Here is a 57,671-nt window from a genome sequence, read left to right as displayed (position 1 = left end):
GTGAGTGCGCCGATGGTGCCGTCGTCCGTCACTCCCGCGACATGCACCACGGCGGTCAACGGGTGCTCGGCTGGGATGGCATCGAGCAGGGCACCCAGTTCCGTACGGTCGGCGATGTCGCACGCCACGGTGATGGCCTCGGCTCCCAGTGCGGTGAGCTCCTCGGTGAACTCCTGGGAGCCCACAGCATCCGGGCCTCGACGGCTCGCCAGTACCAGGTGTCGCACCCCGTGTGTCGTCACCAGATGACGGGCGAGGAGGCGGCCCAACGTACCGGTCGCTCCGGTGATGAGAGTGGTGCCCTCAGCCGGGAACGTGCTGTCCGTGCCGTCGGCCTCACTATGGGGCGCCCTGGTGAGACGGGGCAGAAGGACGCGGCCGGAGCGCATGGCGATCTGCGGCTCCTCCATGGCCAGCGCCGGGTGGAGGGACGACAGATCATCGTCGTCGGTGTCCACGAGGATGAGGCGACCGGGGTTCTCCGACTGAGCCGCGCGCACCAGCCCCCAGACCGCGGCCTGGGCAGGATCGAGTATCGAGCGCTCCTCGGCGGAGACGGCGACCGCGCGACGGGTGACCAGGACGAGTCGCGCCGAGTCGAAGCGCGTGTCCGTCAACCATTCCTGGAGGAGCAGCAGGGTCCCGTGAGTGGTGGCGCGGATGGTTTGGGCAGTTGACGCCGTATCCGAGGATTCGTCGGTAGCCGTTGTGACCCTGGCGATGACGAAGTCGGTCTCCGGTACTGCGTCGACGGGGTTGAGATCGGCGAGGTCGATGAGCCGGGTGGACGCATGGGGCGTGCCCGGTTCGCCCTGGACCCAGTCCAGGCGGAACAGCGCATCCTGCTCGATTGACGTGGTGGACTTCAGTTGTTCTGCCGTCACAGGGCGTAGGACGAGACTGCCGATCGATGCGATGGGGTGTCCGGACCCGTCGGCGATCAGAACGGACACGGTGTCCGTACCCACCGGGGTGAGTTCGATCCGTACGGTGTCGGCGCCGACTGCCGACTGCCTCACTTCGCCCCAGGAGAAGGGGAGCAGGCCCTGCCCCGTTTCGGACCCGGAGAGCAGACCGAGCCATGAGGCGTGGAGGGCAGCATCCAGCAGGGCCGGATGGAGTCCGTAGGCGGGAGCTTCCGTAGCTGCGTCTTCGGGGAGGGCCGCCTCCGCGAACAGGGTGTTTCCCTGCCGCCACGCGGCTTTCAGCCCTCGGAAGACCGGGCCGTATCCGAAACCGATCGTGTCAAGTTGGTCGTAGAGGTTCTGTGTGTCGACCTCTTGGGCCCCTCGGGGTGGCCATACGGTCAAATCAGCCGCGGTGTAGTGCTGTTGGTCGAGGGCCAGGGAACCACTCGTGTGTCTGGTCCACACCGTGTTGGTGGGGTCGTCGTCAGACCGCGAGTGCAGGGTCAGAGTTCGGCGGCCGGATTCATCCGCGGCTCCCACGGCCAGACGGAGCTGGGCTCCTCCGTGTTCTGGCAGGACGAGCGGGGCTTCCAAGGTGATTTCTTCGAGCAGGTCGCAGCCGGCCTCACGGCCGGCGCGCAGGGCCAGTTCTACGAAGGCCGTGCCGGGTACGAGAATCACGCCGGCGAAGGCGTGATCGGCGAGCCAAGGGTGGGTGGCCAAGGACAGTCTGCCGGTGAGGACCATACCGCCGTCGGGGAGCATGACGGTCGCGCCCAGCATCGGATGGTCGGTGTCCGTGACGCCAATGGCCTCGGTGTCGAACTGGGGCGGCACCCGTAGCCAGTAGTGCTGGTGTTGGAAGGGGTAGGTGGGGAGGTCGACGAGTTGGGCGCTGTGGCCGGTGTAGAGAGCGGGCCAGTCGATGACAGTGCCGTGGACGTGGAGGTGGGCGAGGGCTGTGGTGAGGGAGAGGTCTTCGGCGGTGTTCGGGCGGAGGGTGGGGATGGCGGTTGCGTGGTCGAGGTTGGTTTGGGTCAACCCGGTCAGGACGCCTCCGGGGCCGACTTCGAGGAAGACATTCACCCCCTGCTCAGCGAGCGCCTGGACCGCATCCGCATAGCGGACCGGCTGGCGAATGTGCTCGACCCAATAGTTCGGGTTCGATATCTCGCCTGCGGTGATCAGGCGTCCGGTCACAGTGGAGACGATCGGCAGCTTCGGCTCATGGAAGGTGACACTCTCCGCGACCGAACGGAAGGCGTCCAGCATCGGATCCATCAACGGCGAATGGAAAGCATGGGAGACCGTCAGCGCCTTCGAACGGCGATCACCCAACTGTTCCACGACCGCGGTCACCGCATCCTCCACACCGGAGAGCACGATCGAGGTAGGGCTATTAACCGCCGCAATCCCCACCTGATCCTCCAGCCCGATGAGGAGAGGAAGGACATCGGCTTCGGAAGCTTCAACGGCGACCATCACCCCACCCGACGGAAGATCCTCCATCAACCGGCCACGAGCCGCCACCAAGCGGCACGCATCCTCCAACGACACCACCCCCGCCACATAAGCCGCAGCGAACTCACCCACCGAATGACCCGCCACCACACCCGGCACCACACCCCACGACCCCAACAACCCACACAACGCCACCTCCACCACAAACAACGCAGGCTGCGTCAACCCCGTACCAGCCAACCCCGACCCATCACCCTCAAACAACACCTCCCGCAACGAACACCCCAACAACCCATCCAACTCAACGCACACCGCATCAAACACATCCGCAAACACCGGGAACAACTCATACAACCCACGCCCCATACCCCACCACTGACTCCCCTGCCCCGAAAACACAAACGCAGGTGCAGCAGTGTCCTGAACGCTGCCGACGACGACCTGCGCCGCACCCTCCGTACGCTCATCGGCGGCCAGGGCCGCAAGTGCTCGTAGCAGGTCTTCGGGGTCGGTGCCCACGAAGGCGGCGCGGTGTTCCAGTGCGGCTCGGCCGGTTGCCAGGGACAGCCCGACATCGGCTGCTGTCGGCATCGGCTGGGCTCCGCGGTCAGTGAGGTGCGCATGGAGCCGGGCGGCTTGGGCGCGGAGCGCGGTGGTGGTCTTCCCTGAGAGCAGCCAGGGAAGGGCTGTCCGTGCCGTAGCGGTGGTCGGTGTTCCGGCCCCCGAGCCGGCAGATTCCGAGGGAGCCTCCTCGGTCGCCGGCTCGGGGGTCTGCTCGACGATGACGTGGGCATTGGTGCCGCTCACGCCGAACGACGAGATTCCGGCCCTGCGTACGCGATCGCTGTCGCCGGGCCATGCAACGGGTTCGGTGAGTAGCTTCACCGAACCCGCCGACCAGTCGACGTGCGGGGTGGGCGCGTCGACATGGAGGGTCTTGGGGAGTACGCCGTGCTGGAGGGCCAGCACCATCTTGATCACACCGGCTACGCCGGCCGCGGCCTGGGTGTGACCGATGTTCGACTTCAACGAACCCAACCACAGCGGACGGTCCGCCGGGCGATCCTGACCATAGGTCGCCAGCAACGCCTGCGCCTCGATCGGGTCACCCAACGACGTACCCGTACCGTGCGCCTCCACCACATCCACATCAGCAGAACCCAAACCGGCATTCGCCAACGCCTGCCGAATCACCCGCTGCTGCGCGGGGCCGTTCGGCGCGGTAAGACCATTCGACGCACCGTCCTGATTCACCGCCGAACCCCGCACCACGGCCAGCACTGGATGCCCGAGCCGACGAGCATCGGAAAGCCGCTCCACCAGGAGCATTCCGACGCCTTCACCCCAGCCCGTACCATCCGCAGCCGCAGAGAACGCCTTGCACCGACCATCAGCAGCCAGCCCACGCTGACGACTGAACTCGACGAAATTGCCGGGGGTCGACATCACGGTGACACCGCCGGCGAACGCCATTTCGCACTCGCCCTGTCGCAGTGCCTGTACGGCGAGGTGCAGCGCGACCAGGGAGGACGAGCAGGCGGTGTCCACCGTCAGCGAAGGGCCTTCGAGGCCGAATGTGTAGGAGATGCGGCCGGATACGACGCTGGCGGCACGACCGGTGAGGAGATACCCCTCGACGCCTTCCGGTGCGCGCCCGAGGCCCGATGCGTAGTCCTGGCCGTTGGAGCCGATGAACACCCCGGAGCGCGAGCCCTTGAGGGTGCCCGGGTCGATGCCGGCGCGTTCGAATGCTTCCCAGGCGACTTCGAGGAGCAGTCGCTGTTGCGGGTCCATGGCGAGGGCTTCACGGGGGGAGATTCCGAAGAACGCCGCGTCGAAGTCGCCGGCGTCATGGAGGAAGCCGCCTTCGCGGGCGTAGGTGGTGCCGGGGTTCTGGGGATCGGGGTGGTAGAGGGATTCAAGGTCCCAGCCGCGGTTGTCCGGGAATCCGGACAGAGCGTCGGTGCCGGCCGTGACTAGTCGCCAGAGGTCTTCGGGTCCCTTGATCGAGCCGGGGAAGCGGCAGCTCATCGCAACGATGGCGATGGGCTCGTCGTCCGTGGCACGGGGTGTGAGGGCGATGGTGGCGGGGGTGGTCTGCTCGTGACCCGAGATCTGGGTTTCGATGAGATCGGCGAGGTCGGCGGGGGTGGGATGGTCGAAGACCACTGTCGTCGACAGCCGTATGCCGGTGGCGGTGGAGAGCCGGTTGCGCAGTTCGACGGCGGTGAGGGAGTCGAAGCCTGTCTCACGGAAGGCGCGCTGGGGCTGGATGGCGTCCGCCCCGGAGTGGCCGAGAACTGCGGCGGCCTGGGCACGGACGAGTTCGAGGATCGCTCGGGAACGCTCAGGGCCGGAGAGCCCGACGAGGCGTTGGGCGAGTAACGGTCCGTTCATTGCGGCGGTGGTGGTGTCTGACGGGGTGAGGGCTTGCTGCGCTTCGGGAAGGCGACGCAGCAGCGGGTAGTCCCCGTCGACGGCGAATGCAGGGACGAAGCGTTCCCAGTCGATGTGGGCAAGCGTGAGACCGGTGTCGTTCTGTTCGATGGCGCGCCGTAGTGCAGCGATGCCGAGGTCGGCGGGCATGGGCAGGATGCCTCGGCGGATGAGGTGCTGTTCGGCGTGGTCTCCCATCATCCGGCCGCTGCCCCAGGAGCCCCAGGCGATGGCGGTGGCGGGCAGCCCTTCGGCACGGCGTTGGTGGGCTAGCGCGTCGAGGAAGGCGTTCGCTGCGGCATATCCGCCTTGGCCTCCATTGCCGATGACGCCGGCGATGGAGGAGAAGAGGACGAAGAGGTCCAGTTCGTACTCAGTTGTGAGTTCGTGCAGGTGACGGGCTGCGTCGACTTTGACCTTGAGGACGTTTTCGAGGCGTTCGGTGGTCAGAGCGTCGAGAATGCCGTCGTCGAGGACCCCCGCCGCGTGGATGATACCGGTGAGGGGCGTGTCTGCGGGCAGTGAGTCGAGCAGGCGGCGTAGGTCTTCGCGGTCGGCGACGTCACAGCTGGCGATGGTGGTGGAGGCGCCGATGGCGTTCAGTTCGGCTTGGAGTTCCGAGGCGCCGGGTGCGTCGGGGCCGCTGCGGCTGGTGAGGACGAGATGGGTTGCGCCCTGATGGGCGAGCCAGCGGGCGACATGGGCACCGAGGGTGCCGGTGCCACCGGTGATCAGGATGGTGCCGTGTGGGCGGTAGGGCGTGGGGTCTGGGGTCGGGGTGGCGCGGATGAGACGACGGCACAGGATTCCGGTGGCTCGTACTGCGATTTCGTTCTCGCGGTCGACACCTGTTTCGGCAGCTGTTTCTCCACCTGTGGAGTGTGCGCCGAGGGCCGAGCTGAGAAGGTCGGCAGTGCGTGTGTCGAGATTCTCGGGTAGGTCGATGAGACCGCCCCAGCGTTCGGGGTGTTCGGCGGCGATGACCCGACCGAGGCCCCAGAGCTGTGCCTGGAGTGGGTTGCGCAGGGGGTCGGCGGGGCCGGTCGAGACCGCTCCGCTGGTCACGCACCAGAGGGGCGCCTCGATCTCGGCGTCGCCGAGGGCTTGGACGAGGGTGAGGGTGGCGGCGAGTCCTGCCGTCACCCGGTGGTCGGCCAGGGTGTTCTCGTCGTCGGCCAGGAGGGAGAGCACCGCCGTCGGCGCTGGGGCGTCGTCGGGCCGTTCCAGGAGCCGGACCACCGCCGTACGGTCGGTGTCGGCTGTCGGGTCGAGTGTGATGCGTTGGACCTGGCCGCCTCGGGCGGTCACCGCGTCGTGGATGGCGGTGGCACGTTCGTCGTGCTGACGGCTGGCGGAGGTGACGAGCACAAAGGTGCCGTCGAGGGTGGTCGGTTCACCGCGTCGGGGTTGGGTGGCGGTGGGTGTCCAGGCGATGCGGTAGCGCCAGTCGTCGATCCGAGCGCTCTCGTTGGATTGGCGCCGCCAGTCGGCGAGGTGGGCGACCAGTTCGTCCAGGGATGCGTCGGGGTCCAGATCGAGCGAACTGGTCAGTTCGTTGACGTCAGCGTTCTCCACTGCCTGCCAGAACCTGGCCTCGGCTGCACTGTGCTGGTCGAGGACGGGACTGGCCGAGGTGGAGTGGGCGTCGAGCCAGAAGCGACGGCGCTGGAAGGGATAGGTGGGGAGTTCGACGGTGCGGGGCTGGTACGGGGAGTGCTGGTTGGAGGCTTCGTGGTGCGCGGTGAAGACCGCCGGCCAGTTCACGGCGACACCGCGCGTGTGGGCGTCCGCGAGTGAGGTGAGGAACCGTGCGGGGCCGCCTTGTCCTCGGCGCAGGGACGGAATGACGTCCGCGGCGACACCGGCCGCTTCGGCGGATTCCTGGAGGCCGATGGCGAGGACCGGGTGGGGGCTGCACTCGATGAAGACGTGGTGTCCGTCGTCGAGGAGCTTTCGGGTGGCGGGTTCGAAGCCGACCGTGGTGCGGAGGTTGGTGTACCAGTAGGTGGCGTCGAGTTCCGCGGTGGTGATGATCTCGCCGTTGGCGGTGGAGTACAGCGGGATCGTCGGAGTGAGCGGGGTGATGCCGGCGAGGGCTTCGGCGAGTTCGTTTTCGATGATCTCCACATGGGTGGAGTGGGACGCGTAGTCGACGGGGATGCGCTTGGCGCGTACGTCGGCGGCGGCGCACGCTTCGAGCAGTTCGGCGAGGGCGTCTGCGTCGCCCGATACGACGACGGAACTCGGACCGTTGACGGCTGCGATACCGATGCGTCCGTCCCAGGGTTCGAGGCGCTGGATGACGTCGGCGAGCGGCTCGGGCAGGGAGACCATCCCTCCCAGCCCGGCGAGCCTGGCCAGCAGACGGCTGCGCAGGGCGACGACCTGTGCGGCGTCATCGAGGCTCAGGGCTCCTGCGACGGCTGCGGCTGCGATCTCGCCCTGGGAGTGGCCGACGACGGCGGAGGGATGGACGCCGAGGGAGCGCCAGAGTTCGGCGAGCGAGACCATGACCGCCCACAGCACTGGCTGGATGACGTCGTCGGCACTGTCGATGGCCGGGGCACCGGGTGTACCGCGCAGCACGTCTTCCAGTGACCATTCGACGTGGGGTTGAAGGGCTTGGCCGCAGGCGTGGAGCCGGTCGCGGAAGGCCGGGTAGGCGTCGAGGAGTTCGACGGCCATGCCGACCCACTGGGAGCCTTGACCGGGGAAGACGAACGCGATGCGGCGGCCTTCGACGGCGGCTGCCTGCACGGTCTGGCGGGTGGTACCGCCGGCTGCGATGGCCTTGAGCCCGTCGATGAGTTCCGATCGGCTGGTTCCGATGGCGACGGCGCGGTGTTCGAAGGTCTGGCGAGTGGTGGCGAGTGAGTGGCCGATGTCGGCGGGGAGCAGATGGGGCTGCGCTTCGGTGTGGACCAGGAGGGCGCGGGCTTGTGCGGCGAGCGCTTCGGGGGTTCGGGCGGAAAGCAGCCACGGTACGGCCGGGGTGTCGGTGTGGTTGATGGAGGTGTGGTCGTGGTCGCTGACGTCGTCGGTGCTCGCTTCGGTGTCGGAGGTCATCACCGCGGGGCGTGTTGGTGCGGTGTCCGGTGTGGGAGCCGGCGCATCCATCTCGTCGGGGGCTTCGACCACGGCGTGGGCGTTGGTGCCGCTGATGCCGAACGAGGAGACGGCGAAGCGGCGTGGGCGGCCGGTCTGCGGCCAAGCCGTGGCGTCCGCCAGAAGGCGTACGTGCCCACCGGACCAGTCGATGCGTGGCGACGGAGTGGCGGCGTGAAGGGTCTTGGGGAGTACGCCGTGCTGGAGGGCCAGCACCATCTTGATCACACCGGCTACGCCGGCAGCGGCCTGGGTGTGACCGATGTTCGACTTCAACGAACCCAACCACAGCGGACGGTCCGCCGGGCGATCCTGACCATAGGTCGCCAGCAACGCCTGCGCCTCGATCGGATCACCCAACGACGTACCCGTACCGTGCGCCTCCACCACATCCACATCAGCAGAACCCAAACCGGCATTCGCCAACGCCTGCCGAATCACCCGCTGCTGCGCGGGGCCGCTGGGGGCGGTGAGGCCGTTGGACGCGCCGTCCTGGTTGATGGCGGTGCCACGGATGACGGCGAGCACGGGGTGCCCGTTGCGGCGTGCGTCGGAGAGCCGCTCCAGTAGGAGCATGGTGGTGCCTTCGGCGAGGCCGAATCCGTCCGCGTCGGCTGAGAACGCCTTGGATCGTCCATCAGGGGCGAGGGCGCGCTGTTTGCTGAATTCGACGAAGGAACCCATGGAGGGCAGAACGGTGACTCCGCCGGCGAGCGCCAGGGTGCATTCACCGGTGCGCAGTGATTGGGCGGCCAGATGGAGGGCGACGAGGGAGGAGGAGCAGGCGGTGTCGACGGTGACGGCCGGTCCTTCGAAGCCCAGTGTGTAGGCGAGGCGGCCGGATGCGACGCTGGCGGTGTTGCCGGTGAGGAGGTAGCCGCTGAGCTCTTCGGGTGCCTCGTGGAGCCTGGGTCCGTAGTCCTGGGTCATGGCTCCGATGAACGTACCGGTGCGGGTGCCGCGGAGCGTCTCCGGTCGGATGCGGGCACGCTCCAGGACTTCCCAGCCGGTCTCCAGGAGCAGCCGCTGTTGGGGGTCCATGGCCAGGGCTTCACGCGGGGAGATCCCGAAGAACTCGGGCTCGAAGTGGGGTGCTTCGTGGAGCAGTCCCGCTTCACGCTGGTAGTAGCGGCCGGGCCGACCCGGTTCGGGGTCGTAGAGGCCCTCGATGTCCCAGCCTCGGTCGCCGGGCAGGGGCGCTACGGCGTCGGCCCCGTCGGCGAGCAGTTGCCACAGGGCTTCGGGGGTGTGGATGCCCCCGGGGAGTCGGCAGCTCATGGCGACGATGGCGACGGGTTCGTCCCAAGCGGCGGTGGTGGTGTCGACGTCGGTGGTGCGAGCCGTGCCGAGGGCCTCGGCGATGAGTCGCTGGGCGAGGGAGTGCGGGGTGGGGTGGTCGAAGACGACGGTCTGGGGCAGTTCGAGGCCGCTGAGTTGGTTGAGACGGGTGCGCAGTTCGACGGCGGTGACGGAGTCCAGGCCCAGATCACGGAAGGTGCGGCCGGTGGGCAGGGGTACCGGTCCGGGAGCGCCGAGCAGTGCGCCGGTCGCGGCGGCGATGAGGGCGAGGACCGTGTGTTCGCGTGCGGACTCGCTGAGGGGGGCCAGTTCGTGGCGGAGCTTTGAGGTGTCGTCGACTGTTCGGGCGGCGAGGTCGGTCCGTTGGAACGGGTAGGTGGGGAGTGGCACCCGATCGGTGGGGATTCCGGGGAAGGCCGGTGACCAGTCGACGTCCACGCCCTGTACGTGTGCTTCGGCGAGCGACGTGCGGAAGCGGTGGGGGCCGCCCTGCCCTCTGCGGAGGGTGCCGATGGCGACCGCCCGGCGCCCCGCGGAGGCGGCGATCTCCTCCATCGCTGCCGTGAGCGCGGGATGGGGGTTGACCTCGATGAGGATTTCGTGGCCGTCGGCGAGCAGCGCCTGTGTTGTCTGCTCGAATCGGACCTGGTGGCGCAGGGTCTCGAACCAGAAGCGGGCGTCGAGGGTTCGGCCGTCGACGATGCCGCCGGTGGCCGACGAGTAGAAGGGGGTGTGCGTGGCGCGGGGTTCGATGGTGGCGAGTTCGCTCAGTATGCGTTCTCGAACGTCGTCGACGTGGTGGGAGTGGGCTGCGACGCCCACGGCGATGATGCGGCACCGGACGCCATCGGCTGCCAGTGAGGCATGGAGTTCCTCGACGGCGTCGCGGTCGCCTGAGACGACGACGGACTCCGGGCCGTTGCGGACGGCGAGGCCGAGTCGACCTGCCCAGGGTTGGAGGATCGAGTCCATTCGGTGTGCGGGCAGCGAGACAAGGAGCATGTCCCCACCGCGGGAGCGCAGTTCTGCCAGGCAGTGGCCCCAGGTGGTGATGAGGCGGGCGGCGTCCTTGAGGTTGAGTGCGCCGGACAGGTGGGCGGCGGCGACCTCGCCCAGGCTGTGTGCCGCGTAGGCCGCGGGGCGTACTCCGTGGGCCTGCCAGGTTTCGGCCAGGGCTACTTGGACGGCGAAGGTGGTGGGCAGGCTGACGGCGATGCTGTCGAGTCCGGGGGCCCCGTTGGTCTCCCGTAGGACGTCGGTGACGGTCCATTCGGTGTGGGGGGTGAGTGCGTCTTGGCAGCGCAGGAGGGCGGCGCGGAATGGTGGTGAGGAGTCGAGCAGTTCCACCGCCATGCCGGCCCACTGCACACCGAGGCCGGGGAAGACGAACGCGGCGGGGCGGCTGGTGGCGACGCCTTGGACGGCGTCGGAGGTGAAGCCGTCGTTCGCCACGGTGTCGAGGGCTGTGAGGAGTTGCTCGCGGGTGTCGCCGAGGACCACTGCACGGTGCCTGAACTGGTGGCGGGTGTTCGCGAGAGCGAGACCGACCGCTTCGGGAGTGAGTTCGGGGTGTGCGGTGAGGTGCTCGTGCAGTTGCCGGGCACGGGCGCGTAACGCGTCGGGGCCCGCGGCGGAGAGGGCCCAGGGCAGCGGGTGTTCGATCGCGGTGTGCACGAGTGGGGGTGTGTCGCCGTTCGATGCGGTCTGAGGCTTCGCGTCGTCGGGGATGGGGGTGTCATCCGTTGTGTCGAGCGGTGTTCGTGCTTCGACGGTGGGTACGGGTTCGATGCTGCGCTTGTCGGCGGTCTCGCCCGGCGTGATCGGGCGCTTTCGGCCCTTGCCCTTGCGCCCCTTCTTCTTCGCTGCCTCTGTGGTGTCGGCGGGGGGCTCGGCGGCGGCCTGAGCGGCGAGTGGCAGCAGTCGTCCATCGAGGGTGAGAACACCACAGATGTGGTCACCGTCGGCGAGGGCTCGGGGGTACGACTTGAGCACGGTCGCCCCGTACGCGGTGGCCCCTTCCTCCGTGGTCGTGGTCGTGGTGGGGTCGGGGAGGTGCAGTCCGGGTCCTGCGACGAGGGCCACCGTGCAGCCGTGCTCACGTAGACGGGTACGGGCAGCACTGAGGGCCTGTTCACCCGAAGGAACTCGGTGCACGGACAGCGTGTGGTGCGGGGTGGTGCGGGAACGCCCGGCGGTCGGCAGGCGCAGGATCGCGGCCACGGTCTCGGCGAGGCGGGCGTCACCGCTGAAATCCGCCTCCGGCGCGCCCGCGTTCGGCGGCACGGAGTCAGAGCCGGAGCCCACGCCTGGGTCGGAGTCAACTCCGGAGCCGGAGCTGGAGCCCACGTCTGAGCCGAAGTCAACTCCAGCACCGGAGCTCGTGCCTGAGTCGGCAGGCACGACGAGGAAGAGATCGATGCTCAGGCCCGCGGTTGCCGACGGGACGATGCCCGCGTGTTCCACCGCCTGCCACCACACCTCCGCAGCTGCGGGCCCGTACGGCAGCGCGCTCCGCCAGTCGTCCGCGGTCGCGACCTCTCCGAGCGCATCGGCGAAGAACTCCGTGTCGAACCGCGGAGGGCCGGCGGTGGCGGCCCCGGAACCGTCCGGTGTGTCGGTGGCATCGGTGGCATCGGTGGCATCGGTGGCCACGGCAGCGCGGATGAGGCTCAGCGGCCGAACCGCCGCGCCCACTACCACGATCGTGTCCTCGGCACCGTCCGAGGAACGGTCGCCCGGCAGAGAAACAGACTCAGTCATCGCATGCTCCATGGCCCCGTCGCACTACTGTCACTTGCCTGTCCAGGCGCCTTCGGGCGCGCCTGCATTCCCCGGTGGCTAGACCCGGTTCACCCTGCGGCACATTGGCGTGATTCGGCCAGCTGAACCGCATTCATCAATCGCGCTTGCATCTCTTACCGAACGGAATCCGTTGGATTCTCGCGCGCCCCTACTAGGAGGCGGCGAAGTCCTGTTGGATGACGCGTTCAATATTCCGCTCGGCGAGCGCTGTGATCGTCAGGAGCGGATTGACCCCGAGGGAACCGGGGATAAGCGCGCCGTCGGTCACATAGAGGTTGGGATATCCATGCACCCGGCCGTAATCGTCGGTCGCCTTGCCGAGCACGCAGCCGCCCAGCGGGTGGTACGTGAAATCGTCGGAGAAGTTCTTGGCCCGCGGGCCGAAGAGGTCATAGCGGTACATCGTGGCGTTGGCCCTGTTGATGCGGTCGAAGAGGGACTTCGTCGCGTTGACCGAGGGGGTGTTCTGGTCGCGTGTCCAGTTGAGCTTTGCCCGGTCGCCGGCCACGTCGTAGGTGAACCGACCGCGCTCGGGGTTCTTGGTGATGGCCAGGTAGAGGCTGACCCACGTCTCCAGCCCGGCCGGCATGGGTGCGATCTCGGCCAGGACGGGTGCAGCGGGGTTGTCCCAGTCGTCGATGGCGAGCGCGGGGATGGTCGACTGCCGGATGCCCGTGGTGTTCCAGATGTGGTTGGCACGCGCGGTCATGATGTTGCCGTTGGGACCCCATCCCTCCCCGATCTCGGCGTTGAGGTTCGGCAGGGTGCCGGTCTCCCTCGCCCTCAGCAACAGCTCGGTCGAGCCCAGACTGCCCGCCCCGAGGAAGAGGTGGCGACAGGAGATCTCCTTGGTCGCGAGGAGCACGCCGTCGGCGTTCCGCTGTTCGACGGTCAGCAGATAGGTGCCGTCCGGCCGGCGCCGGATGGTCTTGGCCTGGTGCAGGGTCTCGATGGTCACCCGGCCGGTGCCCAGCGCCGCCGCCAGATAGGTCTTGTCGAGGCTGTTCTTGCCGTGGTTGTTGCCGTAGATGACTTCTGTGTCCAGGGCTGACTTGGGTGCCTGCCCCTGGGACTCGCGCCGCATGTGGTCGAAGTCGTAGACGTTGGGGATGAGTACGGTGCCCAGTCCGGCGTTGGCCGCCTGCTCACCGGAGACCCTGGCGTACTTGTACCACTCGGTGGCGTTGAACCAGCCTTGGTCCACCTGGTTGACCCGGAGCATCGTGCCTGCTCGGGGGTAGTGGCGCGCGTACATCGCCGCGGCGTCCACGCCGGGAAGCACCTCTTCGAAGTAGGAGCGTCGGGGGGCGACCGCCATCCCCCCGTTGACGAGGGATCCCCCGCCCACTCCACGGCCGACGTACACGGACATCTGGTCGAAGTTCACCCGGTCCAGCACTCCCGCGTGGGGAGTGATGTCGCGGTTGGCGATGTCCAGCCAGAGGAAGGAACCGAGTGGAGCCTCGGTGCGGGACTTGAACCAACTGGAGCGCCGGTCGGGGTTGAGCATCCCGCAGAAGACCTTGCCGTCGGGGCCGGGCTGGTTCCACAGCTGCCCCATCTCCAGCATCAGGGTCTTCACCCCTGCTTCGGCCAGGCGCAGGGCCGAGACGGCGGCACCGTACCCGGTACCGATGACCACGGCCGGCACGAACGTGCCGCTGCTGGTGGCCCCGGAGGCCATCGCGCGGGGCGCGCCGACGGTGGTGGCGCCCGCGGCGGCAGCGGCTCCGAGGGCTGCGAGTCCGAGCATGCGACGGCGCGACAGATCGTGCTTCACGCGGTGTACCTGGCCTTCCGATGGAGGTGCGGGCCGCCGGCGGCACGGCGGCAGTTCGTGGTCAGTGGTTCTCGTGGACGGTGATCGCTGCGCAGGGGCACTGGTCGGCTGCGTCGCGTACCGATTCATGTGTGGCGGGCGGCGGGCGGCGCTCCAGGAGCAGCACGACCCCTTCGTCGCTCTGGTCGAAGACCTCGGGCGCGACGAGCGTGCACATCCCGGCTCCGCAGCAGCGCGACCGGTCGACGTCGACGTTCATCCGGGGAGCCGAGTCACCAGGTGACGGGCAGTGCGTACACCCCGTACACCTGCATGTCGTGCCGCAACCTGATCTCCTCGGGCGGACAGGCGAGGCTCAGTCCTGGGAAACGCTCCAGCAGTGCGGCGAATCCGACGCGCAGTTCGATGCGGGCGAGTTGTTGGCCGAGGCATTGGTGGATGCCGTGTCCGAAGGCGAGGTGACCGCCGGCGGGCCGGTTGAGGTCGAAGACCTCGGGGTCGGCGAACCGTGCCGGGTCCCGGTTGGCGGCTGCGAGGGACACCATGACGACCTCGCCCTTGCGGATGGTGGTGCCGTCGATCTCGACGTCTTCCAGCGCGGCGCGGGTGGGGCCGTGGTGGACGATGCTGAGATGGCGGAGCATCTCTTCGACCGCACCGTCGATCAGGGTCGGGTCGGAGCGCAGCGCGGCGAGTTGTTCGGGGTGCTGGAGGAGGGCGAAGGTTCCGAGAGCCAGTTGGTTGGCGGTGGTCTCGTGTCCGGCGACCAGCAGCAGGAAGGCGATCGAGGTGAGTTCCTCGTCGGTGAGGTCGGGGTCGACGGTGATCAGACCGCTGAGGATGTCGTCGGTGGGTTCGGCGCGCTTGAGCTGTATCAGGTGCTGGAGGTAGGTGCCCAGGGAGAGGAACGCGCGGGTCACCTCTTCGGTGGAGGTGCCGAAGCTGCTCCAGACGTGGGTGTCGTGTTGGAACGCGTCGCGGTCGGCGTAGGGGACACCGAGGAGTTCGCAGATGACGAGGGAGGGGATCGGCAGGGCGAAGTGTTCGAAGAGGTCGACCGGAGGGCCGAGCAGTTCGAGGGCGTCGAGCCGGTCGGCGACGATCGTCTCGATCCAGTCGGTCAGCAGGCGCATGCGGCGGACGGTGAACTGCCCCACCAGGAGCTTGCGGTAGCGCTGGTGTTCCGGCTGGTCGTGCTGGATGAACATGCCGGGCGGTGCCACGGGGGGCTCTTCCAAGGTGGCCGCGCGGGGCACCGGGGGGTGCTTCAGTTCACCGCGGGCACTGAATCGGGCGTCGGCGAGTACGGTCCGGGCGGCTGAGTATCCGGTGACGAGCCAGCCAAGGTGCCCGTCGGCGAATTCCATACGGGCCACCGGCTCGGTCTGGCGCAGTATCTGTGTCATCACCGGCGGGTTGAATAATCCCTCGCGGACCGTCGTGAAGTTCACGGGTGCGGCCTGGCTCATGTCCTTCCCTTTCCCGAGCGCCGTTCTGATTTGGGCAGCACTCATGGCGAAGAGCGGTCGCTGCGGATCGCTTTCGTAGGCACTGGCGGATTCATGGATCGAACGTCAGAACGAGTCGAACGTTGACCGTTACATATGACGGTATGAAGGCACCGGAATGAATGTCAACGAATTCGAGTCGTGGCGCGCTAAGCCTGTGGGAGTCGACCGAAGGTACGGTTACCCGCGGTACCGTCAACGCTTCGGTTCGGTTCGGTCGGTACGGCCACTACGGTCGAAGGGGCCGTGTGGGCGGGCGCGGACGGGGAGTCGCCTCGATCGGCAACAAGCCCGCCATGGCGATGAGTTCGGTGCGTCCGCGGATGCTCAGCTTGCGATAGGTACGGGTGAGGTGCTTCTCCACCGCGCGGGAGGTGACATCGAGCCGTTCAGCGATCTCCTTGTTCGAGGCTCCACCGGCGGCGAGCCCCGCGACATGGCGTTCGGCACGGGTGAGGCTGGCGATGGCGTCCGCTCGATGTGCCCCGGCGTCCGCGTGGAGCGCATCGTCCGCCAGACGTGCAAGCCAGGGCACCCCGCAGGCGAGGCCGTCCACCCGGGCTTGGGTGAGCCGGCGCTCGGCCTCCGCGGTCCGGCCCGCCTCCAACAGTCTCCGGCCGAGCAACAGCGACGTCCGGGCCCGTTCGAGCATGTTCACCGAACCGTCCAGGGTCTGGGCCGACTCATGGAGGAGGGCGAGTCCGTCCACCCCCTTACGGAGGGCGCCCCGCACCCGCTGGGCACGGCCGATGGCTACCGGTCCACCCCATCGGACGGCCCGCTCGTACTCCTCCTCGATGAGGTCGTGCGCACGCTCCGGACGTCCCATCCGGTAGTGGAGGCCGGCCGTCCAGGACCGCCAGGGCACCAAGGCGGGATTGCGCCAGTCGGCGCGCTCCGCAGAACGGCCCCAATCGAGGAGACATTCCAGCGCGGTGGCGAGGTCTCCGCGTTGAGCTGCGGCCGAACCGCGCAGGAGCTGCCGCAGGGCGGGGCGATGGCCGTGGTCGGCGCCATCGCGACCATCGGTCAGCAGTCGTACGGTGAGCTCCGTGTCGCGGGCCTGAGCCGCGACGAGAGCCAGGGGTGTCAGCGTCTGGAGCGTGGCCCAGGCGGTGACGCCGAGGGAGAGCGCCTCGTCGGCATGGGCCCTCGCCTGGTCGATGCGTCCATGCGCCAGGGCGAGTTGAGTGAGTTCGACGGCGATGACGGCGCGCGCCACGGAGGCGTTGTCACGGCGAGCCCGCTGGTAGGCGGATTCAAGCCAGGGGCCGATCGTGGCGAGGGAGTCCGATGCAATGAGGATGTCGGCCAGCAGGGGGAGGGCGGTGTGGATGTGGTCCGGAGTCGCCGGCTCGTGCTGGAGTACCCGTTCGGCGAGCGGCACCGCTTCCGCGGCGGTCGTGCGCTGGGTCAGGGTGGCGCCGTGCAACAGTACGGTGATCAGTTCGCGGTCGGCGGTGGTGTCCAGGTCGGGCATCGGCCCCAAGGCCCGTAGCCGGTCCGCGCATTGGAAGAGTTCGCCGGGGCCTGCCACTGATCGGTGCCGCAGCCTGGCTTCGAGGCGCAGGGCGAGCCCCCGCGCGGTGTCATCCGCTGGTGCGGGCACCCCGAGTTCACCGTGCGCGCGCACCACGGATTCAATCGCGGCGGGTGGGCAGCCATCGAGGAGGAAGGGCGGTATGCGGCCGGCAACCCGGGCACGGTCCGCGGGATCGGGCAGCAGGAGCAGTGCCTGGGCGAAGTGCCGCAGGGCGGCCTGGGGTGCGAAGGCGCACTCGATGGTGGCGAGGTCCGCGAGCAACTCACCCCGATCCGGCCCTTCGGGTGAACTTCCCAGCAGGGCGTGGCGAAGGTAGCGGGCCGCGGCGTTGGGATCGGTACGGGCCAGGGCGGTGGCGGCAGCGGTGCGCAGTACCCCGACGGCCCAGGGGGTGTGGCAGGAGGTGGCCACCAGTAGCCGGGCGGCGCTCTCCGGGGGGTGTCCGCCCTCGTGCAGCAGCAGGGCGGCGCGGACCCGGGTGTCCTCGGCGTCTGCCGGGGTCATGGCCTGTTCCACACCGTCGCGCACTGCTTGGTGGATGAAGCGCGGTACGGGATCGTTCGCGAGGAGGCCGAGTTTGCGCAGGGCGGCGATGGCCTCGGTGCGGCCGGTGTCGTCGAGGCCGGTGAGTTGACCGGTCAGCTCGTCGTCAGCGGCCTCGTCGACGACGGCGAGGACCTTCGCGATCGACCACACCGCTTCGCTCTGGTAGCGCAGTACGGCCGCGAACCTGTCGTGCAGGGTCAGCAGCCGCGTACCGTCGACTTCTTTGGCGCGCTCCGCGGTCGGTTCCTCCCTGCCGAGTGCGGCGAGGGTGGCGGTGAGCAGCAGGGGGTGCCCTCCGGTGGTCCGGTGGCAGGCGTCGGCGTAGGCAGGGTCGACGGGGCGTCCGGTGTGAGCGGCGACGAGGGCGGCGGTTCCTGCGGCGGTGAGGGAACGCAACGGCAGGATGTGGTGGGCATGGTCGGTGAGCCGGTGGAGATGGGTGTGGCTTCCGACGGACCCGTCTTCGCGTACGGCGACGACGAGTGCGACGTCCAGGCAGGGAAGGCGGCGGGTCAGCCGGTCGAGCCAGCGCAGGGAGGGGGCGTCTGCCCACTGGAGGTCGTCCACCAACAGGAGCAGGGGTCGGTGCGCACTGTGTTCGGCGATCAGGTCGAGGAGTTCGGCGTCGCGCTCGGATCCCTGTGGTGGTGGGACGCAGTCGCCGGGCAGGGCGTTGGTGTCGCCGGGGATGAGCGCGGTGAGCAGTTGGCTGACGACGCCGAAGCCGAAATCGCGCTCGTGTACGGCTCCGCTGGCCGTCAGAACTCGTACGCCGCGCTCCTCGGCCACCTTGGGCAGCGCTCTGAGCAGGGCTGTCCTCCCCATGCCGAGGCCACCGGTGACCACGGTGAGCGAGCCGGCGCCCCCGTTGCCCAGGGCGTCCAGCGCGGCGGTGATCACGACGAGTTCGGCATCGCGGTCGAGTAGGGGTCTCATGTCTTCTCCCTCGGTGTCCGCCCCAGGGCCGCGGCGAGTTGCGGGCGGCCTTGAATCCCCAACTTGCGGTAGGTCTTGGTGAGGTGGAGTTCAACAGCCCGGGTGCTGACCGACAGTTCGGCGGCGATGGCTCGGTTGCCATGCCCGTCAGCGGCGAGATGCGCCACCTTGCGCTCCGCTGCGGACAGTGCGGCGCTGCCCCCGGCGAGTGGTGCGCCCTTCGAGGGGGCGGGGCGCCTGAGGGCGGGCGTCCGTGGCGGAGCGCTCGGCAGTGCGGCCTGGTCGCTGTGCAGGAGCGAGTCAACGGTGTGGTGGCCGAATCGGGGTGCGGTGCCCAGCGCGACGAGGGCTTGACGGTACTGCCAACTGGCACGGGAGGGGGCTGCCGTCGTCGGCCCTGCGGTAGCCAGCAGGGTGGCTGCCATCGTGTCGGGGGTGCCCCAGGCGAGGGCGAGCATCCGTTCCTCGGCGCGCAGCCGTGCCGCTCTGGGATCATCAGGAGCGCAGGCCCGGGCTGCGGCCGAGCGCCACCGTAGGAGTGCGGGGTTGGCCATCTTCCGTGCCAGGAGGAGTCGGCCGCACTCCAGCAGATCGGCGAGGGCCGGTTCGCGGTGCCCGGTCTCCAACTGGACACGTCCTCTGGCGTACAACAGGAGGGCCCACGCCAGTCCGCCTTCGGCGGTGTTGGGCAGTTCGAACGTGAGTATCCGCTGAGCCGGGCCGTGTTCGCCACGGCGGAGCAAGATCAGCGTACGGAGTGCGAGCACCGCGGGGACGATCAGCGGATGCCAACAGTTGCGGGGCATCGTCTCCTCGCACCGGTCGAGCGTGCGGGACGCGAGAGTGTCCTTGCCGCGTTGGAGTTCGGCGAATGCACTGACGATCAGTGCGAGACCGATCACGGCGCGGGAGTTGCCGTGTTCTGCGCGAGCGATGACCTCGTCGAGTGCGCTGCGGGCTTCGTGTGCCCGCCCGGTGAGCAGGAGGGCGTGCGCGGCTGCCGTGCGGACCGTCAGCGGGACTTCCTCGTGGGCTGCCGGTGCGAGCGCAGCCCGGGCCAGACGTCGTGCGAGGGCCGCGTCCCGGCCGTGCAGTGCGGTGCGCCAGGCAGCGAGCCCCGCCTCGGCCGGTCGTTCGTGCCGTGGCGCCGGGTCGGATGCCAGCGGGAGGTCGACGGCAGGGGGGCCGAGGTACCGACAGATCCCTTGGAGCGCGTACAGGGCGGCGCGTTCGGGCGTGTCAGCTCGCGCGTCCAGCACGGCTCGGTGGATCAGGGGGCCTGCGGTGACGACGTCTCCCCTGGCGATGAGGAGTTCCGCAGCGCGCAGTCGCGCGGGACCGCTCTCTGCCGCGGGCACCAGCAGCGCGCGACGCAGGTGCCGACCGGCCACGTGCGGCGCATGGGGCAGTACGGCCTCGCTGAGGTCGGTGAGGAGTTGTACTCGTAGCGCGGGCGGTACGGGTTCGCCCAGTGCGCGTTCCAGTAGCCGGGCCGCTTCGACGGGACGGCCGGTGGCGCGGCAGCGCGCGGCCCTTCGGTGGAGTACGTCAACGGCCCAGGCGGCGCCGATGGTGCGGGCGCCGAGCAGCATCCGGGCGACGGCCCGGTCGGGGAAGGCGGCGCGCTGGGCCCACTCTGCGGCTCGCGCGTACAGCTCACGGCGGTGTCGGGTGGTGAGGGGTGCGAGCACCGCTTCGGCGGCGGCTTCGCTGCGAAACGCCGGCAGGGGCCCGGGGACCAGCAGGCCAGTGCCCGCCAGCAGCGCAAGTGCGCGGGCCACTCCGATGGTGCGGGTCCCGGAGAGCGCGGTGATCATGTCGGGTGTGCAGTCGGGTCCGGCGACCGCGATGACGGCGAGCACGTCGAGGAGTTCACCGGGGAGTACGGCGAGCGTGCGCGCGGTGTGGTCGCGTACGGCGTCGGCCGTCTCGTCGATCGGATCACCGCCCGGGACGAGTGCGGGTTGATCACGCAGGGCGTACCGGTTGGCGACCGCGCGCAGGAGTGCTGGGTTGCCCTCGGTACACCGTGCGACCTGGGCCGCGAAGGCTTCCGGCGTGCGCCGGTTCTTGGCGACGACCTGGGCCGCGATGTCGTCGGGGAGAGGGGTGAGGAACAGGGTGTGCTGGGCCACGGTGCGTTCGTCGGCCAGTGGGCACGGCTCGATCCGGTCGTACGGGGCACAGGGCACGGCGGTGTTGCGGGAGGTGAGCACCATCAGGGGGGCGCCCTGCAATCGTCGTGCCAGTGCTTGGAGGCCACGCAGTGAGGGTCGATCGGCCCACTGGACGTCGTCGACGACGAGCAGGAGCGGTTGGGCGCGGGCGGCGGCGAAGAGTGCGTGGGCCAGTGTCGCGGCCCGTATCGACGGGGGGTGTCCGACCGGGCGGGGCGGGGCGGCCGGGTTTCGATGGGTGGCTGCGAGAGCCGAGTGGAGTTGGGTGGCGATCCCGTGGGGCAGGTCGATCTCCTCCCGTGACGCATGGGCGGCGACGACCCGTACGCCGTAGGAGTCGGCGAGTGTGATCACATGGTCGAGCAGCGCACTGCGGCCGATGCCTGGAGGTCCGTGCACATCGACCAGGGCCGGGCGTCCGAGTTGGAGTCCGTGCAGGAGTCTTCGCAGCAGCAGGTCTTCCCGCTCTCGGCCCGGTGGGGGTTCGGGGGTGACTTGGGTGGGACGGGCGGTGCCCGAGGGCGGGCGGTGGGCCATGGCGGGCTGGTCCTGTCAGCGGTGACTGGGTGCGGGCATACCGTCGCCCTGGTGCCGGGCGGGGGTCCGGCCAGTGGTGGTGGTCAAGCCTTTGGGGAGTGCGGCCCGCCCGCGTACGCCGAGTTTTCGGTAGACGTTGGTCAGATGCATTTCGACGGTGCGCGGGGTGATGAAGAGCGTTTCAGCGATCTTCTTGTTGCTGGCGCCTCGCTGGGCCAGGGCTGCCACGCGGCGTTCGCTCTGAGTGAGGGAGTCGAGTGGGGCGGTGGCAAGTTGTGGCATGCGACCACCCGCGGTGACCAGCAGGGTGCGGGCGCGGGCGCCGAGTACGCTGCACCCACAGCGGGTGGCGAGTTCGATGGCGCGGCGCAGATGGCGGCGGGCGCCGGGGGCATCGTCGCGGCCGAGGAGTTCGCGACCGAGTCGGTACTCGGCGGCGGCGCGCTGGAGACGGGCCGGTGAGGCGTCGAGCAGGTCGAGGGCTTCGTTGAGGAGGTCGATGCGTGCGGTCCCCTCCGCCACGTTCGCGGCGGCGACCTTCGCCAGGCCCAGTGCGCGGGCGGTGCCCCAGCGTTGTGCTCGGTCGTGGGCCTGTTCGGCGATGTCCTGCGCTTCCGATCTTCGCCCGAGGCGGGCCAGGGTGGTCGTGGCCGACAGCCACCAGGTGGTCACCAGGGGGTTGGTGACGTCGATCTCGGCCAGACTCCGTCCGCAGCGCTGCCACAGTTCGAGGGCGCCTTCGGCATCGCCGAGGTCCCGAAGGACCCGGCCCTTCGCATGTAGGTAGTGCGGCCATTCCCAGACCCGCTGGTCGAGTGCGGGGACGGCGTTCGCCAATTGGTCGAGCACCTTGCCCGCCTGTCGGGTCTCGCCCTGCGAGAGCAGTACGTCGGCGAGGGCGATATGGGCGAGCGGAGGGGCGGTGGCAGTGGTCGCCAGGGCGGCCCGCGCGTCCCGGGCGGCCCCGGGCACATCGCCGATGCCGTGCAGCAGCAAGGACCGGCCGGCGAGCGCGAACAGCGAGGGCCAGGGCGTGCGATGTGGTGGGGACGGGGAGAGCACCCGGTCGAACGCCTCCAGTGCCTCGTCGATCGAGTCCGCGAGCGTCAGGACGGTGGCGGAGCAGGGCACGGTCCAGTCCGAGGAGCCTGGTTCTTCGACCCGTAAGGCGCGTCTGGCCAGTGTTGCGGCCCGGTCGGCGGGGCCCGAGTCGAGCGCCGTGAAAGCGCTCAGTACGGCCAGGAGCTGACGCTCTGCCGGGCTGTGTCCGCTCGGTGGCGTGAGTGTGGCGGCACGCTCACGGGCGGCGGGCAGGGCAGAGCGGTCGTTGACGGCAGTGATCAGCAGGGCGGATTCGACGGTGATGCGCAGTTCACGGTCGGCGGCACCCCGGGCGCCGACCATGGTGCCGGCAATGTCTGTAGTGCCGGTGGTGCCAGTGGTGCCCGTGATGTGTGCGGGGTCGGGAAGGGCGTCGAGGACCTGACCGAGGATCTGCACGGCCTCCGGGGTCCGGTTGGTCCCGAGTGCGGTCCTGCCGTACTGCACGGCGATGGAAGCCTGTTCACGCAGGTCGTCGGTGGCCGCGAGGGCTTGCCGTAAGTGCCAGAGCGCGGGTGCTGCGGCGTCCCGGGCCGTGGCGGCTGCGAGCTCGACGTGGACATCCTTGCGCTCGGTGTCCGTGAGCGGGTGGGCCTCGTCGCGCAGGACACGGCCGGTGGCACGGACGGTCGCCTGGTTCGGTTCCTCCGCAACGGCGTCCCGTAGCACCGCGAGCATCCATGGTCGATCGATGCGCTCCAACAACGCCAACTGGGCCGCCACTTCAGTGGCGGGTCGGCCCGCATCGCTGAGCACACGGGCGGCGCGTGCCCTGAGTTCCTGGAGCCCGGGCTCCGACAGCGGTGCGAGGACGGCTTCCCTCAGGCCGTTCCGCATCTCGGCAGGCGACCCTGGCAGGACGATCTCACTGCGCCGCAACACATCGAGCGCACCCTCCACCCGTCGTGAGTCCACACCGGAGAGCGCGACGAGCGGGTCGGTGGCGGCCCGGCCCACCAGCGCGAGGGCGGTGGCCACATGACGCACGGAGGGCGGCCAGACGGCGAGGAAGTCCGGTATGAGCGAGGTGAGCACGCTCTCGTGGAGCGTGCCGAGCCGGTGTGTCCCCTCCGTGTCAGGCCGCACTCCCCTCGCGTTGAGAGCGGCCAGGAGCCGGCCCAGGAGCAGCGGGTTGCCCCCGGATATCTCCACGCACTGCCGAACGAACGAGCCCTCCACTGGACCGCCGAGGAAGTGGGCGGTCATCAGAGCCGTCTCCGACTCCCCGAGAGGTCCCGGTTCGACCAGGGAGCAGCGGTCCTGCGCGAGGAGTTCGGCGAGCGGGGAGACACCTGGCCCTTCCACGTCGGTGCGCTGGGCTAGCAGGAGGAAGAAGGGAAGCCCCGCCGCTCTGCGGAGGATGAAGTCCAGGCAACGCAGCGAGGTTTCGTCGCTCCACTGGGCGTCGTCGATGACCAGCGCCAGTGGGCCTTCGGCGAGCAGTTGCAGGGCGCTGATCTGCCGTCTGCGCCAGTCGTCGTGGGTGCCCTGGTGTGCGCCCGGGGTGCGATGGGTCTCGGTCGCGGGCACGGGTGCCGGAGCAAGGAGCGCGTCCACGGCACGGGCTGCGGTCGGGGCGTCGGGTTTGGCGGCAACGGTGCGCACGGTCACGCCGGTGGATCTCAACCGCTGGCACGCGGTGGACAACAGATGGCTACGGCCGATTCCCGCGGGTCCCCGGACGAGGACTGCTCGTGCCCTGCCGGACCGGGCGGCGGCGGCGTGCCGCAGGACGGTGTCGAGTGGTGTGTTGTGGTTGCCCGATCTCCGGACAGGGTCTTCGATCGGTTGTTCGGTGCCCACCACAGTTTTCCTCTTCCGTGAAGCTCACTCCGGCTCTTGGTAGTCGCACCCAAAAGCCGCCCCCTGCAAGATCAGAATGATGACGACGGTAACATTCGCCCCCATCGGTCCCGGTCACCTTTCAGTCAGAACGCATCGGATTCACACAGAAAAAGAAGCCCTTTTGCCATGACCGGTTGGATACCTTTCGGCCTTTCTGCTTTAAAATTCAAGCCAGCAGAGGACAGGCGAGTGATGTAGCTCACTCACCGCCGAGCGGTCCAGTGCACCCGGCCCTCACCCTGATCGCACATCACCACACGAACAGCCCGCGCGACACCCGGCCAGTACATGGAGCAACCCACTGATGGGCAGGTGAGAAGCGGTTGAGGCCATAGCAGCCGAAGTTGCACGAGAGGCAGGAACCCCCGGCACCCGTACGGCGCCTTAACGCGGGCGAGAGCGAGACCCCGACCGACCACAGAGGCAAGTTCGTCCGGAGACCACACCGCCCTCTTGACCAAACCGTGACGATGCGTTATTTCGCGCCCGACCTCACCGCACACACGCCAAATCGTGTCACCTTATACAGATGGCCACGCCACTGATGTGAGCCGGTCAGACAATGGCAGGCACGGGCAAGGGTACGTCGGGAATACGCTTCCTGAATTCTCTTCTTCAGCTGGGAGGGGAAAAGAATATCTTCTGTTCCCCTGCCGTTCTCTCCTCTGGAGAAACGGGGAACGGAGGTCTGGACGAACGGGGAACAGAAGCCGAGCGCGCCAGTCGGTGTCCGCCCCTCCCCGGCCCGGAGGCTTCGAGAGGAGTGATCACCGACGCCCCGATCGCCTCACGACCGCCTCGTCATCGCCTCGCGAACCCCAGGGGGTTGGCTCCACGCCCGGGCCTCGCTCACTCGTCCCCGCGAATGGTCGCCCTACGATCGCACTCCGGGGAATTGCCGCCACCAGGAGAGGGCATCGTCGCGAATTCCCTCCCGCCCCCCCCAACGGCAGCACTTCGAACCCTCTCGGGGGGTGTGTTCGATGCCGACTCATGAAGAACGCATCAGCGGCTGAACGCAAGGCGCCAACGCGACGCATGAGAGTCGGTGGCCCCGGCGCCTTCTCCCGTCCCGTTCCCGCAAGCGGGGGTGGGACGCCAACGCTGTGTCGAGTGGGCAGCGACCGGAGGTACGGGGGCGGCTCACTGCCAACGGCGCATGCGCCGCGGAGGGTCAGAGCGCAGAACGCACAGTACCGCGGGCAGTGCCCGGAACGGGCGAAAGCAGGATCACGACTGCGGCGTCTCCCGCTGCAAGAGGGGAAGGTGCTCCTGGACGGCCTTCTTCCACTCGCCTTCCCTGGTCATCTTGTCCAGTGCCGCCTGAACGGCGGTTTTGAGATGACTCTTTTCCCGCAGACCGATTCCATACTCCTCGTTGCTCAACCGGAACCCACCGAGCCGGTACTTCCCCGGGTTCTGTGCGGCGTAACCGGCCAGGATCGCATCGTCGGTCGTGACCCCGTCCACCTCGTTGTTGATCAGTGCGGTCAGGCATCGCTCGTAGCTGTCGTTCTCGACGATCTGGACCTGGGGAGCGACCTGATTCTGCAGGTACTTCCCAGGTGTGGACCCTCGGGTCGAGCAGATCTTCTTGCCGTTCAGGGAGGTGGCGGAACTGATGGAGGTCTCGTCCACGCGCATCAGAACGTCCTGATGGCCCACGAGATAGGGGCCGACGAAATCGACCTTCTCCTCCCGCTGGTCGCCCATCACGTACATCGCCACGACGAGGTCCACTTCGCCGCTCGCCAGCAGGCTTTCGCGCTCATCGCTGCGCACCGGCTTCCATGTGATGTCCTCGGGTCGGTGACCGAGTTCACCCGCGATATAGGTCGCAACGGCCACATCGAAGCCCTTGAACTCGCCCTTCACGGTCTTGAGACCGAGGCCGGGTTGATCGGACTTGACCCCGATGGTGATCCCACCGATGCCCTTGGAGTCATTGACCGGCTCACCGCTCCCCTGGGTGGGGGCGCCGGACGAAGCGGTGGAGCCGTCCTTGGCGGTCTTGGAACCCTCTCCGCCGCCCTGTAGTTGGAGCCAGAGGAGTACGCCACCGAGGGGCACGGCGACGAGGGCCGCCGCGGCGTACGCCCGGGTGCGCCGCCGGTTCCAGGACTGCGGTCGTGTGCGTGAAGGCGCCACAGAGGGTACGGGCGGGGTGCCGGCGGACGAGGCCGCGGGAGATGCGGGCAGGGGGTCGGGCGGAGCGTCACTGGGCGGGGCCGCGGGAGGTGCGAGCGGGTACGACGTCGGAGCGCTGCCCCCCTCCGATGCCGACTCCGCTGCCTCCAGGAGTCGATCGAGCGTCTGCGCGTCCGGGCGCCCGGCCGGGTCCCGGACCAGCACGGCCATGAGCGCCTCGGTCAACGCACCGGCCCGACGTGGTGGTGGGACATCCTCGCTGAGCACCGCCGCGAGGGTGGCCAGGGTGTTGGCGCGGCGCAGTGGATGGTGCCCCTCCACGGCGACGTACAGCATCAGGGCGAGCGACCAGAGGTCGGCCGCCGGGCCGCCATCCTGCCCGCTGACCCTTTCTGGGGCCATGTAGTCAGGCGTGCCGATGAAGGAACCGGTGGCGGTGAGTGCGGTGGACCCCTGGACCGCGGCGATCCCGAAGTCGGTGAGGACGGGGCGCCCGTCCGGTCGCAGCAGGACGTTGGCGGGTTTGATGTCCCGGTGCTGGATGCCGACCGCGTGCGCGGCCCGCAGCCCGGCCAACACACCGCGTCCCACTCTCGCCGCCTCCTCGGGCGTGAGGGTGCCCCTGCGACCGAGGTGCTCCTGGAACGAACCACCGGGGACCAGTTCCATGACGAGCCATGGGTAGGTGTCCTCGCCACCGTCGACGATGTGGTAGATGGTGACCACATTGGGGTGGTCGGTGCGCGCCAGCGCCCTGGCTTCCCGCAGTACGCGGGCGCGCAGCGCCCTGGCGCCTGTGGGGTCGTGCTCGGCCAGTCCCGCGTCCGGTGGACGCACTTCCTTGAGGGCCACATCACGGTGGAGCACCAGATCGCGCGCTCGCCACACCAACCCCATGCCACCGCCGCCGAGTCGTGCCAACAACTCGAAGCGACCGTCGATCACTTGCGCCACTCAGTCCCCCTCAACACCCCGGCCCAAGGCGCCGGAAACGGCCGCCCACGAGTCCCCCGGACTCCACGGACCGATGTTCCGATGTGACTCTGCCACACCGGTGAGCGAGACCGACAGTCAGACGGTCCCGGTCGCCTCGCCGTCGGCCGACGGCGATGGACATAGCCGTCGACCGACTGTGCGGGGACGGCTTCGACGTCCGGATCACGGGGTGTGGCCGGGCCAGGGAATGTCCGTGGTGACCGCGGCGGTGTAGTCGATGCCCGGCACGGAGAATCCGTAGAGCCGTTGGACTTCGGCACCGAACCAGGCGAGGTCGGCGAGACGCGCGATGGTGTCGGTGGTGGCAGTCTCCCAGCGTTCGGCGACGGCCTTCTGGACATCGTCGGTGAGTTCCCAGGTGTCCAGACGGATCCGGTCCTCGTCGTCCAGCACGAGCGGGGCCGCACCGGTGAGCTGGTCCCAGAGGGCGGCGAGTTGGTGCACCGGCGAGACCACATCCTCGCCGAGGACGCCGCGCAGCAGGCCGGTGTACAGGGCGATGCCGGGGATCGCGGTGGAGGACTGGGTGACGGCGGCACCGTTGACGCAGGTCACGGCCCGTCCCCCCACCGTTTTCCCGAGCCGCTCGCTCAGGACACGGGCGGTGGCCTCCAGATGGGACTTGGCCACACCGATGGTGCCCTGTCGATAGATCGCCTCCGTCAGGGGCGATCCGATGTACGACAGCGCGGCGGTGGTGAAGCCCTCGGCGAGCAGGCCCCGACCGGTGAGGTGGTCGATCCAGCGTTCCCAGTCCACGCCGCCCATCACGGCCACGGTCTGCTCGACGTCATCCCCCTCGGCCGGCCCGGTCTCGACCTCGCGGACCTCGGGAACTCCCTGCCCGTCGAAGAGAAGTGTCTTGGTGCGGTTCGCCCGACCGATCGGCTTGAGGACGGAGGCGTACGTCGTACCGGTGTCGGGGTCGGTACGCCGGGGAGCGGCCACCGAGTAGATCAGATAGTCCAGCCTGCCGCCGAAACGCTGCTCGACGAGATCGGCGACCTGGTCCTTCATCGTGTCGGAGAACGCGTCCCCGTTGAGGAAGACCAGGTCCCGCCCGGTGCCCCGGGCGAGTTCCGCGGTGGCGGCGGTGCGGTACCAACCGGCCGTAGCGGTACGCCGTTCTGTGGGCGCCTTCTCGAAGGAGACCATGACCCCGCGGATGCCGGCACGCTTGAGCCCGGCGAGTGTGGCCGCCAGGCCGTATCCGGCCGAGGAGCCGATGATCAGGGCCACGGGTCCGGCGCCCTCGGGTACATCGGCGGGGGCGGGGCACGCCTGCCAGATGTCGGTCACCGTCTGCGCACAGCCCGCCGGATGGGAGTCAAGGAAGAGGAATCCCCGGTTACGGGGGATGAGGACGCGTTCGCTCACGATGGGAGTCCTTGAGTCGACTTGGACGTGGACGCGGCGACCTGTCGAGCCGCCACGTCCCGCAAGTCTGAAACAGGGCGGCCCCGAAAGATGGCCTCGCCGAGGACAACGATCACGCGCCGGTCTTGGAGTGTTCCGACCACTTCCCGCGGCGGAGGACTCCGTGGTGACCAGGCCACGCATCACCGTGCAGGCCCCATTCAGCGGAGCGCGGACCATGAGCACGCCGGCCGAACGGGGCGCTGCCAAGCAGGTGTCGCGACAGCTGATGGCACGCGGCCCGTCCCTGAGCCGCCCTCTGTGGCCCTCGATGGTCGTTCCTCAGCCGCCCTCTGTCGCTCTCAATGGTCGTTCCTCAGCCGGCCTCTGTGGTGCTCGATCGCTGGTGGACCGTTGCGGTGAGGCGTTGGAGCGAGGCGTGGGCTGGTGGGCCCCAGGTGGGCTTGCCTCCGGGGCGACCGTGGACGCCGGCGTCCCCGATGAGGATGCCGCTGAGTGCGCGCAACACCGCCCAGCCACGGGCGCGGCGCAGGGTGGCGGCGTCCGGGCTCGGCCGGTAGGTCTCGTGGAAGAGGTCGGCGACTCCGTCCGGCAGGAGGATCCAGACGGCGGCGAGGTCGCCGGCGGGATCGCCGGCGCAGAGGTCGCCGAAGTCGATCACGCCGGAGAAGGTGCCGTTCGTGGTCAGGATGTTGGCTGGATGCAGATCTCCGTGGAGCCAGAGGCTCGGGCCTGCCCAATCGGGTGCGGCGACAGCGTCCTCCCAGACCGCGCGGACGGCATCCGGGTCGGGGATGAGCCCCAGTTCGGTGGCCGAGACGAGCGATTGGGTGAGGTGTTCGGCGGTGTCGGCGAGAGCGCCGCCGCGTCCTCGTCCGGTGGGTGCCTCGTCGGGGGCGGGCCGGTGCAGCGCGGTGAGGAAGGTGGCCAAGGTGACGGCCGCATCCTCGGCACGCGTCACGGGGGCACGGTCGGCGGGCTCGCCCGGCACCCAGGTAGTGACGATCCAGGGCCGGGGGAAGCGCTCGGAGGGCTCACCGAGGCGCTGTGGGACGGGGATCTCCAGTGGAAGGTGCGGGGCAAGGGTAGGGAGCCAGGTGTGTTCCTTGCGCAGCAGTGCGTCCGCGGACTCCGTGGCCCAGGGCAATCGGACGGCCAGGTCGTCGCCGAGCCGCCACAGCTGGTTGTCCCAACCGCGCGCCCCGAGCTTCACTGGTCGATCCGCCAGGTCGGGGTGCTGCTCGCGCAGCAGTTCCCGGATCAGTTCTTCGGTGATGTCCGTCGCGGTAGCTGTCATGGGGAACCAACGTAGTTGAGGTCCGGCCGGCGCGGGCTTCGGCCGAGTACACATCGAGCTCAGGTCGGGAGTGGTCAGCGGAGCCAAAGGGACTGCGGCCCGTCCGCGTTCACAGGGGTGGATCGGAGAGGCCGAAGGGCTGCGGCCCTTGCGCATTCACAGGGGTGGATCGGAGACCTGTGTGCCCGTCCCCGGCTCAGCCACGGTCGTCGACGGAACCGTACCGGTCCGTACCGAGTCGATCGACGGACGCGGGGAACCGACCCCACGGCTACCCGCCCGGTACGAGCAATGATGTGGACTGGTAGGGCATTCCTTCGCGCCACCGATCACAGGTCGCACACCCATCACCGTCGAACGGGATAAATGGGCCGGCCTGGCACCGAATTCCGTGGCAATGCGTCTCAACTCCCTTGACCTACAGGGCAGTTAGCGATAAGTGATAGGCCCACCGGCTTTGGTATAGACCAACGCCGGCCAGGCGCACGGACCGTCCCGACCTCAAGGAGCAGCTCATGCGAAGACGAACAGTGTCATCGGTCCTCTCCATCGCCACCATCATCGGAACGCTCGCCCTGTTGTTCGCACCGCCGGCCAGCGCACGGGCAGCGATCCCCGCCGTGGCCGACTACCGACAGACCACGTCATGGGAGAGCGGCTACCAGGGCGCCTTCACGATCACCAACGTCAGCAGTTTCACACTCACCAGCTGGGCGGTGTCGTTCGCCCTGCCAGCCGACACCACGGTCAACGCCCATTGGGACGCGACGCTCACCCGCGACGGGAACTGGTACTCCTTCCGCAACCAGGGCTACAACGGCACCATCGCACCCGGCGCGTCGGTGACCTTCGGTTGGGTGGCGCAGGGCGCGGGACGGCCCGCCAACTGCACCCTCAACCAGGGCATCTGCACCTTGCCCGACACCACGCCACCGACCGTGCCACAGGGCTTGAACTTCGCCGAGCTCACCGAAACCTCACTGCTGCTGTCCTGGAACGCGTCATCGGACGACCGGGACTCGCCCCTGATGTACGAGGTCTCCCGGGACGGTCTGCCGGCGGGCAACACCGTGGGAGTCAACTCACTGCGGGTGACGGGGCTCCAACCGTGGACCCCGCATACGTTCCGGGTACGCGCCAAGGACCTGGCCGGAAACACCTCGGCATACAGCGCACCCATCGTCGTTCCGATCCCGGCGTGACGGCGACATCTGACTGAGGTGTCCGCCCGGGCTCCACACCGTCCGGGCGGGCACGGTGCACCGCATCCCGCACGGTCATCACGAGGCCGCGCACGGGCAAGTGTGGCCCCGCGGCCATGAGCAGTCACACCGGGTGGTCCCCTGCGCCCCTGCATCACCGAACCACATATATGACGTTGCGTCACCAATGGAGGGTACGCAGAAGTACCCTCCCGAGCAGCCACGACGCAGCACGGTGTGCCGAGCATGGCCGGTCACCGTGCGCAGCGAGGGATCGTCCTCGCCGCGGCGCCGGGACCGGGGGGTCCTCCCTCCGTTGTACAGAGTTCGTTCCCCTGTGTGAGCGGCGCGGTGTGCGCCTGTGCCGTGCCCCGGTCAGGGTTCGATGCGCGGCAACGGGTGCCCCTCCCTCGCCTTGGCGTAGAGGGCGATCTTGCGGTGACGGACCTGGACTTCGCCCAGGCAGGTGGCGTCGTTGTTCTCGATCATCCTGCGGGACGCCGCGTTCACCGCGTCGGGTTCGTAGACGACGGCGTTGCAGAGCGGGTCGCGCAGGAAGAACTCATCGGTGACCTCTCCGATGATCCTGCTGCCGAGGCCGCGGCCGGTGTCCACGAGGTCGGCGATGGCCAGGTGCATGCTCAGATCGTGCGCGGCGGCCCGGTAGTGGTGCCCGACGACATCCTGTGCCATCCGGTAGAACTCCATGTAGGCGATGGGTCGCCCCTCGCTCTCCACGATGATGGGGCGCGAGTAGTCGGAGGCGAACTGGGCGTCGATGTGGGCCTGCCAGCGCTCCAGCGGCCAGTCGTACTCCCAACCCTTCGCGGTGTGGGGCCGGTTCATCCACTCCCAAATCATCGGCACGTCCGAACCGTCCGCTCGTACCTGCCGGTACCGGAGGCCCCCACGGACGAAGTCGGTGGGCGGCGCGGGCACCTCAAGCCAGGCGGCGGGCAGCCCGTCCGTGACATAGCGGGGCAGGACCGGATAGGTCTCGGTTGGGTTCAACGTGACACTCCACGGTTGGTACGGCTGTGTCGGGTGGGGGATGGGCCGGGCGCCGAGCCGAGGCTCTCACAGGTCCGCGTCGGGGTGGGGCCACGACGGCATGACCGCGCGGTGCGGGCGGGTGCAGCGCCGAACAGGGGGTGAGCTCCGGTCAACGAGGCTCACACTCCCCCGGGATTGTTCCAGGTGGGCGACCGCACCGACAAGGAGATCACCATCACCCCGCCGACGGCGACCTTACGCCAACTCGTCACACGGTTGAGCGAGTTGTTAGTGATGCCCGTCACGTCAGGATGTCAATGATGGGTGATCTATGTGTAATATTGGAGATCAACTTAGGTAAGCCTTGCCGAACTTTCAGGACATGGATAGCGTCTGGCCACGTCGGCTTGACGGACTGGAGCCGATGCCGAGCAGGACGCCACACCCCGGCGCACCCCAACACCACAACACATCGCGGGCCCCGTGCTGTCTCGGGGTGACCGGACCACCGCGCCCGCCGGCAGCGGGCCTTGGGGTACGCCGCGGAAGAGGCATGTCCGCGGCACTTGACCAGTGCGGGAGCGAGGCAACCACGCCCGTGCCCGCAACACGATTCGGAAAGGTGATGTCAGTCTTGAGATCACACATCCTGGGACGCATCGACCTGGACGAAACACTCCTGTCCAGGGACCTCGAATACCTCAGCTCTCTGCCCCGCGGTGAAGAGGGCTACGACGAGTTCAGCAACGGCTACTGGAAGAACCTGCCGCTGTGGAACAGCACCGGTGACTCCGGGGACGACCTCTACCGCGACACCGACTCCCCCGCCCAACTGACCGAACACGGCAAGAACTGCACCTACTTGCGTGACCTGGTGGAAAGCACCTTCAACACCGACCACATCACGATGGTGCGCACCCGCAACCTCGTGGACGCGGTCGTCATACCGCACCGGGACTTCGTAGAACTGGACAAGGACGCGGACCAGTACTTCCGCGTACTGATGTTCCTGGAGGAGAACGCAGCCGCCCTGCACTCCAACGACGACACCGTCATCAACATGCGCCCGGGGGAGATCTGGTTCCTCGACGCGGGATCGGTGCACGCGGCGGCCAATTTCTCCCCTGACAGTCGGCAGATGCTCTGCGTGGACTTCGCCTTCGACGGCGAGTACCAGGAGTCGGACGTCTTCCGAGACGCCTCCCGCTACCGGCCGTCGACCGATGCCCAGATCATCGAGCGGCCACCCCTGCCAACAGCCCGACTCGACGCCATCAAGGGGTTGGGGCAGGTCGTCGACCGCTCGAACTTCAAGGAGTTCCTCTTCCTCCTCTCCAAAGTCCACTTCCGCTACGACGTGCCCGCGGAGGCGACCTACGAATGGCTGACTGACATCGCTGTCACCTCGGGCGATGAACTCCTCGTCGGGAAGGCGAACGAACTGCGCGAATACGCCATCGGTGCCCGCGCACTGAGCGAGCGCTTCACCGTGAACTCCTGGGGATGAGCCCCGGCCACGAGCACGAACCGCAACGGCACCGAACGACCGCGCAACGGCGCGGGCGGGGCCGGGCGGCGGGCTCGTGGCGATCACGGTGAACGAAGGCCCGAGCGGGCCGCGGGGAACGGGCGGCATCCAGAGCGTGCCGGTGCGGTGGGGCGCACCGTGCGGTTCGGTGCCGGCCCGGATATGGACCGAGGACTGTCGGCCACAACGGTCGGTCAGTGACATGGGGAGGGCATGTGGGCATGCGCAACACGGCCAGGAGCAAGGGCGATCACGAACGGCGGCTCGCAGCGCTGCGCAAACGCATCGCCGCGGGTGGACTGGTCGACCAGGACAGTGGGAATGAACCCCACACGGTTGTGTCCGCCGTGGAGGGGGCGGCGGACACCGGCGCTCCGTCGGGAACGAGCACGGCCCAGCAGCGCCTGTGGTTGCAGCATGCGAGCGACCCCACCGGTGCCGCGCTGAACGTGGGCACCGCCCTGCGCCTCGACGGGCCGCTCGACCTCCCGGCCCTGGCCACCGCGCTGCGTGCCGTCGTCGCCCACCACGAGGTCCTGCGCACCCGGTACGCGCTCACCGAAGCGGGCGAGCTGCTGGCGATCTCCGATCTATCCGACGTCTTGGAGCTGACCGAGGTCGACGCCCGCGACACGGACGTCGAAGCGCTGATCCGTGCCGACCTGCGCGCACCCTTCGACCTGGAGTCCGGGCACCCCTTGCGGGTCACCGTGTACGTCCAGGGCCCCGACCGACACACCCTGTTGTTGGTGGTGCACCACATCGCCTGGGACGACGCCTGTTGGCAGGTCTTCTTCGAGGATCTGGCCGCCGTCTACCAGGGCGGGCACCCCGCGCCGACGATCCCGTACCCACGGGCGTCCCTCGCCGTGGAGCAGGAGGTCAAGAGCGCACTGCCCGCCCTGCGTCGGCACTGGGCGAAGACCCTGACGCGTGCCTCGGGCTCCGCGGGGCTCGACCGACGGACCGCGGCCGACCAGCAAACTGCTGAGGCCAGGGCTGAGGAAGTGCGTTTGGACGCGGTGCAGTCCGCTTCCCTGGACGCCCTCGCGCGCACCGCGGGGACCACCGCCTTCACGGTCCTGCTCACCTCCTTCGCCGCCGCGCTGCGCCGGCACACGGGGAGCGAGCGATCCCTGGTCAGTACCCCCGTACTGCGGCGGGACAGCGGGCACACCACCCGTACCCTCGGCTACTTCGGCAATGTGCTCCTCCTCGTCCTCGACACCGATCCACGCGGCAGCTTCCATGACGCGTTGCGTTCGGTGGGCCGGGTCGTCGTGGATGCGCTGGACCACCAGGACCTTGAGTACGACGAGGCGATCCGGTTGCTCGGCGCTTCGGGCAGGGTGCAACCGGTGGAGGTCAGCTTTGGCATCGAAGGGGCCGAGGTACCGCTGAGGCTGCCGGGGATCGATGTGCGACCCCTCCCAGCCCGAACGGGCATCGCCCAGGCCCCGCTGTCGGTGATGGCCCGTCAGGAGCCGGACGGATGTTGGGTGGTTCGCTTCGAGTACATACCCGAGGCGGTGGGCGAGCAGACCGTGCAGTCGCTGGTCGAGTCGACCCGGCGCACCCTGCTGGCGGGCCTGGGCTCCCCCGATGTGGCCCTCGGTGATCAGCTCCTGGTCACCGATGAGGAGTACGCGGTCGTCCTCGCCCATGGCACGGCTCCGGCCCTCGACGCGCCCGCACCCGGTGTGGTGGAGCGGTTTGAGCAGCAGGCGGCCCAGCGTCCCGAATCGGTGGCCCTGCGCGGCGCCGAAGGAACCATGACGTACCGGGAGCTCAACGACCGGGCCAATGCGGTGGCCCGGTGGGTCGCTGCCCAGGGCATCGGCCCGGAAGACGTGGTGGCCTGTGCGCTGGAGCGCTCGTTCACCGCGGTGAGCATCGCCCTCGGCGTGCTGAAGTCGGGCGCGGTCCTCTTCCCCCTGGACGTCGCCCACCCCGAGGAGCGGTTGACCCGGCTGCTGGCGGACGCCGGTCCGCGCCATCTGTTCACCTCGGCCACGACCGACGCGGCGATACCGTCGAGCACGGTGCCGCGCACGGTGGTGACCTCATCCGCCTTCGACGCCCAGGTCTCCGCGCTGGCCGGGGAGGGCGACCTCACCGACCGCGACCGGGTACGCCCGCTGCGCCGGGACAATCTCGCGTACATCATCTACACCTCGGGGTCCACCGGGCGCCCGAAGGGTGTCGGAACCAGCCATGCGGCCCTCGGGGACCATCTCGCATGGTTGCTGTCCCACTTCGCCGCCACGCACGACCGGCTGGAGGATGTGCGCTGGCTCCAACTCGCCTCCCCCGCGTTCGACGTCTCCATGGGTGAGCTCTTCGGGCCCCTGGCCGCCGGCGGTGAGGTCCTGGTGGCCCGCCCCGACGCCGAACGGGACCTCGACGCCCTCTTCGTCGAGCTGGCCGAACTCGACGCGACCGTGGTCCATGCGGTACCGAGCTTCCTCCACTACCTGGCCGCCGCCGCCCCCGACGCTCGACTGCCCCTGCTTCGCTGGCTGCCCGTGGGCGGCGAAGCCCTCCCCGGCGAGCTCGCCGACCGGGTGCGGGAGCGCTTCAGCGCCCACAGCGAAGTGACCCTCGCCAACTTCTACGGCCCCACCGAAACCACCCAGTCCGTGACGGGCTACCCCGTCGTCGCCGCGCAGGGCCATCGGATCGTGCCCATCGGCACCCCCAAGTGGGGCAATGTGGCACTCGTTCTCGACGCCGATCTACGGATCGCGCCCCTCGGCGAGGTGGGCGAGCTCTACATCGAGGGCAGTTCGCTGGCCCGCGGCTATCTGGGACGTGCCGCCCTGACCGCCGAGCGGTTCGTACCGAGCCCGCTGACCCCCGGTGCACGGCTCTATCGCACGGGAGACCTGGCGCGCTTCGCGGACGACGGCGAGCTGGAGTTCATCGGACGCGTCGACGACCAGGTCAAGATCCGCGGATTCCGGGTGGAGCCCGGTGAGATCGAGGCCGTGCTGCGCGCCGACGAACAGGTCGGCCAAGCCGTGGTCGTGGCCCGCGAGGACGCGCACACCGGCAGCCGGCTGGTCGCCTATCTCACCGCTGCCGGCGACGGTGAACTCGACGCCGAGGCGGTGAAGGCGCGGCTGACGGCCGCGCTGCCCGCGCACATGGTGCCCAGCGCCTTCGTCGTCCTCGACGAGTTGCCGCTGACCCCGGCCGGCAAGACCGACCGCCGTGCGCTGCCCGACGCTCCCGCGGCCGAGTCCACATCGTTCCGGCCGGTGCGTGAGGGCGCCGAGCGGCAGATCGCCCAACTGTTCGCCGAGCTCCTCGGTCGGAACGCGGACCCGTCCGTACCCGACGCCCGGAAGGCACCGACCACAGCGCAGGAGACACCTTCGGTCGGGGGCCGCCGCATCGGCGCGGACACCTCCTTCTTCGAACTGGGCGGCCACTCCCTGCTGCTGACCCGGTTGATCTCGCGCATCCGCCGCGATCTCGGGGTGCACATCGGGGTCCGCGATGCATTCACCCGGGCCACACCAGCGGCTCTCGCCCAGCTGGTCGGGGCGGGCGAACCCGCCCATCAGCAACGTGCGCTGACCTTTGGCCCGCGTCCAGCGGAGCCACCGCTGTCCCCGGCCCAGCAGCGCATCTGGTTCGTCGACCGCATCGAGGAGTCCAGCACCACGTACAACGTTCCCATTGCGCTGGGGATCGACGGGCCGTTGGATGCGGTGCTGCTGCAACGGGCACTGGAGGAGGTCCTGCGGCGGCACGAGGCCCTGCGGACGGTCTTCCCCGACCGGGACGGCATCAGCCACCAGCGCGTCCTTCCCGACCACCGGGTCGAACTGCCCGTGCTGTCGGTGACCGAGGACGAGGTGGCGGGCGCGCTCGCGCGGGCCGCGGAGCACCCCTTCGACCTGGCCGGCGAGCGACCGTTCCGGGCTGCCCTGCTGCGCGTCGGCGCCGAACGGCACGTGCTGTCGCTGCTGGTCCACCACATCATCTGCGACGAGGTGTCCGCGGGTGTGCTGGTGGCGGACGTGACCCGGGCGTACGAGGCACTGCGAGGCGGCGCCGGAACGGACGGCACACCGGTGCTGACGCCACTGCCCGTGGGGTACGCGGACTATGCCGTGTGGCAGAGCGAACGTCTCGCCGGCACCGATCCGGCGAACGCCGGTGGACAGAAGGACCCGGAGGCGCTCCGCGCGTTCTGGCGCACCTATCTGGCGGACCTGCCCCAGGACACGTCCGTCCTGCTCGGCCGGGCCCGCCCGGCGCAGCCCTACAGCGCGGGCGGCATCGCCCACTTCGCCTTCGACCAACAGATACGTGCCGGCGTGGAGCGACTGGCCGAGCGCACCGGCGCCACGCCGTTCATCGTGCTCCAGAGCGCCGTCGCCGTACTGCTCGGCCTCTGGGGAGCGGGAGAGGACGTTCCGCTCGGCACCCCGGTCGCCAATCGGCCGGACGAGTCCCTGGACGAGGTGGTGGGGCTCTTCGTCAATCTCCTCGTGGTGCGCAACGACCTCTCGGGCGATCCCACCGTCGAAGAGGTCGTCACCCGGGCCAAGCAGCGTGCGGTGGACGCCTACGAGCACGCGGAGTTGCCGTTCGAACAGGTCGTGGACGCGGTCGGCGTGGAGCGCTCGCTGAGCGTCAATCCGCTCTTCCAGGTGCTGGTCCAGTTGCGCGACGAAGAGGCGGTGCGACACCGCACCGAGGACCTCGACTGGCGGCTGGTGCCGCAGTACACCGCGACCGCGAAGTACGACCTGTCGGTGAACTTCGAGCCCGATTCGGCCACCGGTGGCTGGGGCGGGGAAATGATCTACCGGCGCGACCTCTACGAGGGGGACGCGGTGGCCCGCTTGATCGAGGGCCTCCATCAGGTGCTGCGGGCCGTCGTCGACGATCCGGGCATCCGACTGCACGAGTTGGACCTGGTTCCCGCGCGGGAGCGGCAGTCGGTGCTCGGCGAGTGGAGCCACGGCCCGCAGGCCGTGCCCGAGCGGGCCGAAACCCTCTCGGAGCTCATCGAGCGCAGCCGGAACCTGTTCCAGGAGCCGGGCGCAGCCGCCCGGACCGCGGTGGACTGCGCGGGCGAGACCATCGACTACGGCCGGTTGCACGAGCGCAGTGACCGGCTGGCCAGACTGCTCATCGAGCACGGCGCGGGCCCGGAGAGGTTCGTGGCCATCGCCGTACCGCGGTCGGTGGACATGGTCGTGGCACTGCTGGCCGTGGTGAAGACGGGGGCGGCCTATCTGCCCCTGGACATGCGGCTGCCGGCGGACCGGCTCGACTTCATGATCTCGGACGCGGCCCCGGTGGCGGTGGTGACCCGGTCGGACGCCCCGGTGGAACTGCCGGACTCGGCCGCATCGCCGCGGCTGGTGCTGGACTCGCCGGAGGTGATCGCGGCACTCACGGCGCAGCCGGCCGAGCGGCTGCCGGTGGAGGTGGCGCGGCGGGCCCGCGGGGAGAACATCGCCTACTTCCTGTACACGTCGGGTTCGACGGGAGTGCCCAAGGGCGTCATCGGTACCCATCGCGCCTATGCGGCACGGTTGACCTGGCAGCCGGTGCGCTATCCCATCGCCACGCCCGACGTCCGGCTGTGTCAGGGCTGGCTCAGCTTCCACGACGGCGGGTGCGAGATCCTCGCGGGTCTGGTCGCGGGGGCGGAACTCCTCCTCGCCGACGAGCACGAGGCCCGGGACGTGGGCAGTCTGGTGCGGCTGATCGAGGGGAACCCGATCGGTCAGGTCACCGCCGTACCCACGGCGATCAACGCCCTGCTGGGCGTGTCGCCCGATGCGGTGCGCTCGGTACCGCGCTGGGTGACCAGCGGCGAGCCCATCACGGGCGTGTTGTTGGAGCGGCTGCGCGCCGCCGCACCGAACAGCGAGATCATCAACAACTACGGTGCCACCGAACTGAGCGGCGGTGTGGTGCGGGGCCGGTTGCACGAGGAGGGGCTGCACCTCGGCACCCCCGTCGACGGCTCCCGGGTGCTGGTGCTCGACGCACGGCTCAACCCCTGCCCGGTGGGCGTACCCGGCGAGGTGTACGCGGCGGGCCACCAGGTGGCGCGCGGCTACTGGCGACAGCCGGGACTGACCGCGGCACGCTTCGTGCCCAACCCGTACGCAACGCGCCCCGGGGAGCTCCTCTACCGCACCGGGGACCGGGCGATGTGGAGTGCCGATGGGCGGTTGGTGTTCGGTGGGCGCACCGACCACCAGGTGAAGTTGCGGGGCATCCGTGTCGAACTCGGCGAGATCGAGTCGGCGTTGCGTTCGGTGCCCGAGGTGGCATCGGCGGCTGCCCGTACGCACGAGGTGCACGGGTCGACCACTCTCGCCGGATACATCACCCTCGTCGATCCGACGGCGGAGCGGGACGCCGTGGTGGCTTCGGTGCGCGAACGCCTGGCGCAGGAGTTGCCGTCGTATCTGCATCCCGCGGTGATCACGGTGCTGGACGCGATGCCGCTGACGGGTTCGGGGAAGCTGAACCGGCCGGCGCTGCCTGAGCCGCAGGTGCGCACCGAAGGCGTGCACGAAGCCCTGCGCACCGAGACGGAAGAGACGGTCGCGGCGCTGTTCGAGGATGTGCTGGACGCCAAGGACGTGGGCCGGTCCGACGGGTTCTTCGCCCTCGGCGGCGACAGCATCATCTCGGTGCAACTCGCGAGCCGGGCCAGGTCCCGGGGGTTGCCGTTGACCGCGCAGATGGTGTTCGAGCACCCGACGGTCGGCGAGTTGGCCGCGGCCTGTGACCGGGCGGCGGCAGATGCGGCCCGTGCCGACGCCCGACCGGCTCACACACCCGTGTCGGCGACCGACGCGTCCGGGCTCGACAAGGAAACCCTTCAGGCGCTGCTGGGCAGTTGGGGGCGTGACTGACGTGCGTGTCGTCCGCAGGCCCTGCGCCCGGCCCAACGCCTCGGCGCGATCCACCGCGCCCACTCCCCACCCCACTCGAAGCACCCCCGATAGAAAGCTGGAGCACTGAGTCGATGGAGCCGCTCTCCCTGGAGGAAGCCCGACGTCGTTTCGGCACCGGCAACCGCGACCCGCACGGGCTGCTCGGTGTCGTGGGTGCCGGACCGAAGGCGCTGGCCACGGCCGCCAAGAGTCAGGTCCTACGTGAACTGGGCATACCGGTTCCCCGCGTCGTGGTCGTCGAACCCCACGGCGTGGGGGCCAACTGGACGGCGGTGGGCGGGCGCACCAACGGTCGCCCCCGACTGTCCACCAGCCCCGAGAAAGACCTCGGGTTCCCCTATGCGTCCGATGTGTACGGTCCGCTGACGACCGAGATCAACACCCGTATGCAGCAGTTCAGTTGGGCCGGCTACTTGGTCTCCCGTGGCGAGTACGCCACCTGGGTGGACAGTGGTCGACCCAGTCCGCGCCACGCCACATGGGCTGCCTATCTGCGCTGGGCGGCGGACCGGATGGACTTTCCGCTGGTGCGCGGACTGGTGTGCGGCCTGGAGATCTCCGACGGGCAGTGGGAAGTCACCGTCGAGGGGGTCGAGGGCGGTGAGGCCACGCTGTATCTGGACCAGATGATGATCAGCGGGCCCGGTCCGCACGACGGTCTGCTCGCCGGCGACGCCACCTGTAGTGTCGAGGAGTTCTGGCGGCTGGGCCTGGACACGGGCGTGGCCGAGCCGAGCGTCGCGGTGGTCGGCGGCGGCGAGACGGCCGCGGCGATCGTCGAGTACCTGATGCACCAGCACGCCGGGCCCACCACGGTGATCAGCCCGCAGCCCGTGGTCTACAGCAGGGGCGAGGGCTACTTCGAGAACGCCCTCTACTCCAGCCCGGAACGCTGGCGCGACCTGTCGGAACAGGACCGCAGGGACGTCATCGCACGCACCGACCGCGGTGTGTTCTCCCCTCGGGCCATCGGAGCGATCACCACCGATGCGGGGGTGGAGCACCAGCAGGGCACGGTGGTTTCGTTGGACCGTGTCGACGGTCGGACCGAGTTGGTGCTGAGCAACCCCGGCCGATCGGACCGCGTGCTGCGGTTCGACGTCGTCATCGATGCCACCGGGGCACGCCCGGACTGGTTCCTGGACCTGTTCGGAACCGTGGCGCGCAAGGCGGTGTACCGGGCGATCGGCGATGCGACGAACGGCGTGCGGGCATTGGAGCGCCGCATCGGCCCCGACCTCTCCCTGAGCGGTGTCAGCCCCCGGCTGTTGCTGCCGACGCTCGCCGGGTACGAGCAGGGCCCCGGGTTCGCCAACCTCAGCTCGCTCGGTCTGCTGTCCGATCGGGTGCTGGGATCGGCACGCGGAGGCAAGGCGGTCGCAGCGGGTTCGGGGGCCGCCGGCCTGTTGCAGCCGGTCGCCGTCGACGGGCGGGGCCCGGCCGTTTCCGCAGCGGCGCACGGCGGCGGTGAGGCATGAGCGACCGCAGTGCGCGGGGCGACGACATCGCCGTCGTCGGGCTCGCCTGCCGGGTACCGGGCGCGCGGACGCCCGAGGAACTCTGGCAGTTGCTGCTGGAGGGCCGACGGGCCGACGGGAGGGCACCGGCCGGTCGTTTCGACCTGACCGCCATCCCGGTGGGCCTGTTGCAGCAGTCCGAGCAGGGCTCATACCTCGACGACGTGGCCCGGTTCGACGCCGAGGTGTTCGGTGTCACGGATCGCGAGGCGACCGCGATGGACCCGCACCAGCGGTGGGCGCTGGAGCTCGGCTGGTCGGCCCTGGAGGACGCCGGCGAGGTGCCCGGAGCCCCACGGGACGCGGAGTTCGGTGTGTTCGTCGGTTCGATGGGTGCGGACTGGGCCATGGAGCACGCGGCTGGTCGGCTGGGGCCGATCGGGCCGTCGTCCCTGGCGGGTTGGGCGCCCTCGGTCATGGCGAACCGGATCAGCCATGCGTTCGGGCTGTGCGGACCGAGCGTGGTCGTGGACTCGGGACAGTCGTCGTCGCTGGTCGCCGTGCACCAGGCCGTGCTCGCGCTGCGGGCGGGGGACTGTACGGCGGCGCTGGTGGTGGGCGTCAATCTGAACCTCTCCACCGAAGCCGCCACCGCGACCGCTTGGTTCGGCGGTCAGTCCCCGTCCGGCCTCGCCACCCTGTTCGAGGACGATGCGGACGGCTATGTCCGCGGCGAGGGCGGGGCCGCGGTCGTCCTGCGCCCCCTGGCGGACGCCGTACGGTCGGGCGACCGCATCCACGCCGTCATCCGGGGTTCCGCCGTCACCAACGACGGCGGCGGCCAGGGGCTGGTGGTCCCCAGTGCCGAGGGGCAGGCCCGGGCGATCCGCAGGGCGTGTGCCGCAGCGGAGCTGGAGCCGGCCGAACTCGGGTTCGTGGAGCTCCACGGCACCGGAACACGGGTCGGGGACTCGGTGGAGGCGGGTGCCCTGTTGAGGGTGTTCGGCCAGGGAGCGACAGGGCCGGTGCACGGCCCAGCGCGCCGACGGCTCCTGGTGGGCTCGATCAAGACGACCACGGGGCATCTGGAAGGGGCGGCCGGCCTGCTCGGGCTGGTGAAGGCGGTACTGGTCGCCCGGCACGGTGTCGTACCGGGAACCGCCGGGCATCTCGGCGGCGCGTTGGTGCGCCGACTGGCCGAGGCGAACATCGCGGTTCCGGCAGGGGCGGTTCCGCTGCGCGACGGCGCCTCGGTGGGCGTCAGCTCGGTGGGCATGGGCGGCACCAACTGTCATGTGGTGCTGGCTGCGCACACCTCTGTCCCATCGGCGCCGGAGCCGACCGACCGGGTCTCGTCCACCATCGGCGTCAGCCATCCGGGCACGACGAGGACGACGGCGAGCACAGACGACACCGCCACGGCCGGTACGGACGCCGTGCCCGTACCGATACTGCTCTCCGCCACCAGCGCTGAGTCACTGCGGCTGGGGGCGGCGGCGCTGGCGGAGTGGGCAGCCACACCGAACGCCTGCGAGGACACCGCCGCGCTGACCGCCGTCGCCCGTACGCTCGCCACCCGCCGGGCCGCACTGCCGCAGCGCTGCGGCTTCACCGTCCGGGACACCGGTGAGTTGCGCGAGCGGCTGCGCACGATCGCCGACGGCGAGCGGGACCGTGCCATCCGGTACGGCGTCGGCACCGGGGCGCACACCGCGTTCCTCTTCCCCGGCCAGGGCAGTCAGCGCCCCGGTATGGGATCGGAGCTGTACCGCCGACTGCCCTCCTTTGCACGGCACTTCGACCTGATCGCCGCCGTCGCCGACCCGCTGATGGAGGTTCCCCTGCACCGGGTGGTGTTCGGCCCCTCGCCCACGGGAGAGGACGCCGACGCACTCGTGCACGCCACGCAGTACACACAGATCGCGCTGTTCGCCGTGGGCGTGGCCCTGTACCAGAGCATGTCCGAGTCGGGGGTGGCGCCGGACGCCGTCGCCGGGCACTCCGTGGGCGAACTGGCCGCGGCTCACACGGCGGGCGTCCTGTCGCTGCCCGACGCGGTCCGGCTGGTCCTCGCCCGCGGCGCGGCGATGGCCAAGGCGGACCCCGACGGGGTCATGGTCGCCGTGGAGGCGTCCGAGGACGAGGTCCGCGCGGTCCTCGTCGACCACCCGGGGACGGGCATCGCCGCGGTCAACGGACCAGCGGGCACCGTGGTCTCCGGGGACCGCGAGGCGACCCTCGCCTGCGCCGGGGTGCTGCGCGACCGCGGTCACCGCACCCGGGTGCTGAAGGTCGCCCATGCCTTCCACTCCCACCACATGGACGCGGTGCTGGACGAGTTCCGGGCCGTGGCCGCGGACATCGACTACGGCCTGCGGAAACTTCCGGTGGTGTCCAATGTGACCGGAGCACTCGCCACCGGTGACGAGCTTCGCACCGCGGAGTACTGGGTGGACCACATCCGGCGCACCGTCCGCTTCGGGGACTGTCTGGACCGGTTGGCCGACGCCGGCACCTCCCTCTTCCTCGAACTGGGTCCCGGCGCCACCCTCACCGCCATGGTCCGCGGCAGCGTCGTCAGGACCGTGGACCGACCTGAGGGAGCCGCCGTCGCGGCGGGTTCACTGCTCGGGGACGGGTCCGACGAGTACGGGGCGTTCCTGGACGCGCTGGTGCTGGCGCATGTCCGCGGCCAGGAGATCGACTGGGCGGGGCTGCCCGGGCTCGGTCACGGTGACTGGGCCGCACTGCCGACGTACCGCTTCACGGGCCGACGGTACTGGCCCGGCATGGCCGGCGTGCCTGCCGTGCCTGCCGTGCCTGCCGTGCCTGCCGTGCCTGCCGTGCCTGCCGTGCCTGCCGTGCCTGCCGTGCCTGCCGTGCCTGCCGTGCCTGCCACAGTCTCGGCGGTGGCGCCCGCTGTCCCGGCTGTCCCGACCACGCCTGGTGGCGATCTCCTCGGACTCGTCCTGGGCACGGTCGCCGAGGTGCTCGGGGTACGCCCGGCGCACTCCGTCAACGCCATGGACACCCTGGCCGACCTCGGAATGACTTCGCTGCTCGGGCTGGAGCTCCGGGCGGAACTCGCCTCGCGCACCGGGCTGGAGCTGCCGACCTCGCTCGTCTATGACCATCCCACCCCCGCCGCGCTCGCTGCCCATCTGAGCGGTCCAAAAGCTCCGTCCGCCCCGCGGACCGTCGCCCAGCGCCGGCCGAAGGCATCGCCGGTGCCCATCTCCGGAGTGCCTTCGACCGACGTCGACGACGATCCGGTCGTGATCGCCGCCATGGCCTGCCGCTACCCCGGTGAGGTGACCTCGCCCCAGGAGCTGTGGGAATTGGCCGTCTCCGACCGGGAGGTGCTGAGCGACTTCCCGGAGGACCGTGGCCCTGCGTGGTCCGTGCCAGGACCGCACCCCCGGCACGGCGGGTTCCTCGCGGACGTCGCCGGCTTCGACGCGGCCCACTTCGGGATATCCCCGCGGGAGGCGCGCGCCATGGACCCGCAGCAGCGCATCGTCCTCGAACTGTGCTGGGAGGCGCTGGAACGGGCCGGATGCGATCCGCGTTCCCTGCACGGGCAGAACGTGGGCGTCTTCCTCGGCGCCATGGCCGGGGACTACGCGACGGCCGCCCGGGAGTCCGGCGACGACCTGGGCGGGCATGAGTTGACCGGCGCGTCGAACGCGGTCCTGTCCGGGCGGGTCTCCTATCAACTGGGGCTCACCGGACCGGCGCTGACGGTGGACACGGCCTGCTCCTCGTCGTTGGTCGCGGTCCATCTGGCCGCGGGCTCACTGCTACGGGGTGAGTGCGATCTGGCACTGGCCGGCGGAGTGACGGTCATGTCGACGCCGAAGATGTTCCAGGAGTTCCAGCGGCTGGGAGGGCTGGCCGCTGACGGTCGCTGTCGTGCGTTCTCCGCCGCCGCGGACGGCACGGTGTGGAGCGAGGGCGCGGGCGTCGTCGTGGTGGCCCGCCGCTCCGAGGCGCGCCGGCGCGGGCTTCGGGTCCTGGCAACAGTCCGGGGCAGTGCCGTCAACCAGGACGGGGCGAGCAATGGACTGACCGCGCCCAACGGCAGCGCCCAGCGCCAGGTGATCGCCCGGGCGTTGGCCGACGCCGGGTTGCGCGTCGAGGACGTCGACGTGGTGGAGGCGCACGGCACCGGTACGGTCCTCGGCGACTCGGTGGAGGCCCAGGCCGTCATCGACACCTACGGGGTACGGGACGAAGCGACGGCGCCGATCCTGCTGCGTTCGCTCAAGTCGGTCATCGGCCACACCCAGGCAGCGGCCGGAGTGGGCGGTCTGATCGCGATGGTCACCGCCCTGCACGAGGAGCGGTTGCCGGCGACCCGGTACGCGGACACCCCGACCCCGAAGGTCGAGTGGCCACAGAGCGTACGGCTGCTGGAGCGGTCGGTGGCATGGCCGCGTGGGCGCCGAACGCGCCGGGCGGCGATCTCCTCGTTCGGCATGAGCGGTACCAACGCCCATCTGGTGATCGAGGAGCCGGGCTCCGTCGGCCCTCAGATGGGGCACGAGGGCGAGCGGGCGGACCGCGGCGCTCTGACAGTCCTGTCGACAGCGGCGCACCACCCGATCCCACGGTCCACGGAGTCCGCCGGGCCGGTGGGCACACCGTCCGATAACTCGTCCGGGGCTCCGCTGGCCGATGACCGGGCACGGCCTCGGGAGGCAGGTGCTTCGGCCCTGCCGTTCATCGTGTCGGCAGGCGACCGCACCGCGTTGCGGGCCCAGTTGGGTCGGTTGCGCACGGCGCTGGCGGACGGCGAGGGCCCGGTGGGTACCGCCGCCCTGTCGTCCACCGCGCTGACGCTGGCGACGCGCAGGGCCGCACTGCCGTACCGGGCGTCCGTCGTCGCCGGTGACCGGTCCGAACTGCTCGCCGGCCTCGATGCCGCGCTGCGCGGGGAGGTCATGGACCAGATCGCGTTCGGAGAGGCGCGCGGTGACTGCGCGGTGGCATTCGTCTTCCCCGGGCAGGGTTCGCAGTGGGCCGGGATGGCGCGCGGGCTGCTGCGCGAGTCGCGGGTGTTCGCGGACACCGTCGCCGCCTGCTCGGACGCGTTCGCCCCGTACGTCGACTTCTCCGTCCCGCACCTGTTGAGCGGTGCGGACGACACGGGACGCGCCGAGAGCCTCGAAGGCATCCAGGTGTCGTTGTTCGTGACGATGGCGGGACTGGTGGATCTCTGGCGTGCCGCGGGGGTGGTCCCGGACCTGGTGCTGGGGCACTCCCAGGGCGAGGTCGCCGCCGCCTATGCGGCGGGCGCCCTCGATCTGAAGGACGCGGCCCGCGTGGTCGCGATCAGGGCCCGGTTGCTGTCCCGGCTGTCGGGGAGCGGAGCCATGGCGGTCATCGGCCTCGATGAGTCACGGGCCCGCGAAGAGCTCGCGAAGTCCGCCACAGCGGGCGCTGCGGTGGAGGTCGCGGCCGTCAACGGCCCCGACAGCACAGTGGTGTCGGGTCCCGTGGAGGCCGTCGGAACGCTCGTCGATCGTTTGGCCGCGGCCGGGGTGCGCACCGCGACGGTGGCCGTGGACTACGCGTCCCACTCCGCGATGGTCGAACCGGTCGAGGCCGAGTTGAAGGCCGCCCTGGCGGGGATCTCCCCGCGAAGGGCCCGTACCCCGTTCTTCTCCACCACTCGGGCGGCGTACGTGGACGGCACCGAACTGGACGCCGCGTACTGGTACGAGAACCTGCGTGGCGAGGTGCACTTCGCCCGGTCGGTGGCGGCGGTGGCGGGCTCACGGCGGACCGCGTTCATCGAGGTCAGTCCGCACGAGGTGCTGACCTCGCCGATCACGGCCACCTTGGACGGGTTGGAGGGCGGCGCGGACACCATCGTGTTGGGCAGCCTGCGGCGCGAGTCGGGTTCGTACGGCGACTTCCTCTCCTCGCTCTCGTCGGCCTGGACACGGGGTGTGCCGGTCGGTTGGACGGCGGACACCTTCGGCGGCCCCATCGACGAGCCGGTCGATCTGCCACCGACGCCGTTTGCGCACCGCAGGTTCTGGATCAAACCCTCCACAGTGACGCCGGTGCCGCCCTCCCCCGCAACGGATCCGTCCGCCGCTGCGATCGAGGTCCCTGCCCGGATCATCGCCCGGCCGGTCGAAGAGATTCCGACACCCGTGGAACTCCCACCGGACACGACGGTGCTGACCGAAGTGGCGCGGGTGCTGCACCTGACCCCCGCCGACACCGAAGAACGCAGTCACCACACCTTCACCGAGTTGGGGCTCGACTCGCTCACCACGGTCGATCTACGGCGACGGCTGCGGGACGCACTCGGCATCACGGTCCCGGTCCAGGTCTTCGGGACGCACAACACTCCCTCGTCACTGGCGCAGTGGGTCCAGCACACCCTCACGGGGGCGGCCTCTTCGCCCCCGACGAACACACCACACCACGGTGATCCAGCGGATTCCCCGACCACCGGGGTCGCAACGACGGTAGCCGCGAGCAGCGAGGAGTACGGCAATGGGTGAACAGGGTCGGCGCTGGAGCGCCTTCACCGAGGCCGATGCGGCCTTCACCAACACCCTGTTGCCGGGCCTGGTGACAGAGCTCGACGGATACGGGCTGATGGAGCTGGAGGGCGAGGGCAGTCCGGTACTGGACCTGTTCCGCAAGGCGAAGGGCCCGGGGCTGCTGATTCCCGCACGCCACGGCGGGCACGGACTCGACTGCCGTGACGCGCTGCGGGTCCAGTCGGCGCTGGCGACGCTCTCACCGTCCCTGGGCGTGGGCACGATGATGCACCACCTCGCGGTGGTGTCCTTCGTGGAGTACCTGCGCGTCCATGTGGGCGACGACGCCCCCCAGTGGGCACTGCTCGCATCCGTGGCACGGCGCGACCATCTGCTCGCTTCGGCGTCGTCCGAGGCGCGTCGGGGATCCGACGCACTGGTGCCCCGGACCACGGCCACCGTCCAGGAGGACGGCGGCTATGTCCTCAACGGTGCGAAGAAGCCGTGCAGTCTGGCCCGGTCCATGGACATCCTCACCAGCAGTGTGTTGGTGAGGTCCGACGACGAGCGGGACGGAACGGTGGCCCTCGCGGTCATCCCGGCGGCGATCGAGGGCGTGGGGGTGCGTCCGTTCTGGCGCGCTCCGGTGCTGGTGGCGGCGGAGAGCGAGGAGGTCGTCCTCGACCAGGTGCACGTTCCCGCGGAGATGGTGGTGCCCGGTGGGCGGCCGGAGCGCGGCATGGACGAGTTGCAGGTCCGTGCGTGGACCTGGTTCGAGGTACTGGCCTGCGGCACCTATCTGGGTACGGCCCAGTCGCTGTTCGACCGGGCGGCGCACGCACCGCGGGTGGAGCGGCGTGCGCTGGGCGAGCTCGCCGCCGAGTTGTTCGTGTGCCGTAGCGCCTGTGAGCGCGCGGCGGCCACGTTCGATGCGGGCGGTGCCGCGGAGGACGCCATGACGGAGGCCCTGCTGGCACGGCTGTTCGTGGAGGAGCGGCTGCCGGATCTGTGCGCGCGGCTGGCCCGGCTGCTGGGCGGGCTCGCCTTCGTCACCGGTCCGGAGGTGGCCTATCTGGTCTCCGCCGCCCGGGCGTTGGCCTTCCATCCACCGCGTGGGGTGTCCAGCGCCGAGTCGCTCGGTGGGCGGTTCACCGGCGCCCCGCTCGATCTCTCGATCTTCTGAGGAGCACGTTCGTGTCACGTCATCGTACGGAGGCGGTCTGACCATGGGGACACCGATGGCACATGTCGTGCTGCGGGTGCGAGGCGCCGTGCCCGCACACCGGTGGGTGGATGCGGCCGGGCCGGACACTTCACCCGGCACAGCAGAGGTGGTGGACCTCTCCGACGGCGGGGAGGCCGCCGCGCTCGCCGCGTTCCGCGAGGTCCAGGCCGCGCAGTGGCACGGCGTCCTCGCCGGGGACGGCGATTGGACGCTGCGCGTGGTCATGCTGCCCGCGCCCGAGGACGGCCGGGGCGCGCTGTACCTCGTCTCGGTGGCGGCCCCGCGCGCCGAGGGCCGTACCTCGGTGCCGTACGAGGTGGCACGGGAGTTCTGTGCCCGCGTGGGGCTGCCGGACGGAGACCTTGCCGATGTGCTTCCCTCCCCCGCGGTGCACGACCGCCATGAAGGGGTTGCCGCCCGGTATCCACGGCGGCGCCGCATCCAGGTCACACCGTCGCCGGGGATGCCCCGCTCGGAGGTGACGGCGTGGCTCAAGGAGTTGATGCCGGCGGTGAGCCCGGGCGAGGTGCGCACAGCGCTGGGCTCCGAGGTCACGGTGACCGGGACCCCCGACGTGGTGGGGGGTTCCCTGCTGCTCGACCGCTCCTGGGTGTGGGGCCTACCGGTGGACGCCGCAGGGCCGCAGGCCGAGGTGCGGATCGTCGAACACAGCGAGGACCCGCAGCACGCCTATCCGTTGGCTGTTGAGTGGCGCCCGGACGGTCGGGTCGTGGTCGACCACGATGTGCGGTCGATCGCTCCCGCCGACGTCGATCTGTTCGTGGACCGGCTGGTCCGGGGCGAGCGCGCGCCCGCACCGGACACCGCCACCCTGCCGGAGCGCATCGCCCGGCAGTTCGCCCGCACCCCTGACGCTCCCGCGGTGCTCGTGGGGGATTCGGTGGTCGACTACCGGGCGCTGGACGAACGTTCGGCCGCGATCGCCCGGCTGCTGCGCAAGCACGGGTGCGGCCGGGGCAGTACGGTCGGCATCGCCCTGCCGCGTTCGCTCGACGCGATCGCGGCGATCGTCGCCGTGTTGCGGGTGGGCGGGGCCTATCTGCCGCTGGACGTGGCCTATCCGCGTCAGCGGCTGGCCTTCATGGCAGCGGATTCCGGTGTGGCCACCGTGATCGGCGATGCGACGACCCTCACCCCGTACGCGGATGCGCAGTCCACCGAGGCGATCGACATCGCCGGCGCCGACGGGCTCTCGGGCGACCCGGACTGGGCCGGGACCTGCGCCGACGACGCCTTGTACGTCCTCTACACCTCCGGCTCCACGGGCACGCCCAAGGCGGTGGTGCACACGGTCGGTGCCATCGGCAACCTGGTGGACTGGCACACCCGCACCGCCACGGCGGAGGACGAGCCGCGGGTCCTCCAGTTCGCGAGCCTGAACTTCGATGTGGCGAGCCAGGAGATCCTGACCGCGTTGGCCGCCGGCAAGTGCCTGGTGCTGCCGCGCGACGAGGAGCGCACCGACCCCGAAGCACTCGTCGCACTGATGGCCCGACGGAAGATCACCGAGTTCTTCTGTCCGCAGGTGATGCTCCAGGAGATGTGTCGCGCGGCCGGTGAGACGGGAACGGCGCTCCCGGCGCTGCGTCACGTCTACCAGTCGGGCGAGCCACTGGTGATGAACGACTGGATCGACCGCTTCCTGGAAGCGCATCCGCGCACCACCCTGCACAACCACTACGGTCCGACCGAGACTCATGTCATCACGGCCTATCCGCTGCCCCAGCGTGGCCGTGGCCACGCCAAGGGTCCGGTCGCCCTCGGTCCGCTGCTGGACACCTGTCGTGCGTACGTCCTCGACCCTCTGATGCGTCCGGTCGAGCCCGGCACGATCGGCGAACTGTACGCCGCGGCACCGCAGTTGTCGCGCGGCTATCTGCGCCGACCGGGACTGACCGCCGAACGGTTCGTCGCCGACCCCTTCGGTGCTCCCGGTGCCCGGATGTACCGGACGGGTGATCTGGTGCGACTGCTGCCCGACGGCGCACTCGCGTATGTGACGCGCGCCGACGCCCAGACGAAGATCCGTGGCCATCGGGTCGAGCCGGACGAGGTCACCGCGCGTCTCCTGGACCAGGCGGAGGTGGCCAACGCGGCCACGGTCACCCGACGCGACCCGTCCGGCGCCAATGTCCTCGTGGCGTACGTCGTACCGCGCGGCACCGCCGAGGACGGTCTCACCGCCCGGTTGCGACAGCGGCTCGGCGAGAGCCTGCCCGACTACATGGTGCCGTCCTCCGTGGTCCTGTTGGCCGCCCTGCCGCTGACGCCCAGCGGCAAGGTGGACAAGGCCGCGCTCCCCGATCACACCGCGGTGTCCGAGGCAGCACCGGCCGATGATCGAGTCGGCGCACAGGCCGAGTTGGCCGCCATCTGGGCGGAGGTGCTCGGCGTCGGCGAGGTGGCCGACGAGGATGATTTCTTCCAGGTCGGCGGGAGTTCGCTGACAGCGATCAAGGTCGTCTCCGCGGTGCGGCAACGGCTGGGCATCCGGCTGAACGTGCCCGATGTCGCCGAACACTCGCGCTTCGACGCACTCGCCGCACTGGTCGCCTCCCGGGTCGCGGTCCCCGCCCCCTCGGGCGAGGAACCTGCGCTCCGACCCCGGCCGCAGGACCGGTACGAGCCGTTCGACCTCCTCGACCAGCAGCAGGCGTATCTGATCGGGCGCGGCGGCGACATCGAGGGCGGAGGTGTGGCCTGCCATCTGTACTTGGAGTACGAGGGCGTGGAGGCGGCCCCCGGTGGGGAGCTCGGCCCGGGTGCCGGCGACTCCGGAATCTCCATCGCCGCGGTACAGGACGCACTGCGGCAGTTGATCGCCCAGCACGACATGCTGCGAACGGTCTTCGACGAGCAGACCATGACCCAGCGCGTACTGCCGGTCGACGAGGTCCCGCCGTACGTCTGCGAGGTCGTCGACGCGGTGGCCGATCCCGGCGCCGCCGCCGCGGTCCGGGACCGGCTGTCCCACGAGAGCCGGCCACCGGGTCTCTTCCCCCTGTTCAGTGTGGTGTTCGTACGGCTGCCAGGACGCGGGCTGCGGATGTGCGTCAGCATCGACGCACTGCTGGCGGACGCCCGCGGCATTCAGGTCGTCTTCGACGACTGGTCGGCCGCGCTGCGCGGCCAGTTGGCCCCCGTTCCTGACGCACCCACGTTCCGGGACTACGTGGCGGCGGTGGCGCGGCTGCGCGAACAGCCCGAGTTCCGGCGTGCGGCCGAGTACTGGCGGGAGCGGGTCGACACGCTGCCCGCGGGGCCCCGACTGCCGATGGTTCGAGAGCCTGCGGGCGTGGCCGCACCGGTCTTCGTCAATCGACGCCACCTCATCGCCCCCGAGCGATGGGCGCGCATATGTGCGGATGCCGCCCATCGGGGGCTCACTCCGACCGCGGTCGTGCTGAGCGCCTATGCCTGGGCCCTCGCCCAGTGGGCGGACGAGCCCCGGTTCCTGCTGAACGTGCCGAGCATGAGCCGTCATCCGGTGCACCCCCGCATCGACGACATCGTCGGCGAGTTCGCCTCCTTCACCCTGCTGGAGGTCGACACCGGCGGGGTCGGGACCTTCGACGAGTTGGCGTCACGCGTCCAACGGCGTCTGCTCAGCGATCTTGAGCACCGCCACTTCAGCGGGATGGACGTCACCCGGGAACTCATCCGCCGCAACGGCGGCGTCACGGAGGCCCTGGCACCCGTGGTGATGACGAGCGAGCTCGGCGTCGGCGACGGTGTGGACGCGATCTTCGACGGTCGTCTGCGGGAGACCTATGCGCTCAGTCAGACCCCCCAGGTGTGGATGGACCTGCTGCTGCGCGAGCGCGACGGGGCCCTGGTGCTCAACTGGGACGTGGTGGAGGAGTTGTTCCCGCCCACCGTGGTGAACGGGGTGTTCCGGCTGCTCGTGGGTCAGCTGGAGGCTCTCGGGGACTCGACGGCCTCCTGGTCCGACGCCCCGGTGGCCGCGGTCAGCGAGACCGTGGCCCGGGAACGCGGCGAAGGCCCGGACCGTACGGCTCGTGGCGTTTGGCCGCACACGGTGATCCGGGAACACGCCCTGCGCGACGCGGACGCCCCCGCGATGGTGGACGGCGACACCGCCCTGACCCGCGGTGAGCTGGCGGCGGCGAGCCGTACGGTCGCTCTGGCCGTGGCCGATGCGCTCGCCGGCAGCACCGAGACGGGCGATGCACCGGTGGCGGTCCTGGTGGAACGCGGCTGGCGGCAGTACGCGGCCTGCCTCGGTGTGCTGGAAGCGGGCCGGGCCTATCTGCCGATCGACGCGGAGTTGCCGCCCGAGCGGATCGCCACCGTGGCGCGGCAGGCGGGCGTGCGGGTGATGGTGACGGACTCCCAGACCCGTGCACTCGCTCCGGAAGGCGGCTGGCCTGGAGTGAGCTGCGTCGACGTCTCACCCCTCGTGCCGGGCGCGGCCGGGCTGCCCTGGCGGGCGCCCTGGCCCGATCACCCCCTCGACCGGGACGGCTCCTCCTGGGCGTACGTCCTGTTCACCTCGGGTTCCACCGGTGAACCCAAGGGCGTGCCGATCACCCTCGACGGGCTCGCCAACTGTGTGGAACACACCATCGAGCACTTCGGTCTCACCGCGGACGACACCTCGCTGGCGGTGGCCTCGCTCCATCACGACCTCTCGCTGTTCGATCTGTTCGTGGTGCTCGGCGCCGGTGGCACGGTCGTACTGGCGGGACGCGGCTGCGCGGCCGATGCACAGGAGTGGGCGCGTGCGGTCGAGCGCCACTCGGTCACCGCAGTATGTGCGGCACCCGCCGTGGTGGAGATGCTGCTCGACGGCGTCGGTGGCGCGGGGGCAACCGCTCTGCCGTCCCTGCGGTGGGTCCTGACCGGCGGCGACTGGGTGCCGTTGCCGCTGCTGGACCGGTTGCGGGCGGCTGCGCCCTCGGTGCGACCGGTGAGCATCGGCGGCCCCACGGAGACCACGGGCTGGAACATCGCCCATGTGGTGGACGGCCCGGACTCCGTCGGCTCCGCCTGGGCGACCGTGCCCTACGGCCGGCCGATCCCCCGGACGTACTACCGCGTCGTCGACGCCGACTTCCGGGACCGACCCGCCTGGGCGAGCGGGGAGTTGGTCGTCGCCGGAGTCGGTGTGACCCCCGGCTACCTCACCGCGGACGGGATCTCCAGGGACCGGCACCGGATCGATCCCCACACCGGTGAGGTCTTCTTCGGCACCGGTGACCTCGGACGCTTCCGCGACGGGCTCATCGAGTTCATCGGGCGCGCCGACGACCAGGTGCAGATCCGTGGGCACCGGGTGGAGCCCGGTGAGGTGACCGCCTTCCTCAACGGCCTTGCCGGGGTGCGTCGCTCGGCGGTGCTTCCGGTGCCGGGAACCGTGCGCGGCACCTTCCGCGCGCTGGTCGCCTTCGTGGTGCTCGACGAGGGAGTCGATCCGCAGGCCGTACGGGAGCAGACCATGACCGGGCTTGCGCCCGCACTGCGCCCCCATCGGTTGATCGTGGTCGACACCCTGCCCACCAGCCGCAACGGCAAGGTGGACCGCGCGGCGCTGTTGCGTGCCTACGAGAGCGAACACGATCAACCGACGGGGGCGGACGGAGAGGACGTCCAGCCGACGAACCAGGCCCCGACGGCGCCCACCAGTGCACTGGAGTGGCTGGTGTGCGATGTGTGGGGGCGTCATCTGGAAGTGGATCAAGTTCGGCCCGAGGACAACTTCTTCCTCCTCGGCGGTGACTCCCTCATCGTGTCGCGCGTGGTGCTGGACCTGCGGGAGATCCTTCCCGGCGCCCGGATCAGACCGGGAGGTGTCTTCGCCACGCGCAGCGCCGGCGAGTTCGCGGCCCTGCTGCACAGCACCGAGGCGGAGGGCGGACGGCTGGAGGAGATCGCCGGCCTCTACCGGGAGGTCGCCGAGTTGAGCGAGGACGAACTGGATGCCTATCTGGAGGGCGAGGGCGATGACGAACAGTGAACCGCCCACCACGTCACGGAGACCGTATGTACGGATCCCCGGATCGGGTGCCGAGCGGTGCGCCGTGATCACCGGCGCAAGCTCCGGTCTGGGTGCCGCCTTCGCCGACCGGCTCGCCGGGCAGGGGTACTCCCTCGTCCTGGTCGCCCGGGACAAGGACCGGCTGTCCGCGGTCGCCGCCGAGGTGACGGGCCGGTACGGCACCCGCTGCGAGGTGCTGCCGGCGGACCTGTCGTCCGCTGTCGACCGGCAGGTCGTCGCGGAACGCATCGAGGAGGGTGTCGACTTCCTGGTGAACGCGGCCGGGTTCGGGCTCTCGGGTTCCTTCTGGTCCGTGGACCGGGACGAGTTGCGCGACCAACTCGCGGTCAACGTCTCCAGTACCCAGGAGTTCACCCACGCCGCAGTCGCCGTGATGCTGGAGCGCGACGGCGGAACGGTCGTCAACCTCTCGTCCATCACCGGTCTGATACCGGGCCGGGGGTCGACCTACGCCGCTTCCAAGGCGTGGGTCCTGTACTTCTCGCAGGGCTTGAGCCATGCCCTGCGGGGGACGAACACCCGGGTGATGGTCCTCGCCCCGGGTTTCGTCCGCACCGAGTTCCACGCACGGGCCGGTATCGACGTGCATGCGGTCGGCGACGGGTGGTGGCTCACGCCGCACACCGTGGTCGACCGGTGTCTCGCGGACATCGCGAGGGGAAAGACGTTCTCGCTTCCCGGGTTCCGCAACAAGGTGTTCATCGCCGCGGTGTCCCGGTTGCCGAGGGCGCTCGCGCAACGGGTGAACCGAATGCTCGGCAATGCCGGCGCGCGAGCGTAGGACAAAGAGAAGAAACAGCGAAAGAAGAAGAACCATGAGAAAGCGTCGTGTCCTTGTCGCAGCGGCCCTGGTGGCACCGCTGCTCCTCGGCGGCTGCGGAACGTCATCGGAGAAAGACAACGCGGAAGGCACCAAGGCCAAGAGTACGGTCGCGGCTGAGAAGAAGACCCGCACCATCACCCATGCCGTCGGCACCCTGTCCATACCGACCGCACCGAAGTCCGTGGTCGCGCTGGACGAGGTCGCCGGGCTCACCCTGGTGTCGCTCGGCATCAAGCCCAAGATCGTCTACAAGGCGAGCGCACAGCCGCGCGGCCAGGAGATCCTGAAGGCCGAGGGCGTCGAACTGCGTGACGTGACGGTGGGAACGGTCCCCTCCATCGAGAAGCTCGCCGCGGACGCCCCCGATCTGCTGGTCGGTACCGGAGCGGCCGGGCCGACGGGTGTCGGCTACCAGAAGCTCACCAAGCTGGCGCCCACGGTCGTCCTCCCCATCGAGGGCACCTGGCGCGACATCGTCACCAAGACCGCGGGCTACTTCGGTCAGGAGGAGATCGGCAAGCGGCAGATCGCGGCGACCGAGGCGCTCCTGAGGAAGCCGGCGGACGCCAACAAGGCGGCCAAGGGCGACGAGACGCTCTCCCTGCTCGGCAACTCCTTCGGGCAGAACGACTTCACCATGCCTCCGCACGTACCCATCTCCACCCTCATCAAGGAGGCCGGATTCACCCGGCCGGCGTTCCAGCAGCGCGAGGTCAAGGGCTACTCGGTGCCGTTGTCGTCGGAGTTCCTGCCCGAGCAGGACGCCAAGCTGATCGTGATCCCCAAGGGCGCCTACTACGACCCGGCAGCGCTCCAGAAGAAGCCGACCTTCGCCAAGCTCAAGGGGAAGGTCGTCATCCCGGACGCCGACATCTGGTACGGCATGTCCGGATTCGCCTTCTACGCCTCCGCGTACGACCTGAACAACCTCGCCTCCGGGCAGGGAGAGCTCACCTCCCAGGCGAACGTCCAGAAGGTCTGGCAGACCTATCTGTCGGAGACGCAGAAGTAGTCCCCGATCTCGTGGTGGCCCCGCGGGGGGGCGGGGGGGGGCCCCCCCCCCGCCCCCCCCCCCCCCACCCCCGCCCCGGGCCGGGAAGTGGGGGGGGGGGGGGGAGGAGCCGCCGGGGGGCGATGGGGCAAAGCGCGGGGGCGGT

21 protein-coding genes (1 of these 21 running past the window's edge) are annotated in these 57,671 nt (G+C 69.8%); 9 read left to right on the top strand and 12 right to left on the bottom strand.

Annotated elements, in window-relative coordinates; all coding sequences use genetic code 11:
• The 10 genes from ACFXJL_RS26265 to ACFXJL_RS26220 all read right to left on the bottom strand — a co-directional run.
• A protein-coding gene (locus ACFXJL_RS26265; RefSeq protein ID WP_384696288.1) for a type I polyketide synthase crosses the window boundary here: on the bottom strand, nucleotides 1–11,969 show its 5' portion. It extends 11,785 nt beyond the left edge of the window; the window shows 11,969 of its 23,754 coding nt (coding positions 1–11,969); the start codon lies at nucleotides 11,967–11,969; its stop codon lies beyond the left edge, outside the window.
• Between the two features lie 193 nt (nucleotides 11,970–12,162).
• Nucleotides 12,163–13,764, bottom strand: a complete 1,602-nt coding sequence (locus ACFXJL_RS26260) for a GMC oxidoreductase (RefSeq protein ID WP_384696297.1) — start codon at nucleotides 13,762–13,764, stop codon at nucleotides 12,163–12,165.
• Between the two features lie 88 nt (nucleotides 13,765–13,852).
• Nucleotides 13,853–14,050 carry a ferredoxin gene (locus ACFXJL_RS26255; protein WP_358881274.1) on the bottom strand — a complete coding sequence of 66 codons (198 nt, stop codon included), beginning with the start codon at nucleotides 14,048–14,050 and terminating at the stop codon, nucleotides 13,853–13,855.
• 13 nt (nucleotides 14,051–14,063) lie between these two features.
• Entirely contained in the window at nucleotides 14,064–15,260 is a 1,197-nt protein-coding gene (locus tag ACFXJL_RS26250) for a cytochrome P450 (protein ID WP_384696285.1), read from the bottom strand.
• Between the two features lie 268 nt (nucleotides 15,261–15,528).
• On the bottom strand, nucleotides 15,529–18,324 hold the full coding sequence (locus ACFXJL_RS26245) for an AAA family ATPase (protein ID WP_384696282.1): 2,796 nt from the start codon (nucleotides 18,322–18,324) through the stop codon (nucleotides 15,529–15,531).
• Nucleotides 18,321–21,038, bottom strand: coding sequence for an AAA family ATPase (locus ACFXJL_RS26240; RefSeq protein ID WP_384696279.1), 2,718 nt, complete (start codon nucleotides 21,036–21,038; stop codon nucleotides 18,321–18,323). Before ACFXJL_RS26240 ends, ACFXJL_RS26245 begins: the two co-directional genes overlap by 4 nt.
• A gap of 15 nt (nucleotides 21,039–21,053) precedes the next feature.
• On the bottom strand, nucleotides 21,054–23,942 hold the full coding sequence (locus ACFXJL_RS26235; RefSeq protein WP_384696276.1) for a LuxR C-terminal-related transcriptional regulator: 2,889 nt from the start codon (nucleotides 23,940–23,942) through the stop codon (nucleotides 21,054–21,056).
• Between the two features lie 1,272 nt (nucleotides 23,943–25,214).
• A complete protein-coding gene (locus tag ACFXJL_RS26230) occupies nucleotides 25,215–27,029 on the bottom strand; it encodes a bifunctional serine/threonine-protein kinase/glutamate ABC transporter substrate-binding protein (RefSeq protein ID WP_384696294.1) in 1,815 nt (604 codons plus the stop codon).
• Nucleotides 27,030–27,290: 261 nt separating this feature from the next.
• Nucleotides 27,291–28,505 carry an enoyl-[acyl-carrier-protein] reductase FabV gene (fabV, locus tag ACFXJL_RS26225; protein ID WP_384696273.1) on the bottom strand — a complete coding sequence of 405 codons (1,215 nt, stop codon included), beginning with the start codon at nucleotides 28,503–28,505 and terminating at the stop codon, nucleotides 27,291–27,293.
• Between the two features lie 355 nt (nucleotides 28,506–28,860).
• Entirely contained in the window at nucleotides 28,861–29,802 is a 942-nt protein-coding gene (locus tag ACFXJL_RS26220) for an aminoglycoside phosphotransferase family protein (protein WP_384696270.1), read from the bottom strand.
• A gap of 515 nt (nucleotides 29,803–30,317) precedes the next feature.
• Here ACFXJL_RS26220 and ACFXJL_RS26215 point away from each other — a divergent pair.
• Entirely contained in the window at nucleotides 30,318–31,004 is a 687-nt protein-coding gene (locus ACFXJL_RS26215; RefSeq protein ID WP_358881281.1) for a cellulose binding domain-containing protein, read from the top strand.
• Between the two features lie 375 nt (nucleotides 31,005–31,379).
• On the opposite strand, the gene ACFXJL_RS26210 is transcribed toward ACFXJL_RS26215, so the two are convergent.
• Both ACFXJL_RS26210 and ACFXJL_RS26205 read right to left on the bottom strand, forming a co-directional pair.
• Nucleotides 31,380–32,015 carry a GNAT family N-acetyltransferase gene (locus ACFXJL_RS26210; protein WP_358881282.1) on the bottom strand — a complete coding sequence of 212 codons (636 nt, stop codon included), beginning with the start codon at nucleotides 32,013–32,015 and terminating at the stop codon, nucleotides 31,380–31,382.
• A 161-nt stretch (nucleotides 32,016–32,176) separates the two neighbouring features.
• Nucleotides 32,177–32,302, bottom strand: coding sequence for a hypothetical protein (locus ACFXJL_RS26205; protein ID WP_358881283.1), 126 nt, complete (start codon nucleotides 32,300–32,302; stop codon nucleotides 32,177–32,179).
• Between the two features lie 329 nt (nucleotides 32,303–32,631).
• On the opposite strand from ACFXJL_RS26205, the gene ACFXJL_RS26200 reads away from it, so the two are divergent.
• From ACFXJL_RS26200 to ACFXJL_RS26165, 8 genes are all read left to right on the top strand, one after another.
• On the top strand, nucleotides 32,632–33,504 hold the full coding sequence (locus tag ACFXJL_RS26200; RefSeq protein ID WP_358881284.1) for an aspartyl/asparaginyl beta-hydroxylase domain-containing protein: 873 nt from the start codon (nucleotides 32,632–32,634) through the stop codon (nucleotides 33,502–33,504).
• Nucleotides 33,505–33,746: 242 nt separating this feature from the next.
• Nucleotides 33,747–40,424: an amino acid adenylation domain-containing protein gene (locus ACFXJL_RS26195; RefSeq protein WP_384696265.1), complete on the top strand. Its 6,678-nt coding sequence runs from the start codon at nucleotides 33,747–33,749 to the stop codon at nucleotides 40,422–40,424.
• Nucleotides 40,425–40,537: 113 nt separating this feature from the next.
• Nucleotides 40,538–41,944: a SidA/IucD/PvdA family monooxygenase gene (locus tag ACFXJL_RS26190; RefSeq protein ID WP_384696262.1), complete on the top strand. Its 1,407-nt coding sequence runs from the start codon at nucleotides 40,538–40,540 to the stop codon at nucleotides 41,942–41,944.
• Complete coding sequence (locus ACFXJL_RS26185; protein ID WP_384696259.1) at nucleotides 41,941–48,444, top strand: type I polyketide synthase; 6,504 nt, start codon at nucleotides 41,941–41,943, stop codon at nucleotides 48,442–48,444. The genes ACFXJL_RS26190 and ACFXJL_RS26185 overlap by 4 nt, the downstream gene beginning before the upstream one ends.
• A complete protein-coding gene (locus ACFXJL_RS26180) occupies nucleotides 48,437–49,609 on the top strand; it encodes an acyl-CoA dehydrogenase family protein (RefSeq protein ID WP_358881288.1) in 1,173 nt (390 codons plus the stop codon). The genes ACFXJL_RS26185 and ACFXJL_RS26180 overlap by 8 nt, the downstream gene beginning before the upstream one ends.
• A 55-nt stretch (nucleotides 49,610–49,664) precedes the next feature.
• Nucleotides 49,665–55,649 (top strand): amino acid adenylation domain-containing protein, encoded by a 5,985-nt coding sequence (locus ACFXJL_RS26175; protein ID WP_384696256.1) that lies wholly within the window; start codon nucleotides 49,665–49,667, stop codon nucleotides 55,647–55,649.
• The gene (locus ACFXJL_RS26170) at nucleotides 55,636–56,472 is read left to right on the top strand and encodes an SDR family NAD(P)-dependent oxidoreductase (protein WP_384696253.1); all 837 of its coding nucleotides are present in this window, start codon (nucleotides 55,636–55,638) and stop codon (nucleotides 56,470–56,472) included. The genes ACFXJL_RS26175 and ACFXJL_RS26170 overlap by 14 nt, the downstream gene beginning before the upstream one ends.
• 34 nt (nucleotides 56,473–56,506) lie before the next feature.
• A complete protein-coding gene (locus tag ACFXJL_RS26165; RefSeq protein WP_384696250.1) occupies nucleotides 56,507–57,526 on the top strand; it encodes an ABC transporter substrate-binding protein in 1,020 nt (339 codons plus the stop codon).
• Nucleotides 57,527–57,671: the final 145 nt, after the last annotated feature.

It is taken from the genome of Streptomyces sp. NPDC059256, from assembly GCF_042753785.1.
Lineage (GTDB): Bacteria > Actinomycetota > Actinomycetes > Streptomycetales > Streptomycetaceae > Streptomyces.
This window is presented reverse-complemented; position numbering and strand designations above follow the sequence as displayed.

Coding starts and splice junctions, on each gene's coding strand:
- ACFXJL_RS26260 (WP_384696297.1), bottom strand. CDS start 13,764: ATGCTCGGACTCGCAGCCCTCGGAGCCGCTGCCGCCGCGGGCGCCACC.
- ACFXJL_RS26255 (WP_358881274.1), bottom strand. CDS start 14,050: ATGAACGTCGACGTCGACCGGTCGCGCTGCTGCGGAGCCGGGATGTGC.
- ACFXJL_RS26250 (WP_384696285.1), bottom strand. CDS start 15,260: ATGAGCCAGGCCGCACCCGTGAACTTCACGACGGTCCGCGAGGGATTA.
- ACFXJL_RS26245 (WP_384696282.1), bottom strand. CDS start 18,324: ATGAGACCCCTACTCGACCGCGATGCCGAACTCGTCGTGATCACCGCC.
- ACFXJL_RS26240 (WP_384696279.1), bottom strand. CDS start 21,038: ATGGCCCACCGCCCGCCCTCGGGCACCGCCCGTCCCACCCAAGTCACC.
- ACFXJL_RS26230 (WP_384696294.1), bottom strand. CDS start 27,029: ATGGGGTTGGTGTGGCGAGCGCGCGATCTGGTGCTCCACCGTGATGTG.
- ACFXJL_RS26220 (WP_384696270.1), bottom strand. CDS start 29,802: ATGACAGCTACCGCGACGGACATCACCGAAGAACTGATCCGGGAACTG.
- ACFXJL_RS26215 (WP_358881281.1), top strand. CDS start 30,318: ATGCGAAGACGAACAGTGTCATCGGTCCTCTCCATCGCCACCATCATC.
- ACFXJL_RS26195 (WP_384696265.1), top strand. CDS start 33,747: ATGCGCAACACGGCCAGGAGCAAGGGCGATCACGAACGGCGGCTCGCA.
- ACFXJL_RS26190 (WP_384696262.1), top strand. CDS start 40,538: ATGGAGCCGCTCTCCCTGGAGGAAGCCCGACGTCGTTTCGGCACCGGC.
- ACFXJL_RS26185 (WP_384696259.1), top strand. CDS start 41,941: ATGAGCGACCGCAGTGCGCGGGGCGACGACATCGCCGTCGTCGGGCTC.
- ACFXJL_RS26180 (WP_358881288.1), top strand. CDS start 48,437: ATGGGTGAACAGGGTCGGCGCTGGAGCGCCTTCACCGAGGCCGATGCG.
- ACFXJL_RS26175 (WP_384696256.1), top strand. CDS start 49,665: ATGGCACATGTCGTGCTGCGGGTGCGAGGCGCCGTGCCCGCACACCGG.
- ACFXJL_RS26170 (WP_384696253.1), top strand. CDS start 55,636: ATGACGAACAGTGAACCGCCCACCACGTCACGGAGACCGTATGTACGG.
- ACFXJL_RS26165 (WP_384696250.1), top strand. CDS start 56,507: ATGAGAAAGCGTCGTGTCCTTGTCGCAGCGGCCCTGGTGGCACCGCTG.